Below are 56,797 nucleotides of genomic sequence, written 5' to 3' on the forward strand. Positions count from 1 at the left end.
GTGGCCGTCGCGGTCGGCAACGTTCCCGAGGCCATCGGCGGCGCGGCCCTCATGCGCGACAACCACGGATTGTCCCGTAAGCGCTCCTTCATGCTCTGGGTCGCGACCGGCGTCGTACTCGTCCTGGTGACCGTCCTCGGGAATTCGCTGTCCGACAATCTCTCCGAGGTTCAGATCAGCACCGTGCAGGCCTTCGCCGGTGGCGCGACCATCGCCGTGCTCGCCGACTCCCTCATGCCCGAGGCCTACCGGGAAGGCGGCTGGTGGGTCGGCATGGCGACGGCTGCGGGATTCCTCGTCGCGTTCGTCCTCCAGGGCTGAGACACGCAGCAGGCACCCATCGGATCGACCGATATCGATGTCGAAACATCGAGCAGACCGCGCCCGTACGTGGGGTGCTCTTCGGCGCCGAGACGGTGCCTGGATCAGGCGGCGTCCAACCGTCCCTGTCTACCGTCCTATGGTGCCGATGAAGTAGGTCCCGCGAGACAGGGCGAACGATCCGGCAGATCGAATGCGCGCCTGAGAAGGCGGAGGAATCCGGGTAACAGACCCCGTCGGTTCACGACCGATTTTTCCACAGAAGCGTGGAGATCCGGGATTCACGACCCGGTCGGCTGAAGCCGATAACTCAAAAGTAGAGCCCCGCTTCGTAATCTCGATGGGCGGCCCACACGGGCCGCCCATTCTGCTACCTGGCTGCTATCCCGGAGCTGAGCCTCGGGATGGTCGGCGACGATTTCATCGACTACCAGCGCAGACCAACGGGTTCTGGGTAGAGCCGCCCGCAAACCGAGGTTGGGTTCACGATCGAGACGTTTGGTGATCGCGAGAGCGGCGATCATCTCGCCGTGCCCGAAGTCGATCCGGTCGCCGACCTGGAGAGTTCGAGACGATTGCGCCTCGAACGGTTCGCGGGTGCACCGTCGCCAGCCGTGGGATCCGTGAACGCCGGAAGCCGGCCCACCCGAAGGTGGACCGGCTTCCGGTTCGAAATAGGGTGCCGGGAGGCTGGACTCAGAAGTCCATGCCGCCCATGCCGCCGGTCGGGTCGCCCGCGGGAGCGGCGGCCTTCTCCGGCTTGTCGGCCACGACGGCCTCGGTGGTGAGGAAGAGCGCGGCGATGGAGGCCGCGTTCTGCAGGGCGGAGCGGGTGACCTTGACCGGGTCGGCAACGCCGGCGGCCAGCAGGTCCTCGTACTCGCCCGAGTCGGCGTTCAGGCCGTGGCCCGCGGGCAGGTTCGAGACCTTCTCCGCGACGACGCCCGGCTCGAGACCGGCGTTGAAGGCGATCTGCTTCAGCGGAGCCGACAGCGCGACACGCACGATGTTGGCGCCGGTGGCCTCGTCACCGGTCAGCTTCAGGTCGTCCAGCGCCGGAGCCGACTGCAGCAGGGCCACGCCGCCACCGGCGACGATGCCCTCTTCGACGGCGGCCTTCGCGTTGCGAACGGCGTCCTCGATGCGGTGCTTGCGCTCCTTGAGCTCGACCTCGGTCGCGGCTCCGGCCTTGATCACCGCGACACCGCCGGCCAGCTTGGCCAGACGCTCCTGCAGCTTCTCACGGTCGTAGTCCGAATCCGAGTTCTCGATCTCGGTGCGGATCTGGGCCACGCGGCCCTGGATGCCCTCGGGGTCGCCCGCGCCCTCGACGATGGTGGTCTCGTCCTTGGTGACGACGACCTTGCGCGCCTGGCCGAGCAGTTCGACACCGGCGGTCTCCAGCGAGAGGCCGACCTCTTCGCTGATGACCTCGCCACCGGTCAGGATGGCGATATCGGCCAGCTGGGCCTTGCGGCGGTCACCGAAGCCGGGCGCCTTGACGGCGACGGACTTGAAGGTGCCGCGGATCTTGTTCACGACCAGGGTCGACAGGGCTTCACCCTCGACGTCCTCGGCGATGATCAGCAGCGGCTTGCCGGCCTGGATGACCTTCTCCAGCAGCGGCAGCAGATCTTTGACGGTCGAAACCTTCGAGCCGACCAGCAGGATGTACGGATCCTCGAGGACCGCTTCCTGACGCTCCGGGTCGGTCACGAAGTAACCCGAGATGTAGCCCTTGTCGAAGCGCATGCCCTCGGTGAGCTCGAGCTGCAGCCCGAAGGTGTTGCTCTCCTCGACGGTGATGACGCCTTCTTTGCCGACCTTGTCCATGGCCTCGGCGATGAGCTCGCCGATGGACGGATCGCCTGCCGAGATACCGGCGGTAGCGGCGATCTGCTCCTTGGTCTCGACCTCCTTGGCGGTCTCGAGCAGCCTGGTGGTGACGGCCTCGACGGCCTTCTCGATGCCGCGCTTCAGACCGAGCGGGTTCGCGCCGGCCGCGACGTTGCGCAGACCCTCACGCACCAGGGCCTGGGCGAGAACGGTCGCCGTCGTCGTACCATCACCAGCGACGTCGTCCGTCTTCTTGGCGACTTCCTTGACCAGCTCGGCGCCGATCTTCTCGTACGGGTCCTCCAGGTCGATCTCCTTGGCGATGGAAACACCATCGTTGGTGATCGTGGGGGCGCCCCACTTCTTCTCCAGGACAACGTTGCGACCCTTGGGGCCCAGCGTCACCTTGACAGCGTCGGCGAGGGCGTTCAGACCCCGCTCGAGACCGCGACGGGCCTCTTCGTCGTACGCAATTGTCTTGGCCATTGCGTTGAGATCCTCCACATGTAATGGGGCTGACACACAGGACGACCGCTTGTCGGATCGCCCCATTTACGCTGGCCAGGTTCGGTGCCCGCGACGGACGACCGAGGGTGTCGATGGAACCCGGTCTCACCGTCCCGACCCTGGCACTCACATGTCGAGAGTGCCAAGCCATTTCTAGCACTCGCGGGTGCCGAGTGCAAGGTCCGCCGACGGCGAGCTACGAGCGGTCGTCGATCCGCAGCACCAGCGCCACGAACGCGTCGGTGCGGCGCTCGTCCGGCGTGCGCGGTTCCTCGTTGTCCACGGTGACCAGTTCGGCGTCGTGCAGAAGCAACTCGGCCTCCACCCGCATGATCGCCCGGATGAACGGTGGCGCCACCTCCGGCGGCAGATCGCCGTTCACGATGTATTCGCCGTCCGGTCCCGATTCGGTGGATACGAACGACAGCGCGTGCAACAGGTCCACGCGCCGCTCCCCCGCGACTAGGTCGGAATCCGCTCCGTCCATGTCATCCGCCATCGCTATAGCTTAGCGGGAGGGAGGCGCGCGTTCAGTGCACAGATGTTTCAGAAGTCCGGGTGTCACCAGCGGCGATGCTTTCCAGCCGGTAGATGACATGTTCCTGCTCGGCACGCCGACGCGCGGCGAACTTAAGGTGGCCGGGTGAGTGATAGACCCGGCTGGGACGCGATCGATCGCGCCCTTGCCCCGCTGTACCCGGAGATCGAGCCGACGCGTTGGAGCGTCGCGCACCGCTGGTCGCACGGCGGACCGGACCCCCTCGACGGCGTCAGCGCCTATCCGCGCACCGGCCCTGTTCCGCACTGGCACTACGTCGGGTACGGGATGACCGAGTTGTACGAGAAGGAATGGGACGACCCGGACGCATCGGGGTGGGGATTCGAATTCACCTTCCGGCTCGTGCGCGCGCCGCAGGACACCGTCGCGCCCGAGTGGCCGGTGACCTTCATGCAGAATCTGGCCCGCTACGTCCACCAATCCGGGGAATCGCTGGAGCCGGGCCACACCATCAAGGCGAGCGGTCCGCTCGACCCCGAACTCCCCGATTCGGCGATCCGAGCCGCGGGTTTCGTGGTCGACCCGGAACTGGGCGGGGTCGACTCGCCGTTCGGCCGGGTGTCGTTCCTCCAGATCGTCGGGCTCACCATGCCGGAGTTCCGGACCGCGCGCGGCGGGAAACTTCTGGCGATGCTGGCCGGGCTCGCGGATCGACTACCGCTCTACGTCACCGATATCCACCGGGCGACCCTTGTTCCCGAGCCGAAGCCACAGGCGACCTGGCCGAGTTGGGGCGGCGGATTACGCGGACGGGCGTAGATTTCGAAGCGAATCGTGATCATTGGTCTCGGAATCGAGGAGGCGCGGTGGCGGACCTGCCGTTCGACTCGCTGTATCGGCACGGATTCGCCCGGGTGGCGGTCGCGGTGCCCCAGGTCAGGGTCGCCGACCCCGCGTTCAACCTGACCCAGACCCTCGACCTGGCGCGACAGGCGGCCGATCGGGGCGCGGTACTGACGGTCTTTCCCGAACTCGGGCTCTCCAGCTATACCGCCGACGATCTGTTCCACCAGGACGCGCTGGACGTCGCGGTGACCGAGGCTGTGGACCAGGTCGTCGCCGCGAGCGCGGATATCGACTCGGTGCTGATCGTCGGCGCACCGGTGCGGTCGCAGGGACGCCTGTTCAATTGCGCGATCGCGGTGTGCAAGGGGGTCGTCCTCGGCGTCGCGCCCAAGAGTTATCTGCCCAATTATCGCGAGTTCTACGAGAAACGGCAGTTCGCCGCCGCCCGTGAGGCCTGGGACGACCATATCGTCGTCGCCGGGCAGCGGGTGCCGTTCGGAGCCGAATTACTTTTCACCGCAACGAATCTGGAAGGATTCGTCGTCCATCTGGAAATCTGTGAGGACGGCTGGGTGCCGCTGCCGCCCAGCGGTTACGCGGCGCTGGCGGGGGCAACGGTCCTTGTCAATCTGTCGGCCAGCAATATCGTGATCGGCAAGGCCGACTATCGGCGGGCCCTGTGCACATCGCATTCGGCGCGCTACCTGGCCGCCTACCTGTATTCGGCCGCGGGGCACGGTGAGTCGACCACCGATATGGCGTGGGACGGGCAGGCGCTGGTCTGCGAGAACGGCGATCTGCTCGCGGAGGGCGAGCGCTTCGCCGACCATCCTCGCCTGGTGATCGCCGACCTGGATCTGCAACGACTGGCCGCGGATCGGCTGCGCACCACCAGTTTCGCCGACACCGTGCACGATCACCGGGAGCGACTGGCCCGGATGCGGCGCATCCCCGTCGAGCTGCCGATACCGGCGGGGGAGATCGGACTGGAACGCGAATTGCCGCGATTCCCCTACGTTCCCGCCGATCCGGCCGCCAGGAACGAACGCTGCGCCGAGGTCCACCACATTCAGGTCGAGGGCCTGAGCACGCGACTGCGGGCCACCGGCTCGCAGCGCGTCGTCATCGGCGTCTCCGGCGGACTCGATTCCACCCAGGCACTGATCGTGGCGGCCAAGACCATGGACCGGCTCGGGCTGCCGCGCACGAACATCCTGGCTTACACCATGCCGGGATTCGCGACGAGCACCCGGACTCGCAACGACGCCGACGCGTTGATGGCGGCGCTGGGGGTGACCGCGCACGAGATCGATATCCGCCCGTCGGCCACCCAGATGCTGCGCGATCTCGATCATCCCGCGGCCGATGGTGTTCCGCAGTACGACATCACGTACGAGAATGTGCAGGCAGGTGAGCGCACCTCCCATCTGTTCCGGTTGGCGAACCGCCATCACGCGCTGGTGGTCGGCACCGGCGATCTCAGCGAACTCGCCCTGGGCTGGTGCACTTTCGGCGTTGGCGACCATATGGCGCACTACAGCGTCAACGCCTCTGTGCCCAAGACGCTGATCAAATACCTGATCGCCTGGGCGGCCGACACCGACCAGTTCGGGCCCGAAGCTCGCGACGTCCTGGAATCCATTCTGCGGACCGAGATCTCACCGGAACTCATTCCCGGCGCCGACCCCTCCGATCCCGGCCAGAGTTCCGAGGCCACCGTCGGCCCGTATGAATTACAGGATTTCCACCTGTACTACCTGCTGCGTTTCGGCTATCGCCCGAGCCGCATCGCCTATCTGGCCCGACGTGCCTGGTCCGATCCGTCCGTCGGATCCTGGCCGGACCTGATTGCGGCCGATCAACGCAATGCCTACGACCTGCCGACGATCAAGCATTGGCTGGCCGAATTCCTGCGGCGTTTCATCCAGACCAGCCAGTTCAAACGTTCCACCCTGCCCAACGCCCCCAAGGTCGGTTCCGGCGGTTCCCTTTCACCCCGTGGCGACTGGCGCGCCCCCAGCGACGCCTCGGCCGCCGCGTGGCTGGACGAACTCGCCCGCAACGTGCCGGACGTATAGGCGCGCCATCGGTTTCCAGCGGGGAGATCCGCCTATTCCGCGCCCGGTTCGAGTGCGGAATACCGCCGTCACGGCTGTGGGGCGACGAGCGCCGCGAGCACCTCCACCAGATCGGCCTCGATCCGCTCCTTGTCCAGCCCGAGGTCGGTGAGCAGACCGGACCCGTTCTCCTGTTCCAGCAGGGCGAGCAACACATGTTCGGTGCCGATGTAGTTGTGGCCGAGACGCAGGGCCTCGCGGAAGGTCAGTTCGAGCACCTTCCTGGCGTCGGGGCCGTACGGCACCATCGGGGGCACCTCGCCCTCCGGCGCGGGCAGTACCGCGGTCGCCGCGGCGCGGACGGTGTCGATATCGACTCCGCGGGCGAGAATCGCCTTGACCGCGAGACCGTCCGGCTCGGTCAGCAGGCCGAGTACCAGGTGCGCAGTGTCGATTTGCGGATTGCCCGCTTCCCGTGCCACCTCCTGGGAGGCGACGACGACCTGGCGGGCGCGCGGGGTGAATTTGGCGAAACCGGCATTGGGGTCGATCGCGGCGGCGTCGCCGGGCGATTTCGGGACGAAACGTTTCTGCGCGGCCTGTTTGCTGACGCCCATGCTGACGCCGATGTCGGTCCAGGACGCGCCGGAGCGTCTGGCCTGGTCGACGAAGTGGCCGATCAGATGGTCGGCGAGTTCGCCGAGGTGGTTTCCGGCGACTACGGCGTCGGAGAGTTGGTCGAGAACATTGTCCGGGCGGGCCTTCTTGATGCCGTTGATCAGGTCATCGAGACGAAAGGATGTCATGCGTCAACCATAGGTTGACGCACCGCCATCGTCAACCATTAGTTGACGATGGCGGAGGCGTGCGTCCCGAACCCGCCCCCTCGCCAAACGCATACGGCGTTACCGTGATTCAGGGTTTCGCCATCCAGCCCGCGCTACGGACGATCCGTTCCTTGACCCACGCACCGGTGCGTCCGGTGAGCACCATCCGGGCCGGGGTGTCGTCGGCATTCAGGAATTGGATGAGTCCGGCACGACGTCCCAGGCTCAGGCATTGCAGGACATACCGGAACCGGAACTCGCGCGGCTGTCCGCCCCGGAGGCGGGCCGCGATGGCATCGGCGACGTATTTACCCGTCGGCAGGGCGGTGGCGCAGGCCATCCGCAATTCCCGGTCGCCGGGACCGGCGACGACGGCGCTGTCGCCCGCCGCGTAGATATTCGGATGCGACAGTGAGCGCAGGGTCGCGTCGGTACGCACCCGCCCGCGTCCGTCGACCGCCAGCCCCGCGCGCGCGGCCAGGTCCGGAACGCCGAAACCCGTGGTCCAGATCGTCGTCGCGGCCTCGATTACGGTGCCGTCGACCAGCCTGACCCCGGTCGCCAGCACCTCGGCGACTTTCGCGCCGGAGCTGATCTCGACCCCGAGACGTTCCAGAGTCCGGCGCACATACGCCCGCGCGCGATCCGACATCCACCCGGCGGGTTCCTCGGCACTCAGCAGCAGCACCCGCGAATCCGGTCGCGACTCGGCCAGTTCCGCGGCGAGCTCGATCCCCGTCGCGCCACCACCGACCACCGCGACCGTCCCGGCCCGCACGCGCAGCGCCCCAGCATCCTCCGGCGTCGCCACCGACAGCGCGTATTCGGCCGCGCCGGGCACCCCAGCGGTCTCGCGCCCGCTACCGAGCGCGTAGACCAGGGTCTCGTATTCCAGTGTGTCGTATTCCAGTGTGTCGGTACCCGATTCCGCCGTACGCTCGACCAGCACCAGCCCGGCCGCCGGATCGATATCCCGCACGCGGGCCTGCACGAAGTGAATATTCTTGCGGTTCAGTGCTTCCCGGATATCCCATTGCGGAATGCGCTGTCCGGCGGCCTGTTGATGTAGACGCACCCGCTCAACGAAACTCGCGCGCGTGTCCACCACGGTGATCCGTGCGTCGCCCGCCTGGCTCGCCAGGCGCCGCGCCGCCGACAGTCCCGCGTATCCGGCGCCGAGGACGACGATCCGATGTGCTCCGGTCATGATGTGGCTCCTTCCGATCAGCCGATATCACCTAGACCGGATAGGGCCGCGATCCCTGACAGCCCGCGAGTGTGAGCCGCCTCACAATCCCTTCAGCACGACCGAGTCGTCCACTTCGCCGACTCGCGTCAGGTAGGCCAATTTCTCGGGATTCACGATCAGGCGCAGCGCGGTCACGACCTCGGATTCGGTGTCGAAACCCACCACGAGCAGTGCGTTCCCTTCGGCCCGCACCACCAGCGCCGTCGCGCCGTTGATCTCTTCCAGCGCGATCCGCATCCCCGGCTCCACCCAGCGGAACAGTCCGGCCGTGTAGCGCGCGACATTCTTCGCGCCGACCACCGGCCGCCGCGCGGCGTTGACCACGCCGCCGCCGTCCGCGGTCGCGACCGCGTCGGCGGCCAGCATGTGTTCGAGTTGTTCGAGATCCCCGTCGCGCGCGGCTTTCATGAATCGTTCGATCAGTGCGCCGGACTGAGCGGTGGAGATGTCGAAACGGGTGCGGCCCTCGCGAACCCGTTGAGTCGCGCGCCGGAAGGTCTGCTGGGAATTGGCCTCGGTGAGCGCGAGCATGTCCGCGATCTCGCGGTGTGCGTAACCGAAAGCCTCACGCAGCACGAACACCGCTCGTTCTACGGGGCTCAAACGCTCCAGCACGGTCAGCAATGCCAGCGAAACCTGTTCGCGCTCCTCCACCGTCTCCAACGGACCCAGTTCACCGCGCGCGGTCGGTACCGGTTCGGGCAGCCACGGACCGATATAGGCCTCGCGCCGTGCCCGCGCCGAAACCAGCCAGGTGCGGCATAGATTCACGACAGCGGTGGTGAGCCACGCCTCGGCCGAACGAATGACGGCGCGGTCGGCGCCGTCCCAGCGCAGATAGGTCTCCTGTACCGCGTCCTCGGCCTCGCTCGCCGATCCGAGCAGTCGATAGGCCAGCGCGAACAGCCGAGGGCGATGCACCTGGAATTGGCGCAGTCCTTCGGGTTCCACCGTCATTTCCTCCGCACTCGACCCGCCCTTTGCGACAGTACCTTTCGCGCGCACCGCCCGATACTCGACAGCGTCGCCGTCGGCGTATCGGGCGGTGGGCGAATACTCGCCGGGAACCGGGGTCAGCGTGTGACGTCGTCGGTTGTCGGCTTCTTCGCGCCCGGCCTGCGCAACCGCAGCCTGCTCGAAGCACGGATGGCGGGCCGGCGGATAGCGGGGCGGCGGATGGCGGGAAGCCGCCGTTGCGCCCGCCGTTGCGCCCGCCGCTCGGATGGCTTGTGCTGCCAGGTCTCCGGACGCGCCGCGACCCAGCGCTGCGAATGCCATGCGAACGGGATGTGGCCGAGGTACAGGGCGACCAGAATCAGCAGCAGCACAATCGGGTACGTCACCAGCAAGGCCGCGGCCACGGCCACGAGCACCAGCAGTCCCGCCGCCGCCTGCGGCGCCACCGACACCGATTTCATGGCCAGTGTCGGAACGGTGCTGACGGCCAGCGCCGCGGCGAACACGGTCCAGGCCGAGACCTCGTAGAAGCCGACCCACCAGCCGTCCCCGAACTGCACGACCAACGCGATCGGCACCAGCGCGATCAACGCCGCCGCCGGTGCGGGCACACCGACGAAGTACTCGCGCGACCATTCGGGGCGGGTGTCGTCGTCGAGCAAGGTGTTGAACCTGGCCAGGCGCAGCACGATGCTCACCGCGAACAGCAGCGCGACGATCCAGCCCGCGCTGTTCTCCGCCAGTAGCGCGATGTAGAGGACGAGCGCGGGCGCGACGCCGAAGGAGATGGCGTCGGACAGGGAGTCCAGCTCGGCGCCGATCTTGGTCGTGGCGTCGAGCATGCGGGCGAGCCTGCCGTCGAGGGTGTCGAGCACCGCGGCGGCCCCGACCATCGCCAGTGCGATATCGAGTTTGCCGTCCAGCGCGAATTTCACCGCGGACAGCCCCGCGGCGAGCGCGAGGATCGTCACGATGCTGGGTAGCAGCCGGATACTCCGGCGTCGGCGCTGGGGTGGGGTGGGCAGAGCCGCCTCCATCATGAGTCAGTGGATGATGAACCAACCGTAGGCAATACGGCCAGTACCGTCTCCGCCCCGATGGTGCGCTGGCCCGGCTGGACCAGTAGTTCGGTGCCGATCGGGAAGTAGGTGTCGACCCGCGAGCCGAAACGAATGAGGCCGTAGGTGTCACCGATGGTGAGCACATCGTCGACGTGCGCGTCGCAGACGATGCGACGCGCGAGCAGGCCCGCGATCTGTACGACGACGACAGTCTGGCCCGCCGGGGTTTCGAGCACCATGGAATTGCGCTCGTTCACCGAGCTGGCCTCGGGCAGATCGGCGGATCGGAACTGGCCGGGTTCGTGGATCACGGTGCGCACCGTGCCCGAGACCGGGGTCCGCTGCACGTGCACGTCGAGTACCGAAAGGAAGATGCTGACCCGGGGCAGCGGCTGATCGCCCAATCCCAGTTCGGCGGGCGGCGCCGCGGTGTCCACGAGGGCGATCTCGCCGTCGGCGGGCGCCACGACGACACCTGGCCGGTTCGGCGGCACCCGGTTCGGATGACGGAAGAACGTCGCGCACGCGGCTGCGGCGACAAGCCCCGTTCTGCGGACCCACCTGCGCTTACCGCCGACCACCGCTAGTGCCAGCGGCGCGGCGACGAACGGTAACCCGGCGGGGTGCAGCGGGGGGATCGCGGCCCGAATCAGATCGACCACATGGCCGACTCCGGTGGTTTCGGGCGTGCCGGGCGGGGTGGGGCGGCGTGCCACAGGCTCCTCTTTCGTGCTGGGTGTAGAACGGTTCGCGCCTCTCCACGATAGGTCCGGCGCAAGCGATCACACCTTACGGGAAGGGAGCCCGTGGCATATGCCCGTCAGTGGACCTTGCGTCCGGTGAACAGTTTCACCAGGTACAGCAGGATCACCGCCCCCGCCAGGCAGGTGAAGAAGCTGAAGAACCAGCCCGCGCTGTCCACGTCGACGCCGAACAGCGCCAGCACGAATCCGCCCAGCAAACCACCGATGACACCGACCACGATATTGAGGATGATGCCCTGCTGGGCATCCGTCTTCATGATCTTGCTTGCGATCCACCCCGCAAGTCCGCCGATGATGATCCAGCCGATAATCCCGAGACCGAGCATGGTGACCTCGCATCACTAGTTGGGCACGAACGATCAGCAATTGCCGTGCTATCGAGGGTATACCCGGCCATTGTGAGAATACGCACTTCCGAAACCCGGGTTGAAGGATAATATGAGGGGCCCTCATGTCTACGGTGACGTAGCCAGGGCTCGCAGAGCTCGGCCATGCGGAGCTCAGCGGCGCTGAGCCCGACGGTGAGGACATTTCGGATGCTTCGGAGACAACCCGGCGGCAGCGCCCCAGGTACATAGGAGACGCACCATGGCTGCTCGAATCGCCCAGACCACGGGGGCAGAGCACACCGCGATCCTCGGACTCGGCGTATATCGCCCGGCCCGAGTCGTCACCAACGACGAGGTGGCGAGTCCGATCGATTCCAGCGACGAATGGATCCGGACGAGGTCGGGCATAAAAACGCGCCGATTCGCCGGGGCGGACGAAACGATCCAGAGCATGAGCGTGGCCGCCGCGCGCGGGGCGCTCGAATCCGCCGGGGTCGACGTCGACCAGGTCGACTGCGTCATCGTCGCCACCTCCACCCACCTACTGCTCACCCCTGCCGCCGGGCCGCAGATCGCGACCGAACTCGGTATGAACGGCGCGGCGGCCTTCGACATCTCGGCCGGATGCGCGGGCTTCTGCCACGGTCTCGCACTCGCCTCGGATCTGGTCCGCGCGGGCACCTCGAAGAATGTGCTCGTCATCGGGGTGGAGAAATTGACCGACGCCATCAATCCGGCGGATCGCTCCACCGCGTTCCTTTTCGCCGACGGCGCTGGCGCCGTCATCGTCGGCCCGGCGGACGAACCGGGCATCGGGCCGACGGTATGGGGTTCCGACGGCACCCAGCACCACGCCATCCGGCAGGACAAGGACTGGATGGAATTCGTCCGCGAGGTCGAGCAGAAGGGCGCCGACGCCATCCGCCCCTACCTCACGATGGAGGGCACCGCGGTATTCCGGTGGGCTGCGCATTCCCTCGAGAAGGTGTGCCGCGACGCCATCGACAGGGCCGGGCTTTCCACCGACGACCTCGACGCCATGATCCCGCATCAGGCCAACGGCCGGATCATAGACATCATGGCCAGGGTGCTGAAACTCCCCGAGAGCTGCGCGCTCGCCGACGATATCGAGGAAACCGGCAATACCTCGGCCGCCTCGATTCCGCTGGCCATGGAGGCGCTGTTACGCAAGGGCCGATCCAAGCCCGGCGATACCGCGCTGCTGATCGCGTTCGGGGCCGGGCTGTCCTACGCCGCGCAGGTCGTCAACCTGCCGAATTGGCAGTAGTCCGGATTCGGCGTACGGGCGGGTGACCTTCGCGAGGAAGGTGACCCGCCCGCGTGCTGTCACGCGCCCGATTCGACCGCCGTCTTGATCTTGCCGAGGGTCTCGTTCATCCCCTTGACCAGGTTCGCCTCGAATACCTGCTCACCGCCGAGGACGGCGTCGACCATTTTGCGGACCGGCCAGGACACGCCGTTGACGACATCTCGGCGTTCGATCAACCTGGTGCCGGTCGCGGTCGGTTCCAGCGTGTAACTCCAGATCGTGAAGTTCTCGTTCATCCGGAAGGCGAAGGCCCGACCTGGTTCGTATCGCACGATGCGCGAGGTGGTCGGGTAGAACTTCTTGCCGTCCCGGTTCCAATTGACGGTCCAGGTGCCGGCCTTCGGCGTGCCGAGCGCGACCATGCGCACGGTATGCGGACTGAATTCGGGCATGCGCCTGAGGTCGGACACCACCTTCCACACCTGTTCCGGGGGCGCGGCGATATCGATAGCGGCTTCGAGAGTGTTGGGCAACGGTGCCTCCGGGTCGCGCGCGCGGCATCCGCGCGCCTGTCAACGGCGTGTGGGTTCGCATCCTAGCCGCGCCGGACCGGAGAAACCCAGGTCACATTTCGGGCCGTCGGCGACCTTCCGCTGTAATGCGGCGCGCACAATGGTTGATAAACGAAGCAACAGACACTGCCACCAGCATTTCCGTCCATCGTGAGGTGATCCGGCCGTGAAACTGCGCTCAATACTGCACCGTCGGCACGCGGACCAGATTCCGCTGCTCCCCTCCCTCGATCCCGATACATCCACATCAGGTGGCGGCTCGACGCCCCGCCAGGCCAGGAACCAGGCCCGAGAGGAAGGCCTGGAGCGACTGCTGACACCGAGTGAGCTCGACTTGGTCCAGCGACACCGGCTGTGACGTCCGGGGGACGGGTTCGAGCACGAGGGAGATTCTTCGCCGCCAGCGCGAGGCGGCGCGACGCGGCATAATTCTGTGGTGACCGCACCCGCCGCTGCTACGAAGCCGGCCATCCTCAGTGTCGATGACGATCCTGGCGTCTCGCGTGCCGTCGTGCGTGATCTGCGCCGCCGGTACGGGGCCGACTACCGGATTCTGCGCGCGGAATCCGGACCGGACGCGCTCGACGCGTTGCGCGAGATGAAATTGCGCGGTCACCCCGTGGCGGTGCTGATCGCCGACTACCGGATGCCGGGGATGGACGGCATCGAATTCCTGGAGCAGGCGATGGACCTGCACCCGTTCGCCCGTCGCGTGCTGCTGACGGCCTACGCCGACACCAGCGCCGCCATCGACGCGATCAACGTGGTCGATCTCGACCACTACCTGCTGAAACCGTGGGATCCGCCGGAGGAGAAGCTGTATCCGGTGCTCGACGGTCTGCTGGAAGCCTGGCGATCCAGTGACAACAAGCCGGTGACCGGGACCAAGGTGATCGGCAACCGGTGGTCGCCGCGTTCCTCCCAGGTGCGGGAATTCCTGGCCCGCAATCAGCTGCCCTACCGCTGGTACCCGGCCGACGAGCCGGAGGGTGCGCGACTGCTCGCCGCGGCGAACGCCGACGCCGAACGATGTCCGGTGGTGATCACCTCCTCGGGTACGGCGCTGATCCAGCCCACCGACGGTGAACTGGCCGAAAGCGTTGGACTCAATATCACGCCCACCGGCGATTTCTACGACCTGATCGTGGTCGGCGGCGGCCCCGCCGGACTGGGCGCCGCGGTCTACGGAGCCTCCGAAGGACTGCGCACGGTGCTCGTCGAGCGCACCGCGACAGGAGGGCAGGCCGGACAGAGTTCGCGGATCGAGAATTATCTCGGCTTCCCCGACGGTGTGTCAGGGGCGCAACTCGCCGATCGCGCGCGCAGGCAGGCCGCGAAATTCGGTGCGGAGATCATCACCACGCGGGAGGTGACCGGGCTCGAGGTGAACGGTTCGGCCCGCACCGTGAACTTCTCCGACGGCGGGCGGCTGTGCGGTCACACCGTGATCATCGCGACCGGTGTCGACTATCGCCGCCATCCCGCCCCCGGGGTGGACGATTTCACCGGCCGCGGCGTCTACTACGGATCGGCGATGACCGAAGCCGCCGAATGCGCCGACCACGACGTCTACATCGTCGGCGGCGCGAATTCGGCCGGGCAGGCGGCGGTCTTCCTCTCCCGCAACGCGCGAACCGTGCATCTGGTTGTCCGTTCCGATTCGCTGACCAAATCCATGTCGCACTACCTGATTCAGCAGATCGAGCAGATCCCGAACATCATGGTGCACACCGATACCGAGGTGACCGCCGCCGACGGCGCCGACCACCTCCAGCGGATCGTGCTGCGCAACAGCGCGACGGGCGCGGAGGACAAGGTCGAGGCCGAGCGATTGTTCCTGTTCATCGGGGCCGCACCGCAGACCGATTGGCTCGACGGCGTGGTGATCCGCGACGACGCCGGTTACGTCCTGGCCGGACCGGATCTGCTCGTCGACGGCGCACGTCCGGCGGGCTGGGAATTGCCGAGGCCACCACACCACTTGGAAACGAGTGTGCCCGGCGTATTCGTCGCGGGCGACGTGCACGCCGACTCCGCCAAGCGGGTGGCCTCCGCGGTCGGCGAGGGAGCGATGGCCGTCATGCTCGTGCACAGGTATCTGGCGTAATCGGAGGCGAGGACCATGGGCGAGGAAACCATCACGCGCACCCCGGTATGCGATCCGGGGGAACTGCGCACGCTGTTCCTGTTCGAACATCTGACCGACGAACAGCTGAACTGGCTGTGCGCCGACGGCAGAATCGAATACCTGGAGCCCGGCCTCGTCTGCCGCGAGGGTGACCCGGCCACCTGCTTCTACGTGCTGTTGGACGGTGAGCTGCGCCTGACCAAACTTTCCGGCGGTGTCGAAATCGAGTTGAACCGCACCGACTACCGGGGTGTCTACGCGGGCGCGTGGACGGCCTACCTCGGCGACAAGGTCGACCAGACCTATTCCGGATCGGTGTACGCGACCCGCCGGTCCCGATTCTTCGTCCTGGACGCGAGCACTTTCTCGCTGATGATGCACTCGTGGTTCCCGATGGCGGTGCACCTGCTGGAGGGCGCGTTCAACGGCAACCGCGCGAGCAATCAACGCCTGGCCGAACGAGAGCGACTGCTCGCACTCGGTTCGCTGTCGGCGGGCCTGACTCACGAACTGAACAATCCGGCCGCCGCGGCGGTGCGCGCCACCTCCGGCCTCCGTGAACGCATCGCGGGCATGCGCCACAAACTGGCCATGATGGCCGACGGCAAATTCCAGCCCGAAGTGCTCGTGACCTTGGTCCGACTGCAGGAGGAAGCGGCGGCGCAGGTGGCCAAGGCCCCCGAGCTGACGCCGATGGAGGCTGCCGATCGCGAAGATCTGCTCGGCGAATGGCTCCAAGACCACGACATCATCGACGGCTGGAATCTCGCGCCGAATTTCGTGCAGGCCGGATTCGACGTGGATTGGCTCGAACGCGTGCGCGGCACCCTGGAGGCCTGCCCGAACAAGGTTTTCGAGGGCGCGATCCGCTGGCTCAACTACACCATCGAGACCGAACTGCTGATGAACGAGATCGGCGATTCCACCGCGCGGATCTCCACCCTCGTCAACGCGGCCAAACAGTACTCACAAATGGACCGCGCCCCCTTCCAGGTGGTCGACCTGCACGAACTGCTCGACAGCACACTCGTGATGATGAGCCGCAAACTCGGCGACGGAATCCGGGTCGTCAAGGAATACGACCGCACCCTGCCCCCCATCCCGTGCTACGCGGCCGAACTCAACCAGGTATGGACCAACCTGATCGATAACGCCTGCTACGCGATGGAGGGCCGAGGCACCCTCACCGTGCGGACATACCGGGAAACCGAATGCGCGGTCATCGAGATCGGCGACACCGGCCCCGGAATTCCCGAAGACATCCGCAGACGCGTCTTCGAACCGTTCTTCACCACCAAACCGGTCGGCGACGGCACCGGCCTCGGCCTCGACATCTCGTTCCGCATCGTGGTGAACAAGCACGACGGAGATATCCGAGTCGAATCCGAGCCGGGAAATACGAGATTCATCGTCCGCCTCCCCTTACACCGCACCACCCCGGCCGATGATGAACCGGTAGAACCCCAGCCGTGACGAGAAGCGCCGAGTCCGCATATCCGCCCCGGCGCGGAGCGAGTCCTACGAGCGACCCGTTCGCGGCCGCGCGGCCGAAATGACAGGAGCCCCGATGAGCACCGATGCGATCGAAGGTATCGATCCCACTGTTCCACCGAGTGGTCCCGGCTGTGTGGAATGCGAGACGACGCAGGGTTGGTGGGTGCATCTGCGCCGGTGCGCGCAATGCGGCCATATCGGCTGCTGCGATACGTCACCGTCGCAGCACGCGTCCAAACATGCCGCCGCCACCGGCCATCCGTTCATCCAGAGCTTCGAGCCCGGCGAGGATTGGTTCTGGAATTTCGGTGCGAACGAGATGTACAGCGGTGGTCCCGACTTGGCTCCGCCGCACAGTCATCCGGCCGATCAGGGCGTGCCGGGTCCGCGGGGTCGTGTCCCCTCGGATTGGCGCCAGCACATCCATTGATGCGGTGACCTGGGCGATTCATCTGCTCAGCGATCGATTGGGTGTTCGCAAGCGGTATTCGCGACAGTGGTGTGGGCGCGCCGATCGTGGCGTCGCGACCACCCGATCGTCTGGAGAACCTCCCATGCCGAGTCCTGGAACGCACCCGGTACGCTGCACCGAACGCGCCGGAGGCCCCGGCGCCTCGAGCCACCCGGGAATGCAGAAGATGAAGAGAATTTCCGTCATCGTCGTGGCCGCCGGAGCGGTGGCTCTGATGCTGACAGGCTGCGGCGGGTCGAAGGAGACCTCCGACGCGAGCGGTCTGCGCAAGGGCACTACCGATACCAGCGCGACGAGTTCGGCGCGTCCGACGTCGACCGCCATCGCGCCCACCTCGGCCAGTGGTTCGCCGTCCACGACGCCGTCCGCCTCCACGCCCGCCGATGCCCCTGCGGGCAGAGCGTCGGATACGACGTGCGCGCAGTTCAAGGGTCTCGACAGCACCGGCGAGAAGGCGTTGATCGAGGAGATTCTGGCGGAGAATCCGGACAGCCCGTTCGCGGGTAGTCCGAATGTCGCGCTCGGTACCGCCAAGCTGGTCTGCTTGTCATCGAGCAACGCGAATAAGCCGGTGGCCGTAGCGGCGGGAATCGTCGTCAAGCACTGACCGTCGCCATTCCGCGCCCGCGCGGGGGCAGAATGGCACGGTGGCAGAACTGGCGCTCACCGCTCGCTTGCATTCCTCCGCCGCCGACGCGCGGCGCGGGGTGATTCGGCTGCATCCGGAGGCGCTGACCGCGCTCGGCCTACGCGAGTGGGACGGTGTCACGCTGATCGGCGCGCGGCGCACCGCGGCGGTGGCGGGGGCGGCCCCCGCCGGTACCCCGGCCGGGGTGGCGTTACTCGATGACGTCACATTGTCGAACGCGGGCCTACGGGAGGACGCCACGGTGGTGGTGTCCGCGGCGACCGTCTTCGGCGCCAGGCAGATCTCGGTGAGCGGATCGGTGCACGCCACCAGCAGCATTCCCGCCGCGACCTTGCGGCAGGCGCTGCTCGGCAAAATCGTCACGGTCGGCGACACGGTATCGCTGCTCCCTCGCGAACTCGGACCCGATATTCCGTCTTCGGTAGCCAGCCAGGCGCTTTCGCGCACTTTCGGCATCGCGTGGACCACCGAACTGCTCACCGTCACCGCCACCGATCCCGGCGGGGGCCCGGTCAGCGTGCAGCCGAATACCGCGGTGGCGTGGGGTCAGGGTGTGGCGGCGACCGATCACGCGGCGGCCCGAGTCTCCGATCCGGCGGCATTGGCTTCTCTCGCCGTCGCGGAGGTGTCCGTCGACACTCGGGTCGTGGCCGGTGAGGCCACGGTCGTCGCGGTGGAGGATCTGGCAGGCGCGCACAACCAGGCCGCGAAACTCGCCGAATGGCTCAGTCTCGCGCTGGACGAACCCGAACTGCTCAAAGTCCTCGGCGCCACACCGAATCTCGGTGTGCTCATCACCGGTCCGGCTGGTGTCGGCAAGGCGACGCTGGCCCGGTCGGTGGTCGCGCCGCGGCGCCTCATCGAGGTGGACGGGCCGACCGTCGGCGCGGCCGAGGTCGGCGCCCGGCTGCGCGCGGTGGCGACAGCGGTGGCCGATATCGCGTCCGGCCGAGGCGGAATCCTGCTGGTCACCGATATCGACGCATTACTGCCCGCCGACGCCGAACCGGTCGCGACCCTGATCCTGGATCAGTTGCGCGCCGCGGTGGCCGCACCGAGCGTCGCGTTCCTGGCGACGACCTCGCAGCCGAGCGCGCTCGATCCGAGGTTGCGCGCGCCGGATCTGTGCGATCGCGAACTGACGCTGGCGTTGCCCACCGCCCTCGTGCGCAAGGCGCTGCTGGAACAGTTGCTGCGCAAGGTGCCGACCGCCGCGCTGGAATTGGACAAGATCGCCGCGCGCACACCGGGATTCGTGGTGTCGGATCTGGCGGCGCTGTGCCGGGAGGCCGCACTGCTTGCCGCCTCGCGCGCGAGCAGGGAGCAGTCGGAGCCGCAGCTGACCCAGGATGACCTGACCGGCGCGCTCGAGGTGATTCGACCGCTGTCACGTTCGGGCACAGAGGAACTCGCGATCGGAAGTCTGGCACTCGATGATGTCGGCGATATGGTCGAGACCAAACAGGCGCTCACCGAAGCCGTACTCTGGCCGCTGCGACATCCGGATTCCTTTGCCCGGCTCGGTATCGACCCGCCGCGCGGAGTGCTGCTCTACGGGCCGCCCGGCTGCGGGAAGACCTTCCTGGTACGCGCGCTGGCGAGCACCGGCCAACTGAGCGTGCACGCGGTGAAGGGCGCCGAACTCATGGACAAATGGGTGGGTTCCTCGGAGCGCGCGGTACGCGAATTATTCCAGCGGGCACGCGATTCCGCGCCCGCGCTGATCTTCCTCGACGAGGTGGACGCGCTGGCCCCTCGACGCGGGCAGAGCGGTGACTCCGGTGTCGGCGACCGGGTGGTGGCGGCGCTGCTCACCGAGATGGACGGGGTCGAGCCGCTGCGCGATGTGGTGGTGCTCGGCGCGACGAATCGCCCGGAACTGATCGATCCGGCGTTACTGCGTCCCGGCCGGTTGGAGCGGTTGGTCTTCGTGCCGCCGCCGGACGCGGACGCGCGGCGCGAAATCCTGCGCACCGCGGGTCGTTCGGTGCCGCTCGCCGACGATATCGACCTGGCGGCGCTGGCCACCGATCTGGACGGCTACTCCGCCGCCGACTGCGCGGCCGTGCTCCGGGAGGCGGCACTGGCGGCGATGCGAAGGGATGTGGATACCGCCGACGTGACCGCGGCCGACGTCGCCGCCGCCCGCGCGGTAGTTCGTCCCTCCCTCGATCCGGAGCAGACCGAATCGTTGCGCCGATATGCCGAGAATCGCGGGTAGTGCACGACTCGCCCAACCCCGCGAGTGATATGCGGTGGCTAATAGCCCGTAATTCACCGCTTTCAGGTATTTCCCGCCGCGCGACATGTACCGGCCATATTCCGGCAATCACCGACTCGGAGGCGCGGTCCGGGTAAATTCGGCACGTGCGAGCGATCGGGGAGGTATTCGACGCGATCACGGCCTGCTGCGGGGCCGCGGTCGGGGGCGTCGCGATATTGCTGCCCATCACGTACGCCTGGGCCGGGGAGGGCACCCCGTACGCCCTCGCCAACCTCTACACCAGCGTGCCGCGTGGCGCGGCGATCGGTGTCGTCGTCGCGGCGGCGGTCGCCGTGCTGGTGACGACGTTCACCCGTCCGGTGACCGCGTGGATGGTAGCGCTCGCCGGTTCGTGTGGACTGTTCGTCAATCATCTCGCCGGGCATAATGCCTCGTCGGCCGATCTGCTCGCCACGCAGGATTATGTCGAATCACTATGCGGCGGAATACTCCTCGGCGCGCTCGGCGCGGCCGTGCTGCGCGCGCCGCTTCCCGCATTCGGATTCGCACTCGGCGCCATCGGTTTCTTCGTCTACGGCGACCTCGCCGAATTCCTGGATATCAAGGCTCGCGATCCCTACGCCGTGCTGGACACACCGCCGACCTGGCTCATCGGCTCGACGATCCTGCTCATTGTCCTGAGCGCCATCCGCAATGGTGTGCGGCGCGGGCGATTCCGCGATCCGCGACAGGCGGCGGAACTGCCCATCACCCCGGTCCTCGCCGCCCTCGTCATCGCGCTGCCCGTCCTCATGGGCACCGAATGGCTGGCGCGACAGTACGACCGTTCGGGCGGCCACACGATCGATATCACGCTCGCCGTGATCGCCACCGTGACCGCGGCGACCGTGGCGGCCATGCTGCTGCCGCGCCGCGACGGTGTGGCGATCCTGCTCGCCGCCAGCCTCGTCCCCACCTCCGACGCATTGGGCGCGACGCCCCGGCCCACATGGAGTCTGGCCGCCGTGCTCGTGGCGACCGGAATCGGCATCGTCGCGGGGTTCAGGGCGCCCGTGCCAGGCTTCGGATTGTTCATGATCGGGGTGCTGTCGGTGTTCGCGATCGTGGTCGCGCCCTACGACAACACGGTGATGTACGCGATCGGCAGTATCGCGCTGGCCTTCATCGCGGGTTATTGCTGCGGCTGCGCCCAGCCCCGCTACGCGCCGAGCGGCGTGCTGGCGCTGGCGGCGCTGTTCCTCCCCTCGATCGTCACCGCGCTGCCGGTAGAAGGCGATCTTCCGGTCCGGGACGCGATGGCGGGCGTCGGCACCCCCGGCAAAACCGCGTTGGTGATCACGATCGGCTGCGCGATCGGGCTGACGGGGCTGTACCGACTTCGGCCGCCGAGCCAGCCGCGACCACTCGCGCCCGCCCCGACCGGTGCGGTAGCGGATATATAGCCGAGAGGCCGGACAATGGCCTGCGCCATAGTCTGCGAGCCCGCGAAAAATCCGGTTTCCACGTAGGGTTTACTGGCAGTACCCCGCCGCTACTACCCGACGGAGTGCAGTTTGCTCGTAATCCTGCTCGTACACGCGATCGCCGCGTTGGCGGCACCGCTGTGCGTGCGGGCTTGGGGGCGCAATGCCTTCTATCCGCTCGCGCTGGTTCCGCTGGGCGGATTGAGCTGGGTCGTCGCGAATTGGGGTAGTACGCAGCAGGTTCGAATCACTTGGGCGCCTACGATCGAGATGAATATCGATCTGCGCTTCGATTCGCTCGCCGCCATCATGGCCGCCCTCGTCCTCGGTATCGGCGCGCTGATCCTCTGTTACTGCGCCCGATATTTCGAGGACGACGAGCCGCGCCTCGGCGTTTTCGCCGCCGAACTCGTCGGTTTCGCCTTCGCCATGTTCGGCCTGGTGACCAGCGACAATATGTTGCTGCTCTACATCTTCTGGGAAACCACGACCGTTCTGTCGTTCCTGCTGGTCGGCCATTACGCCGAACGGGCGTCGAGCCGAAGGGCCGCACTGCAGGCGCTGTTCGTCACCGCGGCGGGCGGACTGTCCATGCTGGTCGGAATTATCATCCTCGGGCAGGCGAGTGGCAGCTATCTGCTGTCGGATCTGCTGGCGCGCGAACAACCGCCCGGCGGTGTCGCGGTGAGTTTCGCCGTGGCGCTCATCCTGATCGGCGCGCTCAGCAAATCCGCGATCGTTCCGCTGCATTTCTGGTTGCCCGGCGCGATGGCCGCCCCGACACCGGTGAGCGCCTACCTGCATGCCGCGGCGATGGTGAAGGCGGGCGTCTACCTGGTGGCGCGGCTCGCGCCGGTTTTCGCGAACAGCCCGCCATGGCATCCGCTGGTGCTGACGCTGGGTCTGGCGTCGATGCTGCTGGCGGGATGGCGCGCGCTACAGGTCACGGACCTGAAATTGGTGCTTGCCTTCGGCACGGTGAGCCAGCTGGGTTTCCTGATCGTGCTGGTCGGTATCGGCACACCCGACGCGGCGCTGGCCGGTGTGACGATGATCGTGGCGCACGCGCTGTTCAAGGCGAGCCTGTTCATGGTTGTCGGCGTCATCGACCACGGGGCGGGCACCCGTGACCTGCGCCTGCTGTCCGGTCTCGGCCGTCGCGAACCGGCGCTGCTCGCGGTGGCGACGCTATCGGCGCTCAGCATGGCCGGTATCCCGCCGCTGGTCGGCTTCGTCGGCAAGGAGAGCGCCCTCGGGGCGGCCCTCGACGCGGATGTGCTGGCCTGGCCCGCGCGAATCGCACTCGTCATCGGGGTGAGCGTCGGTTCGGCGCTGACCCTCGGCTACAGCGCGCGATTCATCTGGGGCGCGTTCGCGGACAAACCCGGGCACACCCGACAACTCAGCGCCTCCGTGATCGGCTGGCATCGACCCGCCGCGCTATTCCTCGCCCCGCCCGCGATCCTCGCGGTGGCCGGGCTGATCGCCGGTCCCGCCGCCGCGTGGCTGGACGGCCTGCTGAGTCCCTACGCCGAAACGCTGCCGGGCGGCACGCCGACCTCGCATCTGGCGCTGTGGCACGGATTCACCGCGCCGCTGGCGCTGACGGTACTGATCATCGCCGCGGGCACGGTGCTGTTCCTGCTGCGCGGACGGATCGTCGAGACCACACATCACGTTCTCGGCAACGCCGACCGCGTCTACGACGCGACACTGCGCGCCATGGACCGGCTTTCGCTGCGGATGACCGGCTCGGTGCAGCGTGGTTCGCTGCCGATGAGTCAGGCCACCATCCTCGGCACGCTGATCATCCTGCCGACGGTCGCGCTTGCGCTCGGCACCCGCACCGGTGTGCGGCTTCGGCTGTGGGATTCGCCGCTGCAAACGGCCATCGGCGCGATCATGGCGGCGATGGCGCTGTGCGCGACGGTGCTGCGCAACCGGCTGGCCAGCGTGCTGGTCGTCGGCGTCACCGGATACGGCTGCGGCGTGATCTTCGCCCTGCACGGCGCCCCCGATCTCGCGCTCACCCAATTCCTGGTCGAGACGCTCACACTGGTGGTCTTCGTACTGGTACTGCGCGCGTTCCCCGCCGAGATCGACGCCACCCGCGCCACCGCGTCGAAGGTGCGCAGGGCGCTGCTCGCCGCCGTCGTCGGCGCGACCGTCGCGGTACTCGCCGCTTTCGCCACCGCGGCCCGTTCCGCCGAACCGATCTGGCATCGCATTCCGGGGGCCGCCTACGACATCGGCGGCGGCAAGAACGCCGTCAACGTGCTGCTCGTCGATATCCGCGCCTGGGATACCCTCGGTGAGATCTCGGTGCTGATCGTCGCCGCGACCGGGGTCGCCTCCCTGGTGTTCCGCACCCGCAGATTCGGCACCGCGCCGCGTGCGGTGGACTCACCCCGCTACGACCCGGATCTGGTGAGTTGGCTGCCCGCGTCCAGGCTGATGGCGCGCGAGGACCGTTCGATGGTCCTGCAGATCACCACGCGACTGATCTTCCCCACCATCATGGTGCTCTCGATCTACTTCTTCTTCTCCGGGCACAACGCTCCCGGCGGCGGTTTCGCGGGTGGGCTCACCGCCGGTCTCGCGCTGACCCTGCGCTATCTCGCGGGCGGACGTTACGAACTCGGCGAGGCGCTTCCCGTCGACGCCGGGCAGATCCTCGGCGCCGGACTGACCCTGGCGGCGGGCACCGCGACGACCTCGCTGCTACTCGGCGCACCCGCCCTTTCCTCGGCGATCGTCGAGGTCACGCTGCCGCTGGTCGGACACGTCAAACTGGTCACCGCTCTGTTCTTCGACCTCGGCGTGTACCTGATCGTGGTCGGCCTCGTGCTCGACGTCCTGCGCAGTCTCGGCGCGCGCCTGGACAGCGAACTGGGCGACACCACCGAATCCGCCTCGGCGGGAGGGGGTTCCCGGTCGTGACCTCGAATCTGACGCTACTGATCCTGATCGGCGTCCTCGTCGCGTGCGGGGTGTATCTGATCCTGGAACGCACCGTATCGAAGATGCTGCTCGGGATGATCCTGTTCGGCAACGCGGTGAATCTGCTGATCCTCACCGTCGGCGGAGCCGCGGGCAGCTCGCCGATTCTCGGCACCGCCGAGGACGACCAGCGGGCGATGGCCGATCCGCTCGCCCAGGCGATGGTGCTCACCGCCATCGTCATCACCATGGGCCTGGCGGCTTTCGTCCTCGCCCTCGCCTACCGGTCCTACATCCTCACCACCACCGAGGCTCTGGAGAACGATCCCGACGATGTCGAGGTAGCGACACGACGTGAGCGAGAGGATCCGGAAGCGTGAGCCTCTCCTCGGGCGCGCTGCCTGCGATCGCGACGTTGCCGGTGCTGGTACCGCTGCTCGCCGCCGCCGTGACCCTGGTCTTCGGCAGGAAACCGCGCGTGCAGGCCACGGTGGTGCTGCTCGCGCTCGGCTCCGTCGTCGTCATCAGCGCGATGCTGCTCTACCTCGCCGATCGCGACGGCACCACCGCGGTGCAGATCGGCGGATGGGAAACGCCGATCGGCATCACGCTGGTGGTGGACCGGCTCTCGGCGGGCATGCTGCTGGTGTCTTCGATCGTGCTGCTCGCGGTGTCGCTCTACGGTTCCGGCCAGAACATCCGCGACGGTGACGACAGGCAGCCGACCTCCATCTATCGGCCCACCTATCTCGTCTTGACGGCGGGTGTTTCGGCGGCGTTCCTCGCCGGTGATCTGTTCAACCTGTTCGTCGGCTTCGAAATGTTGCTGGCCGCGTCCTTCGTGCTGCTCACCGTCGGCGCGACGGCGCAGCGGATCAGGGCGGGCGTGGCCTACGTGATGGTGTCGATGCTGTCGTCGCTGATCTTCCTCATCGGGATCGGTCTCGCGTACGCGACCAGCGGCACCCTCAATCTGGCGCAGCTGGCGGTCCGGATGGAGGCGGTGCCGCAGGGGGTGCGCACCGCCGTCTTCGCGGTGCTGCTGGTGGCATTCGGCATCAAGGCCGCGGTCTTCCCGCTGTCGAACTGGCTGCCCGACTCCTACCCCACCGCACCCGCCCCGGTCACCGCGGTGTTCGCCGGCCTGCTCACCAAGGTCGGCGTGTACGCGATCATCCGGACCCATTCGCTGCTGTTCCCCGACGGCAGTTTCGACAATGTCCTGCTGGTCTGCGGACTGCTCACCATGTTGATCGGCATCTTCGGCGCGATCGCGCAGAGCGATATCCGCAGGCTGCTGTCGTTCACCCTGGTCAGCCATATCGGCTACATGATCTTCGGGGTCGGGCTCGGCAGCGCCGCCGGGCTGGCCGGCGCGATCTACTATGTGGCGCACCACATTCTGGTGCAGACCACCCTGTTCCTCGTGGTCGGCCTCATCGAGCGCCAGGCCGGATCGACCTCGCTGCGCCGCCTCGGCGGACTGGCCGCCGCGAGCCCGATCCTGGGGGTGCTGTTCCTCATCCCCGCACTGAATCTCGGTGGCATACCGCCGTTCTCGGGTTTCATCGGCAAGGTCGCGTTACTGCGGGCAGGCGCGGCCGACGGCAGCGTACTGGCGTGGACGCTGGTGGCGGGCGCCGTCGTCACCAGCCTGCTCACCCTGTACGTGGCGGCGCGGGTGTGGGCCAAGGTGTTCTGGCGACCGCGCGCCGAAGCCCCCGAAGGACATCTCGCCGCCGCGAATCCACCCACCCTGATAGAGGATTACGAAGACGTCCGCTACGACGAGCGCACCGATCCCGGCCGCATCCCGCCGCTGATGCTCGCCGCGACAGCGGCATTGGCGACGGTGGGGCTCGCCCTGACGGTGCTGGCCGGTCCTGTCCTCGGCATCGCCGACCGCGCCGCCGCCGACCTGTCCGACCCGGCCGTCTATATCGGCGCGGTACTCGGCGATCCGGGAGCGTCGCGATGAGCCTTTCCCGTCTCCTCAACCGCGACAACGTCATCAAGGTGGGGCTGCTGCTATGGCTGACACTGGTCTACATGGCGCTGTGGGGCGATATCAGTGTCGGCAATCTGCTCGCCGGACTCGTCGTCGCGACGGTGGTCATGGTCGCGCTGCCGCTGCCGACGCTGCCCGGCAGCGGACGCTTCAATCCGCTGCCCCTGCTCCAATTGGTCGTGGTGAGTGCGTATTACGCGCTCGAATCCAGTTTCCAGGTGGCCTGGCTCGCCGTGCGCCCCGCACCGACACCGGTCTCGGGCGTGCTCAGGGTGAATTTGAGCACCCGCTCCGATCTGGTGCTGGTGCTGTGCACCGACCTGTTGAATCTCATTCCCGGCACCATGGTGCTAGAGATCGACCGGCAACGCTGTGTCGTCTACGTACATGTCCTGGATGTGAGCAGCGACGCCGCCGTGGACAAGTTCTATCGGACCACCCGCAGGCTCGAACGACTGCTGATCGACGGCTTCGAACGGCCCGTCCGCACATCCCCGACGGAGGTAAGTAGATGACCGTCGCCGCCGTCATCGCGGCCGTATTCCTGTCCGCGGCGGCCTTGCTCACCAGCTATCGAATCCTGGCGGGCCCCGATACGCTCGACCGGGTCGTCGGTATCGACTCGCTGGTCGCGATCGCCGCCTCCGGCCTCGCGGTGTGGGCGGCCTACAGCCGTGACACCACCGTCATCCCCGCCATCGTCGCACTTGCCCTCGTCGGATTCCTCGGCTCCGCCGCCGTCTCCCGCTTCCGCGTCAGGGACGACCGGTGACGGCGCTGGAGTGGATATCGGCCGGACTCATCGTCCTCGGCGCGCTGTTCGCGTTCACCGCCTCGCTCGGCATCCTGCGTTTTCCCGACACCCTCACCCGCATGCACGCCGCCACCAAACCCCAGGTGGTCGGGCTCATCCTCATTCTTTTCGGCGCCGGAATCGAACTGCGCGCCGACGCCAACGTCTGGATGCTCGGTCTGGTAGCCCTGTTCACCATCCTGACCGCTCCCGTGATCGCCCATCTCCTCGGCCGCACCGCATACCGCGAACAACGCCATCGCGACGGCATGCTGCGCGTCAACGAACTGGGCGACGAGATCGATTGATGCTCATCGATGACATCACCGGCAACGGCTACGAATAGTCAGCCGCCAGCCCGGGTTGTACTCGCGCCGGGACCGGTTCGCGGTGGGTCGCGAACCAGGTGGCGTGGAAGGCCGCGGCGAAACCGGCGAGCAGCGCGAGCACGATCGTTCCCGCGAGAGCCGGATATTCGGCCATGGGGACGGCCAGATACCGGTAGGACAGCAGCAGGGCGGCCAGCGTGGCGGCCCCCGCGCCGACCAGGCGGACGCGGAACCACCCCCAACCGCGCTCCGGTTCGCGCAGCACCGATTCCACGGTCAGACACAGCACCGCGCCCGCCACGAGGTCGACGCCGTAGTGATACCCGAAGCCGAGGGTCGCGATGAGGGTGCACACCAGCCAGAACGCGCCGCCCCACCGCAGCCACGCGGGAGCGCGGGAGCCGTCGATATCGCGGCGGGTGTGCAGGAAGACCGACAGCGCCCACGCGGTGTGCATGGACGGCATGCAGTTGCGTGGTGTCGCGGTGTCGAAAGGCATCGCCGCCGGATCCCTTTCGATCGGCGGCACCACACTCGGCCAGTAATTGCCGAGTTGCAGACCGTGACCGTCGACGCCGTAGGCGAACATCGGGCCGACCACGGGGAACAGCAGGTACACGATCGGACCGAGCAGACCGAGGACGAGGAAGGTCCGCACCAGATAGTGGGTGGGCCACTGCCCGGTCGGAACGATCCGGCGCAGTTGCCATACGGCGACGACGATCGCCGCGACGGGCAATTCGATATAGACCCAGTGCAGCACCGCGTACACAGCGGGACCGAGCGCGTCGATGACCCGGCCCATCAGCCACGACGGGTCGCCGAGGGCATGATCGGCCAGCATCACGTATTGGTCGAGCACCCGCGGCCGCGTCACCACCGTGACGTGCAACCAGACATCGCCCACCTTGGTGGCGAGGATCAGCAGCGCGCCCAGCGCCGCGGCTCCGAGGGCATTGCGCCGTTCGGCCCCGCGCCAGCGCAGCAGGGCGGTCACCGCGATCGCCGTGAGCACGATGACCGCGCCGTTGCCGACCGTCGGCGGATCACCCGCGAGCAGCCGCGCGCCCGCGCCGATCAGATCGATGACGACAGCGGCGCTCACCGCGAGGACACGACGTCTCGCCGTAAGCCCGACCAGGGCGAGCACCAGTCCGGCCCACGGCACCGACATGGATTTCGGGGTGCCCGCGTAGTCCTTCCACAGGCTGGCCAGCGGCCCTTCGAACCCCTGTCCGGTCGCGGCGATCTGCAAGGCGATCAATAGCGCCGCGACGGCGAGGACCGCTGCCACGCCCCAGATCCGGGTCGTCGGCGCGGACGATCGACGCGGCGGAACTCCTACGCGGGCACCCGGATCTTCGACTAGCACGTCGACCATAGTAAACGGGGAATGAACGCTGTCCCCCTGGCGATCTGAACGGTCGTCGACCGGTTCGGGCGGCCGATCAGCGATCGAGTTCCTTCACCAGCGCGTCGACCACCGCGACCAGGTCACCCTGGGCCGCGGCGGCGACCTTGCGCTGGCGTTGATACGAGGCCCCATGCACGGGAATCTCGGCCACCATCGCCAACTCGTCCGCGCAGCCGAGCTGTTTGGCCGTCGGCTCCAGCCGGTTCAGCATTTCGGTGAGATCGTCTGTGACCAAACGCTCATTGCTGGCGGCGTCGACGATGACGATGGCGTCCAGCCCGTATCGCGCGGCCCGCCACTTGTTCTCCTGCACATGCCACGGCGGCAGCGTCGGCAACTGCTCACCGTTTTCGAACCGGCGATCGAGATCGACGATCAGACAGTGGATGAACGCGGCGAGCGCGGCCAGCTCGGCCCTGGTCGAGGTGCCGTCGCAGACGCGCACCTCGATGGTTCCCCATTTCGGTGCGGGCCGGATATCCCAGTGCATGCCGCCGAGTTGTTCGAAAACTCCGGTTTTGAACTGGTCGTGCACGAAATGCTCGAACTGGCTCCAGTTCTCGAACTGGAACGGCAGGCCGGCGGTCGGCAACTGCTGGAACATCAGCGTGCGATTACTGGCGTATCCGGTATCCGCGCCCGCCCACATGGGCGAGGATGCCGACAGTGCGAGCAGATGCGGATAGGCGAGCAGCAGCGAGTTCAGAATCGGGAGAACCTTGTCCCGGTGGGAGACTCCGACGTGCACGTGCACGCCCCAGATCATCATCTGACGGCCCCACCACTGGGTGCGCTCGATCAACTCGTCGTAGTGCTCGGAGCGGGTCAACTGCTGTGCGGACCACTGGGCGAACGGGTGGGTGCCCGCGCAGAACAGGTCGACGCCCAACGGGTCGGCGGCGCGGCGCACGGCGTCCATCGTGCCGTGCAGATCCTCTACCGCGGCGCCGACGGTGTCGTGGACACCGGTGACGAGTTCCACGGTGTTGCGCAACAACTCCTTGGTGACCTGCGGAGTTCCGTCCCATGCCCGCAGCTCGCCGACCTCGTCGAAGACAGCGGAGGCGGTATTGGAGAGATCGCGCGTCACCTTGTCGACGAGCGCGATCTCCCATTCGATGCCGATAGTCGGCCGGGGCGAGCCTGTGAAGGGAACCTGTTCAACTCTTGCCCTGGCCATCTCTCACCTTGTCTAAGCGATTACGCCGCAGGCGACGCGGCCACCAGCGTCTCCTGTCGCGAGCGTGGTTTCGTCCGGGCCAGCTACGCCGTCGGCGCGAACATAACGGTTGGGGATATTGCCGAAGTTGTCGGCATCGGCGTGCACGATCAGCGCCTTGCCCTTGATATCGGCGAGGGTCAACGCGTCGGTCGTGGTCACCAGGGTGCCCATGCCGTCGGCACGCACCTCGAGCGAGGTGAGGTCGCCGCTGGCCGGGTGCGCGTTCGCGCTGCCGACCTGCAGGTGACCGCCCGCGGAGAGGAAATCGCCCGCGCCGCCGCCGGTCGGGGCCACCGAATTCGCCTCACATTTGCCGATCTGGTGGATGTGGAGACCGTGGAAACCCGGCCGCAGGCCGTTCGCGTCGACCTGCACCTGCAGATGGTTACCCGACGAGGTGATCGTGGCGGTGGCGACCGATTTACCGGAGGGATCCTTCAGATCCACCTTGGCGCCCGGATTCGTCGAATCGCTGCCGTGCTGCTCACCGAATTCGGAGGCGGGCGGAGCGGCCGCGCCTGTCCACACGGGCGGGTTCGTTCCCTTGACATCACTCGACTCCTGACTGTTCGAGCAGGCAGCGAGGCCGAGGACCGCGACCGCAAGCACCGGGGTCACAGTCCGCCAGGACGGGCGACGAGTTGTGGACGGGGCCATCGGAGAACTCCTTTACGAGTACCGAGTTTACGAGTAAAGCTGGGTGGACAACGTTTGTTACCGGACAAGATGATGCCACGCCCGGCGAGCCGCACCGTGACAGGGCCGTATGGCTCGGAGCACTCGAACGTCAGTTACCCGCCAGAATGACGACGACACCCGCGCCCGAATCACCGACGTCCGAGGACTTCGGTTCTGCCGTCGCGCCCAATGCCCGCGCGACCTCCATCGCAGCTTCCCGTTCCCCCGGTGAATTCCCGTAGTACACGGTGGTTTTGGCGATATTGCCGCCCGCGTAGTTCCCGGACGACACATTCGTCCAGCCATCGGCCTGCAACTGGCCCGCGGTACGTGAGGCCAATCCGGCGACCAGGCTGTTGTTCAGCACGCGGATCGGCACCGCGCGATTCGCCGCGGGCGCTGCCTGCGGCGCGGTGGTGGCCGGGGTCGCGGTGGTTGGGGTGGTGGTCGCCGCGGCCGTCGTCGTCACGGGCGCGGAGGACGCGGCGGCGGTGATGCGATCCGTCGGCGTGCTGACCGGCGCCACGCTCGTTGTGCCGGTCTGCGACTCGGCGACGGTCGAGTCGTCGGCCTCCGAACTCGACAACGACATCGCACCGAGGCCCGCGAAGACGATGGCCAACGCGATCAACACCATCGCCAGCGCGCGCAACGGAGGCCCGCCGGAGGTGGGATTGGGGTAGCTCACGGTATCGACCCTAGTCCCACATCGGGTTCCGGGGTCCGCATCTCGCCGCCGAGTCGGGTCATACCTGGAAACCGAGACGACGGGCCGCCCTGGCCTTCTGCCTGCTCGCGCGGAGGCGGCGCAACCGCTTCACCAGCATCGGATCGACGGCGAGCGCCTCCGGCCGGTCGACCACCGCGTTGAGAACCTGGTAGTAGCGGGTCGGCGACATGCCGAACAGCTCCCTGATGGCCTCCTCCTTGGCACCGGCGTATTTCCACCACTGCCGTTCGAAGGCCAGAATGTCGTGCTCGCGACGACTGAGGCCGCCTTCCCCCTCCGCCGCCGGAGCACCGGCTTCGGCCGGCATATCCCCGTTCGCGGAAGGCCCGCCCTGGGTCGCGGGAAGATCCCGTGCCGCTGCGCCGTCCATCCTGCTCCCTCGCCGAGTAACCACCAGACGAAAATGGTGCTTGTACGTCGCGAATCATTGAACCACGGGACCATCGGGCGTCTCAGCGTTGCTCCCGGCGTGTTTACCCGACAGTAGCGGCGTGTCACTGCCGGTCGGCACGCGATCACGGCCGGATCGGCACCCAGTAGGCTTACCGCCCATGGCAATCCTCCCCATCGTGATCGTCGGTGACCCCGTGCTGCACAACCCGACGCAGCAGGTCACCCAAACCCCGGAGGAACTGGCCGAATTGGTCGCGGATATGTACGAGACGCTCGAAGCCTCGAACGGTGTCGGACTGGCGGCCAACCAGGTCGGCGTTCCGCTGCGATTGTTCGTCTACGACTGCCCGGATATCGGCGAGGACGGCGCCGCGACCAGACGCAAGGGCGCGGTGATCAATCCGGTGCTCGAGACCTCGGCGATCCCCGAGACCATGCCGGACCCGGACGACGACGAGGAAGGCTGTCTGTCGGTTCCTGGCGAGCAGTTCCCAACCGGCCGGGCCGAATGGGCGCGGGTCACCGGCACCGACGAACACGGCGAGCCGGTCGATATCGAGGGCAAGGGTTTCTTCGCGCGAATGTTGCAGCACGAGGTCGGACACCTCGACGGATTCCTGTACGTGGACGTGCTGATCGGGCGTAATGCCCGCGCCGCCAAGAAGTCGATCAAACGCAACGGCTGGGGTGTTCCCGGGCTGAGCTGGATTCCGGGCACGGTGCCCGACCCGTTCGGGCATGACCACTGAGCCCGCGCACCCCGAGGCAGGCCGGTCGGATATAGCGCTGGGCCGACGGGTCGTGATGCGGTACCGGCTGCCCGCGGGCCATCCGCAACCGCTCACCGATGTGATCGGCGAACTGGTGTCGCTCGACCCGCCGACCGTCCGCGCCGCCGACGGGCAACTGGTGTCCGTCACCACCGACCGCGTCGTCGCCCTGAAAGCCTTGGGACCGAGACCGATTCGTATCGGGGAGATCCGCGCTCTGGAAGCCGCGGCCGCGTTCGGGTGGCCGGGGATCGAGCACGAGTGGATCGACGGTTGGCTGTTGCGCGCTGGCAACGACTACACCCACCGCGCGAATTCCGCTGTGCCACTGGGAGATCACGGCATACCCGCCGATCTCACGACCGAAACGCTGCTGCGGATCGACGACTGGTACACCTTGCGCGGCCTGCCGTTGCGATTGGCGCTGCCCGATCGTCTCGCGCCCGCGCCGCCCGGCTGGACCATCGAGCGCGAGACGGTCGTCCTCGGGATCGACATCGAGAATTTCGTGCTGCCGCAGGGGCCCCCGATGGTGCGGTTCGCGCCGACACCGGAGGCCGCGTGGCTGGATATGTACCAGCACAGCGGCGAGAATCCGGATTCGACACCCGTGCCCGAGGTGCTGACCGCGGTGCACGAGGGTGAGCTGGCATTCGCCGCGCTCGGCGTGCCGCAGCCGATCGCGATCGGACGTGGCGCGCTGACCACCGCGCCGGACGAGCGCCGCTGGATCGGTGTGAGCTGTGTCGCCGTCGCCGCGGAGCACCGCAGGCACGGACTCGGATCGCTGATCTGCGCGGAATTGATCCGCTGGGGACACGACCGGGGCGCGACCCACGCCTACGTGCAGGTCGAGGCGCGGAACTCCGGCGCGCTCGCCCTCTACCGGGATATGGGCTTCCTGGACCATCACACCTACCGGTACGCCTCGCCCCCGGAGTGACAGCGCGGGAAAGAGCGTAGAAAGAACTGTAGGCCCGGTCCCCGGGTGGGCCCATTGCGAAGGAAGGCATTTCGTGCGTCTCGCGACTTGGAACGTCAACTCGATCCGTTCCCGTATCGATCGGGTGGCACAGTTCCTCGACCGCCAGGACATCGATGTGCTCGCGATGCAGGAAACCAAATGCCGCGACGATCAGTTCCCGTTCGAGCGCTTCGACGAACTCGGATACGAGGTCGCCCACCTCGGCATCAACCAGTGGAACGGCGTGGCCATCGCCTCGCGAATCGGCCTGGAGGATGTCGAGTACGCCTTCCCCGATCAGCCGGGTTTCGACAAGGACGCGGGCGAATCCCTCATCAGCGCCCCCGTCCTAGAATCCCGCGCACTCGGCGCGACCTGCGGTGGAGTGCGCGTCTGGAGCCTGTACGTGCCGAACGGCCGGGCACTGGACGACCCGCATTACACGTACAAGCTGGAATGGCTCGCCGCGCTGCGCGCCAACGGCGCGGCATGGCTGGCCGACGACCCGCTGGCCCGCATCGCACTGGTCGGCGACTGGAATATCGCGCCGACCGATGACGATGTCTGGTCGGTCGACTTCTTCCAGGGCAAGACCCACACCTCGAAACCCGAACGCGACGCCTTCGAGGCCATCGCCGACACCGGTTTCACCGATGTCATGCGACCGTTCGCCCCCGGCCCCGGCGTCTACACCTACTGGGATTACACCCAACTGCGCTTCCCCCGCAAAGAGGGGATGCGCATCGATTTCGTCCTGGCCTCACCCGAACTGGCGGGCAGGGCCGTGGACGCGGTGGTGGACCGCGAGGAGCGAAAAGGCAAGGGCGCCAGCGATCACGCGCCCGTCATCGCGGAATTCGGCGACTGAGCGACGCCAGGCCCGCACGCGCGCGGCGACTCACCCGTTTCGGGTGCACACGGCCGACTCACGCGGTGACGTAGGCGAACTCGTCTGCCGCGAGCGCGGCCCAGGACGGTCGCGCCTCGGCCGCGCGTGCGGCGAGTTCCTCGACCAGATCTCCGCGATCGGGATCGTTGTCGTACGGATTACGCGGGAACCAGCGCGGCCAGTGGTCGTACGCGCGGTCGACCCGGACGTCCTCGCCCTCGACAGTGAACCGGATGAACAGCCACCGGCCGTATTCGCCCGCTTCGATATCGCGCAGCCGCCGCAGCCCGGTCGGAATCTTGCGCGCGTTGCGCGGCACGCCGACACCGATGCCGCGACCCACCCGGAACGCGAAATCGACGTGCCCGTACTCCCGATACAACAGGTGGATGCGGGCGACCATATCGGCGAGTTCCGGACTGTCGGGCGGGGTGGACCGTGGCAATTCGGAGGCCTCGACCATCCCGGCGACAAGTTGTCGGCGATGTTCCACCGAGGTGATACGACGGCGCAGACGCGGACCTGTCGCGGGAGCGGGAAGTTCTTCGGCCACCGGCGCCGAACCCGCCACGACGCCGCCGCGGTCGAGGAAATCGAATACCGCGTCGGACAAATCGGGTCCAAGCGCACTGACCAGATCCCTGGTCACCGCCCTGGTCTCCGCGGCGGCGAACAGCGCCGCCACCTCGTCATGGGTCACCCCGTGCAGGGATTCCGCGAAAAGCCCCACCAATTGCCGCAATTCGAGCAGCGGATAGAGCGCGACCGCCGTCTCGTATTCGACGCGCAACTGCTCCAACTGGTCCGCGTGCCGCCAGTCGTCGCCGTCCCACCAGCGGACGAAATCGATCACCTCGTCCAGCATCAACGGCGTGAGATCGGCGACCGGCACCCACGGGGGCGCCCCGACCAGCAGATCCTGCGGTTCGACCGGAGCGATGTAATCGTCATCGCGTCCCTGCCCGAACAACACGGCCGTTCCGTCCCGATACCGCTCCAGCGTGAACCAATTGTTCGCCATACCCATGTCGAACGTGACACGGCCACCGGCCAACTCACCTAGCTGCCCCGCCCCCTCCGGATCCTGCACCACTTGGACCACAAGGGTGCGCCCCCACAGAACATCCAGCGTCGGCAACTCGGATTGCATGCCCCACAACCTAATCCCCGCGACGCCGATCGTCAGGTCGCGAGCGTCGGCGCTTGCGGTGTGGAGGCAGCCGGTCTCGGCGGACATTCGCGCCTCGTTCGGACAGGTTCCCGCGGTGGTGGACGGCGATTGTCCGGTCCGGCCGGTACCCCGCCGTAGCGGCACGACCGAACGACATCGCGACGTGATCCTGCGGCACTTCTTCGGCAGAATGCCGAGCAAATCGGCGATCTACTGACAATATCCCCGCAGATCAGCGGAAACTTCCAGCCGATCGGCTGTCCGCTCACTACCATGGACGTATCGAATCCGACCGGCGACCGGGCGGGAGGTGCGGCCATGGCGTTCTATCGGCAGGTGGGTGCGGTGCCACCCAAGCGGCACACCCAGCATCGCGACGAGCACGGCGGGCTCCTCTACGAGGAGTTGATGGGCGAAGAGGGTTTCTCCGGGGATTCCTCGCTGCTCTACCACCGTGGCCTGCCGCCCGCGATCATCGATTCCGCGGTCTGGGAACTGCCCGATCAGCGCACCTCCCCGAATCACCCGCTGCGCCACCGTCATCTGCGGCTCCCCGAATTGTTTCCCGGTGACAGCGCCGCGGGCACCGATCCGGTGACGGGGCGGCGACTGCTGCTGGGCAACGCGGACGTGCGCATCTGCTATGTGGTAGCGGCGAGCGATTCGCCGTTGTACCGCAACGCCATCGGCGACGAACTGGTGTACGTGGAATCCGGTTCCGCGACGGTGGACACGGTCTTCGGAACACTGCGCGCACAGCAGGGCGATCAGGTGCTGATACCGCGCGCCACCACCCACCGCTGGTCGCCGACCGGGCCGGATCCCCTGCACGCCTACGTGATCGAGGCGTCGAGTCATATCACGCCGCCGAAGCGCTACCTGTCGCGATTCGGCCAGTTGCTCGAGCAGGCCCCCTACTGTGAACGCGACCTGCGCGGACCGGACGGCCCGCTGCTGGAGACGGGCACCGATATCGAGGTGCTGGTCAAACACCGCGCGAGCGGCCGAGTGGTCGGCACCAGAATGCGCTACGCGACCCACCCGTTCGATGTGGTCGGCTGGGACGGCTGCCTGTATCCGTTCACCTTCGATATCGCCGATTTCGAGCCGATCACCGGGCGGGTGCACCAACCCCCGCCGGTCCACCAGGCGTTCGAGGGGATCAACTTCGTGATCTGCGATTTCGTCCCGCGCAAGGTCGACTATCACCCCCTGTCGATTCCGGTGCCGTACTACCACTCCAATGTCGACTCCGACGAGGTGATGTTCTACTGCGGCGGGAATTACGAGGCGCGCCGGGGTTCGGGGATCGAACAGGGGTCGGTGTCGGTTCATCCCGGCGGCTACGCGCACGGTCCGCAGCCCGCGGCCTACGAGGGCAGTATCGGCATCGAATACTTCGACGAACTCGCGGTCATGGTCGACACCTTCCGGCCACTCGAACTCGGCGAGGGCGCTCTGGCCTGCGAAGATCCCGAGTACGCATGGACCTGGTCCGGTCGAGGGCCGGGCTGATGGCCCGCATCGACGTCCCGGAGGACTCGCCGTTCGGACCGGACCACCTGCCCTACGGGGTCTGTGCCCCGCGCGCGGGGGAACGGGGCGGGGCGCGGGTATGCACGCGACTCGGCGACGTGGTCGTCGACCTGTCGCTGGCTTTGGACGATCCGGATTTCGCGAATGCGAGTCTCGATGCCTTTCTGGCGAGAGGCGTCCGGCATTGGCGCGATACACGGGATCGCTTACGCGCTCTCGTCGACGGCGCGATTCCCGACGCGGCGGTTCATCCGCTGGCCGAGATGGATTCGCTGCTGCCGATCCGGATCGGCGACTATGTCGACTTCTACGCGAGCATCGACCACGCCACCAATCTCGGACTCCTGTTCCGTCCGGATTCCGAACCGCTGCTGCCGAATTGGCGATATCTCCCGGTCGGCTACCACGGCAGGGCGGGAACGGTAGTCGTCTCGGGAACCGATATCCGTCGTCCGCGCGGGCAGCGGCGAACCGATTCCGGCGCGGTGGATTTCGGGCCGTCTCGGCGATTGGATATCGAGGCCGAGCTCGGCTTCGTGATCGGCGTCGGCTCCGCACTCGGGACATCGATCGCGACGGGCGAATTCGCCGATCACGTATTCGGGGTCGCACTGGTCGACGACTGGTCGGCCCGCGATATCCAGGCATGGGAGTACCAGCCGCTCGGGCCGTTCCTCGGCAAATCCTTCGCCACCTCGATGGCCGCCTGGATCACCCCCCTGTCCGCGCTCGAATCCGCGCGTATCCCCCTGCCCGATCAGCACCCCGAACCACTGCCCTACCTGCGCGAAACCGAGAACTGGGGGCTGGATATCGCTATCTCGGTCAGCTGGAACGGCACGCTCGTCTCGACCCCGCCGTACGCACGCATGTACTGGTCACCGGCGCAGATGCTCGCCCACCTCACCGTCAACGGCGCCGCCACCCGCACCGGCGACCTCTACGCCTCGGGCACCGTCTCCGGACCGGACCCGAGCGAGCGCGGCTCCTTCATCGAATTGTCCTGGGGTGGAAGTGCACCGATCGCGCTGAACGGCGAACAGCGCACCTTCCTGGAAGACGGCGACGAGGTGGTCATCACCGCCACCGCACCGGGTACGGGCGGCTCCCGCATCGGGCTCGGTGAGGTACGCGGCCGCGTTCTGCCCGCCCACGAGCGCTGAACGTCCTTGGCATCGCACATCCGGCCGGGGAAAGATCCGCGACGGAAAGGGCGGTGAGCCAGGTTCCTCCCCCGATCGCCGGGAACCCGCTCGGGCGGGCGGGTATGGTTGGCCGGGGAAAATCGCACATCGCCAACGGGGGCTCGCACCAGCGGGCTGAGAGGACGGCTAGCTCCACGGAGCGGACAGGGCCGTCGACCGTATGAACCTGACCGGGTAATGCCGGCGTAGGGAGAAATCATGACGAGCACACCTGTCGACACCGTGACCACCGGTCCCATCGAAGGCAGCGTCAAACACTATCGCCAGGTCGAAGACCTGCGCATTCCGGTACGCCGGATCAATCTCAGCAACGGCGAGACCTTCGACGTCTACGACACCTCGGGCCCGTACACCGACGACGCGGCCACCATCGATCTCGAAGCGGGCCTGCCCGCGCTGCGCGACAACTGGGACAAACCCCAGGTCGACGGCCCGCCGACCCAGCTGGCCTGGGCGCGCCGGGGGATCATCACCCCGGAGATGCGGTTCATCGCCGCACGGGAGGGCGTGACGCCCGAACTGGTGCGCGACGAGGTCGCCGCCGGGCGCGCCGTGATCCCCGCCAATCACAAACACCCGGAACTCGAACCGACCATCATCGGCAAGAAATTCCTGGTGAAGATCAACGCCAATATCGGCAATTCGGCCGTCTCCTCCTCCATCGCGGAGGAAGTCGAGAAAATGGTGTGGGCGACCCGCTGGGGCGCCGACACCATCATGGATCTGTCCACGGGTAAGAACATCCACGAGACCCGCGAGTGGATTCTGCGCAACTCCCCCGTGCCGGTCGGCACCGTGCCGATCTACCAGGCGTTGGAGAAGGTGAACGGCGATCCGACGGCGCTCACCTGGGAGATATACCGCGACACCGTCATCGAACAGTGCGAGCAGGGCGTGGATTACATGACCGTGCACGCCGGTGTGCTGCTGCGTTATGTCCCGCTCACCGCCAAACGCGTCACCGGAATCGTCTCGCGCGGTGGATCGATCATGGCCGCGTGGTGTCTGGCTCATCACCAGGAATCGTTCCTGTACACCAACTTCGCCGAACTCTGCGAAATCCTCGCGAAATACGATGTGACCTTCTCCCTCGGCGACGGTTTGCGCCCCGGCTCCATCGCCGACGCCAATGACGAGGCCCAGTTCGCCGAACTGCGCACCCTCGGCGAACTGACGAAGATCGCGAAATCCTCCGGCGTGCAGGTGATGATCGAAGGACCCGGCCATGTGCCGATGCACAAGATCGTGGAGAACGTGCGACTGGAGGAGGAGTTGTGCGAGGAGGCCCCGTTCTACACCCTCGGCCCGCTCGCGACCGATATCGCGCCCGCCTACGACCACATCACCTCGGCCATCGGGGCGGCGATCATCGCCCAGGCCGGCACCGCCATGCTCTGCTATGTCACCCCGAAGGAACATCTGGGCTTGCCCAACCGTGACGATGTGAAGGTCGGCGTGATCACCTACAAGATCGCCGCGCACGCCGCCGACCTCGCCAAGGGCCACCCGCACGCCCAGGACCGGGACAACGAATTGTCCAAGGCGCGTTTCGAATTCCGCTGGCGCGACCAGTTCGCACTATCCCTCGATCCGGATACCGCGCGCGAATATCACGACGAGACGATGCCCGCCGAACCGGCCAAGACCGCGCACTTCTGCTCCATGTGCGGCCCCAAGTTCTGCTCCATGCGCATTTCCGCCGATGTGAGGGAGTACGCCGAACGCCAGGGGCTGACGGATGTGCAGGCCATCGAGGCGGGTATGGCGGAGAAATCCGCCGAATTCGCCGATGCGGGTAAGAAGGTGTACCTGCCCGTGGTCTCCTGAGACCGCGGCGGCGCGACCGTCGCGGACATCGCATCGCCGCCCTGCGTAGGGGGCAGGGCGGCGGGGGTTTGCGATGTCCGCGCGGCGACCCCGGTTGCCCATTCGTGTGGCGTGGCCGGGTCATGGAGTGAATTGATGATCAGGATCGGTGGACCGGCCTGGATCCTGGGGGCGTGCGGTGGATTGGCCGGCGGGATCGGCCAGCCCGAGCAGATGGCAGCCGCGGCCCAGGCGAAATGGGTGCGCAGGGTGGGGGCGTTCTGGTGTTGTTCCTCCCAGAGCCGCTGCCAGCGGTCCTGGTCAGGGATGTCGAACTGCCAGTCGGAGCAGACGATGATTTCCGGCATGGGGGCGGGGACATCACGGCGGCCCGCCGCGGTGAAAAGGTCGCTGTAGAGGGTGTGGACGTCTCGTCCGCGCAGCACACACTCTTCGGTCGCCCCGCACCACGCCGCGAATTCCGCGAAGGTGTCTTGACCCGCGCGGGCTTCGCTCGCAAGGAAGGCACGCCCGGCCAGGCTGTGGTCATCCACGCTGTCCAGCAGCGATGCGAGAACCCTGTGCGGAAACAACTCGGTATATGCCTGCGCGGGCAGAGTTCCGTAGGAACGGCTGTAGAGGGTGATGCGATCTTCGCCGAGCGCGACCCGCAACTGCTCCACATCGCGGGCCACGCTCACCGCATCCAGGTGCTCCACGAGCGGTCCGGTGTACTCCCGGCAACTGTCGGCGAGATCGCGTGCGTAGGAATGGACATCCTCGATCCGCCCGTCCGCATCGGGCACCAGATCGGGCCACCCGCTGATGAGTCCTGCGTCGCAGCGCACCGGATGGCTGCGGCCGACGCCTCGCGGATCCAGGCTCACAATGTCGAATCTCGCTCGCAATTCCTCGGAGAACTGCGCACCGCGCACGATCTGGTCCACACCGGAACTGCCGGGCCCACCGGGCAACGAGATCAACGTCCCGATTCGTCGCGCCTGGTCGTCGGCGCGATCCCGCACCACCGCGATATCGATGGTCTCCCCACCCGATGTCGCCCGATCGATCGGCACGGTCAGGCTCGCGCACTCGAAATCGGCGTTCTCCGAACAACTCCGCCAGTCCAGCGACTGCTGCACGACACCGTCGGCGGCAGTGCACGCTGCCAGTGCGCCGGATCCGAGCACTACAACCAGCAGAACGCCCAGAATATTACGATCCACCACCATGTCGTCGATCGTCGACGCACAACCCGCTCTACCGCATCACCCGCCCGAGCCAACCCGAACTCACCCTGCGGTACTAGTGAATACTCTGTTCGATCAGGCGCTGCGCCGCCCGTGCGGTTCGCGCGACGTCACCGGTGATCAGCCGATCCTGGATTACTCCGCGCAGACCGGAAATCAATAGCGTAGCAACAGCTTCCGTATCGTCACTGATATCGACACGACGTAGCGCCGCGGAGAGCTCGGCGACGAATGTGGCGATCGCGTCGTGGGCGTAGCGCGCGTACGGACTGCCGGGCGCGCAGGCCGCACCGAGCACTTGGAGCAGGACTCGCACGCTGGTCGCGCCGTCGCCGGACAGGCTCGACTCGAAGAAGTCGGTGAGGCATTCGCGCAACGCGCTCGCGTCGGCGATATCGGCGAACAGCGCGGCGATATCGGGGCGCTGCGTGGCGAGGGCCTGGACCAGCAGTTCTTCCTTGGTGTCGAAGTAGTAGATCAGCATGCGGGAACTGGTGCCGATGGCCGCGGCGAGCGGGCGCAGCGACAGTTCGGCGAGGCCGTTGGCGGCGATGTATTCAACGACGCCGTGCAGCAGTTCGGCGCGTTTGGCGTGGTCGAGCGGGCGGGCCATAGGTTGACTGTAGCGACTGCTACAGGTATTCATATCACCGTGACTGTAACAATCGCTTCAGAAACTCGGTCTTCGGTTGTCGTCACCGGGTACGCCGCGACCACCTCGCTGGCCGACGATGCCGACACGACCTGGTCGGAACTGCTGCGGGGCCGCACCGGAATCCGGCTGCTCGATGATGATTTCGTCACCGAATACGACCTGCCGGTGCGGATCGGCGGAAAGTTGAGAACACAGCCGGGCGATCAACTGACCCGGATCGAGCAGCGGCGCCTGTCCTATGTGGAGCAGTTGGCGCTGATACTCGGCCGACAGGTCTGGCAGCGGGCGGGCATTCCCGAGGTGGAGGGCGAGCGCCTCGCGGTGGCCATCGGCACCGGACTCGGTGGCGCCGATGCACTGATCGATGCGGTGGACGCCATGCGCGCAGGCGGCTACCGCAAGGTGTCGCCGATGTCGGTGCCGATGGTGATGCCCAACGGCCCCGCCGCCACGGTGGGACTCGAAATCGGCGCGAAGGCAGGGGTTTTCGCACCGGTATCGGCCTGCTCATCCGGTTCGGAGGCGATCGCGCACGGCTGGCGGCTCATCACCACCGGCGAAGCCGATGTGGTGGTGGCCGGGGGCGTCGAAGGCCATATCCACGCGGTGCCGATCGCGAGCTTCGCCATGATGCGCGCGATGAGCACCCGCAATGACGAGCCGGAACGCGCTTCACGCCCGTTCGATCGGGACCGCGACGGCTTCGTCTTCGGCGAGGCGGGCGCGCTGCTTGTCCTGGAATCCGAAACCCACGCCAGGGCCAGGGGCGCGACGATCCACGGCCGGGTGCTCGGCGCGGGAATCACCTCCGACGCGTATCACATCGTCGCCTCCGAACCCGGCGGCGTCGGCGCGGCCCGCGCCATGCGCAGGGCGATACAGACTGCGGGACTGAGCGATTCGGATATACAGCACGTCAACGCGCACGCCACATCGACCTCGATCGGCGACGCATCTGAAGCCGAGGCCATCACCTCGGTCACGCCGGACGCATCGGTTTACGCACCCAAATCCGCACTGGGACATTCGATCGGGGCGGTCGGTGCTCTGGAATCGGTGCTGACGCTGCTGACGCTTCGGGATGGAATCATCCCGCCCACTTTGAATCTGGACAATCTCGACCCAGCTGTCGAGCTGGATATCGTCGCGGGCGCACCGCGTGAACAGCGCATCGAGTACGCGCTGAACAATTCTTTCGGCTTCGGCGGGCACAATGTCGCCCTCGCCTTCGGCAGGACGTAGGCCCGAGGGGCATCGGATCGGCCGTGCGACCACGTAGCAGAATCGATAACCGACCGACCGGCATCCCCGCCGGTCCGAGAGATGGACCACGACCGTGAGCGACGCCTTCTACCTGCCCGATCCGGAGAACTCGAATCGGTTCATCTCCACCGAGCTGACCAGGGGGCCGTGGTCCCCCGACGCCCAGCACGCGGGCCCGCCCTCGGCGCTGCTCGGTCATGCCATCGAGCGCTGCGAACCGCGCGAAGGTTTCCAGGTCGGCCGGGTGGCGGTGGAGATCCTCGGGCCGGTGCCGCTGGAACCGCTCACCGTCGAGACCCGCGTGGCACGCCCTGGACGCAGTGTCGAATTGATCCAGGCCACCCTGTCCACCGACCGCGGCCCGGTGATGACCGCCAATGCCTGGCGATTCAAACTCGCCGATCCCGAACTGGAACTACCCGAAACCATCCTGCCGTCCGGAGCGCGCCCCGGCCCCGACCACGCCCTCCAACCGGCTCTCTTCCCGTCGACCCAGGCGATCGGATTCCACACGGGAATCGAATACCGTTTCGTGACAGGCTCGTTCGCCGAACCCGGTCCGGCGATCTGCTGGATCAGGCTGAAGTATCCGATCGTGGCGGGTACGACGCCGAGCCCGCTGGAGCGCACACTGGCGGCGGCCGATTCGGGAAACGGGGTGAGCGCGGTACTGGATTGGGAACGCTTCCTGTTCATCAACACGGATCTGACGGTGACGCTGCACCGTCAGCCCGCGGGCGAATGGGTCTGCCTCGACGCCGTCACCTACCCACAGCCACACGGCATCGGTCTCGCCGAATCGGTCCTGTTCGACGAGAAGGGACCGCTCGGCCGCGGCACCCAGACCCTGCTGGTCGGGCCGCGCTGACCGGCGGTCTCAGGGTCGGGTGGAAATCTGCTGGACGGCCCACCCGTTGCCGTCGGGATCGGTGAAGAACAGGAATCCGACATTGTCGAGCGGATCGGGTGTCGGATTCGGGTTCTGCCCGAGAACCTGCACGTCACCGACATCGACACCACGCGCGACGAGTTCGGCGCGCGCCGCGCGGATATCGGGGACGACCAGTTGCAGGCCCTGGATCGATCCGGGTTCCATCGCCGGAACCGCGCCTTTGCCGATGACGACAGAACAGCCCGAACCGGGCGGTGTCAGCTGCACGATGCGGACATCGTCGCCCATGACGATGTCGTGGTCTACCACGAATCCGAGTTTCTCGGCGTAGAACTGTTTGGCGCGGTCGATATCCGACACCGGTATGACGACGACCTCGAGGGTCCAGTTCATAGTCAACCTTTACGTTGCTGGGACGGGGTTCCGCAATGCGGGACGGGCAGGTGTTTCGCTCGGGTCTCGGGCACTGACCGGACGAATTCAGGTGTCGGCGCGGCGTTCCCACCGCCAGGCGAATTCTCCCTCACGCGGCGCCGGGCCGGGCAGTTCCACGCCGTCGGCCGCGAGACCCGCCACGAGCATGGCCAAGGTGCGCCTGCGCAGCTCCGTCGTGCGCACCGGGTCGGGTACGGCGATCGCCGCGCAGGCGTCGAGGACGAGACCGAGGTCGAGGGAGTTCACCTCGGGCCGTAGCTTGCCCGAGGCATGCGCGCGACGTACCAGCTCTTCGTTCACCTCGCCGGAGTGCACGACCTCGGGCAGTAGCGCCTCGTCCGGGGTGAAGGTGCCCGCCAGATGGACGGCCAGCGAATGGACATCGGCGTCGACCACCCGTTCCAGGAACCGGACCAGGGCGTCCCACCCGTCCGGCTCCTCGAGCGCCGCGTCCGCCTCGGCGTTGTAGCGACGCAGCCCGTCCTCGCAGAGGGTGCGCAACAGCGCCTCCTTGCTGGGGTAGCGGCGGTACAGCGCACTGATGCCGACCCCGGCGCGTTCGGCCACGGCGGCGATCGGCGCACTGGCGTCGGCCAGGAAGACCTCGCGGGCGGCGGCCAGGATGAGCCCGTCATTGCGAGCCGCCTGCGCTTTGCGACCGGATAAGGGCGGCCGAGCCGCGGGTTCGGTTGCCTGTGCCATGGGCCCAGACTAGCACTTGAAACGGAATGATCCGTTCTGCTACTGTTCAAACAGAACAAACCATTCCGTTCCGTATAGGAGAAGCAGATGCCCGCGCACGCCGTCGAACCCTTCCGCATCGACATCCCGCAGTCCCGCCTCGACGACCTCTCCGATCGGCTGCGCCGGACGCTGTGGCCCCAGGAACTGCCCGGCGTCGGCGATGCCTACGGCGTGCCCAACGAGCGGGTGCGCGCCCTCGCCGAGTACTGGCTGGAGAAGTTCGACTGGCGGGCGCTGGAAGCGCGACTGAACGCGCTGCCGCAGTTCACGACCGAGATCGATGGTGAGGACATTCATTTCCTGCATATCCGGTCCTCGCGGCCGGACGCGGTGCCCGCGATCCTCACCCACGGCTGGCCGGGCTCCATCCTCGAATTCCTCGAGATCATCGCGCCGCTGACCGAACCGGAATCCGAGGACGCGCCCGCCTTCCACCTCGTCATCCCCTCCCTGCCCGGTTTCGCGTTCTCCGGCCCCACTCGTAGCAAGGGCTGGAATCAGGGCCGCACGGCGCTGGCCTGGCTCGAGCTGATGTCGCGGCTCGGCTATCCGACATTCGCCGCGATCGGCAATGACGCGGGCTCGATGATCGCCCCCGCCGTGGCCCGTCTCGCCCCGGAACGTCTGCTCGGAGTCCATGTGACGCAGCTGTATTCGTTCCCTTCGGGGGATCCGGCCGAATTCGAGGACCTCTCCGCCGAGGACATGGCGGCACTCGGTCACCTGCAGTGGTTCCGCGACAACAAGATGGCGTTCAACACCCTGCACAGCCAGCAGCCGCAGACCCTGGCCTTCGCGCTGGCGGACTCTCCGGTGGGTCTACTCGGTTGGAACGCACAGCTTTTCGGCACGAGCCTGGATCCGGACTTCATCATCGGCAATGTCGCCATCTATTGGCTGACCGGCACCGCGGGCTCCTCGATCCGCTTCTATTACGAAGACGCCCACACCGCTGACGCTCCCGGCCAGCCGACCACGACGCCCGTCGGCCTGGCCATGTTCGCCGGCGATTTCCAGTCCATCCGCCGCTTCGCCGAACGTGACCACCGCAATATCGTCAGCTGGAACTCCTATGATCCCGGCCTCGGCACGAGCGGCGCCAACGACGCTGCGGGCCACTACGCCGCACACGAGTCCCCCGAACTGCTCGTCGGGGATATCCGTCAGTTCTTCTCGCGGGTCATCTGATTCCGCACGAGCGGTCTCTTCCCGGTGCGGGCGGGCCTGGACACTCGCGTATGTCCGCGAGACGCGCGACCATGGTTCCCGCCCGCGACCGCTGCTGTACTGGATTCACCGACGGCACAACAGCTTCGAGCTTCCAGGGGAGTAATCATGAGAATCGCGGTCTTCGGCGCCACCGGTAGCGTAGGTCGCCTCGTCGTGGAACGGGCACTGGAACAGGGCCACGAGGTGACGGCCTTCACCCGCGACGCCGCCGGTATCGCGCGGCGACACGATCGACTGCGCGTAGTGCAGGGCGATGTTTTCGACACCGACGCGGCGCAGCGGGCCGTGACCGATCAGGACGCGGTGATCGTCGCGCTGGGCGACGGCCGCACGGGCAAGGTCAGGTCCGGCGGCACCGAGGCGATCATCGAGGCGATGCGCCGGACCGGCGTGAAACGGCTCATCTGTCAGAGCAGTCTCGGCGTCGGCGACAGCCGAGACAATCTCGACTTCTTATGGAAGTACGTGTTTTTCGGGGTACTGCTGCGCAAGGCGTACAACGATCACGTCGCGCAGGAGCAATGCGTGCGCGCCAGTGGTCTGGACTGGACCATCGTGCGACCGAGCGCCTTCACCGACGGACCGCGCACCGGCGGTTTCCGCCGCGACGTCCCCACCGACGCGACGGGTCTCACGCTGAAGATCTCGCGCGCCGATATCGCGGACTTCCTGGTCGAACAGCTGACGGACGCGACCTACGTCCACCGGACCCCCGGCATCTCGAATTGAGACTCGAATCGAGAACAGCCTCGCTCGAGGCGACACACGCCGCGCGTCGTAGGGTCGAGCTGTGAAGCTGTTGCCGATTCCCGCCGCCGGACAGACCCCCGTCCGCGTCCTGACGATCGCGGGCACCGATTCGGGCGGTGGCGCCGGGATCCAGGCCGATACCCGCACCATGGCCTTCTGTGGCGTCCACGCGCTGGTCGCGGTCGCGGCGGTCACGGTGCAGAACTCCGTCGGCGTGAGCGGATTCCACGAGATCCCACCGCGGATCGTGGCCGATCAGGTGCGTTCGGTGGCCGGTGATATCGGCATCGGCGCGGTCAAGACCGGAATGCTGGCTTCCACGGCCATTATCGAGGCGGTCGCCGAGGTATGCCGCGAGGTCGGAATCGGCCGTGACGGATCGATTCCGCTCGTCGTCGATCCGGTGGCGGCCTCCATGCACGGTGATCCGCTGTTGCACGAGGAAGCGCTGGACGCGGTGCGGCACACGCTGATTCCACTCGCGACGGTGGTGACACCCAATCTCGACGAGGTCCGGCTCATCACCGGCATCGACGTCACCGACGACGCGAGCGCCCGTCGCGCCGCCGAGGCGCTGCACACACTCGGCGCGCGCTGGTCGGTCGTCAAGGGAGGACATCTGCGCTCCTCGAAGGTCAGCACCGATCTGCTCTTCGACGGCGACACCTTTCTCGAATACACCGCGCCGCGCCTCGAGACCGGCAACGACCACGGCGGCGGCGACACCCTCGCGGCGGCCATCGCCTGCGCGCTCGCCAACGGATACTCCGTCCCCGACGCCGTCGAATTCGCCAAGGAGTGGACCCGCCGCTGCCTGGAAGCCTCCTACGACCTGGGCCGAGGGCACGGCCCCGTCTCCCCGCTCTGGCGGCTCACCCACACCTGACCGCAGACCCGTACCCCCGGGTGATCAGTCGTTCCCGAAAGCCAGGTGCAGGGGACGATCGGCGTCGATGACGATGCCGTTGAGGCGGGCGTTGGAATGCGCGAGGGCGGAGATGATATCCGCCAGGTAGGCCACGAACTTCTCGATCGGCATGGTGTCGGCGCGCAATCTGTTGGCGCCGAGCCACCAGTCGGTAGCCGACGCGACGGCCCCGAATATCGAATAGTTGACCAACTCGACACTGTCCACGTCGACCGAGCCGTCATCGACGAGCCCGACGATCAATTCGGCCGCGCGGCGGGCGGATTGGCGGGCCGATCGCAGTGCCCGCGCGGATTCGTCGGCGTTGTGGGTGAAATGGCCGTGCAGCATGAAACGGAACACATGGGGATGTTCGGTCACCACGAGCATGTACTCGGTGGCGCCGCGACGCACCAGTTCACGCGCCGAGTCGTTGGTCAGATCGATACTCGCGGTGATGCGTTCCCAGAGGATGTCGCGGACCCGGTCGACGATCGCGTCGTAGAGGTCGGTCTTATCCTCGAAATGCCGGTACAGCTTGGGTTTCGCGGCGCCCGCCGCCTTGGCGATATCACCCATGCTGACCTCGGGACCGAAGGTGTCGAGCGCGCGGAATGCGGCGTCGACGAATTCGTCACGGACCTTCAGCCGATGCTCGCGCCACCGCTCGGTGCGCGCGTCGACGCGCGCTGGCGGCGTTTCGTCTGGTCTCCGGCCGCGTTGCCTCACATCTGCGACCGTACCAACCGACGCGCCGACCTCGAACGATTCGGTCCCGGCGAGCGCCGCCGGGTCGCCGCGCCGACGGTGTCACAGGATCGCATCCCGGTGGCACGGTGTTGCCGAAACGGCAAGAAAACTGGTCACCTGCGCGGGCGCTGTTCCACCATGGCGGCATGACCGATACCACCGCGCCGCGCAGCGCACAGGAATTCTGGGAAGGCTTCTACCAGGAGCGCGACCAGATCTGGACCGGCAAACCCAATCCTCTGCTCGTCCGCGAGGCCCGCGACCTTCCCCCTGGCACCGCACTCGATCTCGGCTGCGGGGAGGGCGGCGACGCGATCTGGCTCGCCGAACGCGGCTGGCGGGTGACCGCCGTCGACATCTCCGCGACCGCCCTCGGCAGGGCCGCGGCACATGCCGGGAACGCGGGTGTCGGGGACCGGATCGAATGGGCCGAACACGACCTGGCCCTGACCTTCCCCGAAGGAACGTTCGACCTGGTGACGGCCCAGTTCTTCCACTCTCCCGTCGACAAGAGCGGCGAGCAGACGCGGATACTGCGCCGGGCCGCCGATGCGGTGGCTCCCGCGGGTGCGCTGCTCATCGGCAGTCACGCCGGATGGCCGTCATTCGTCGACCACAGCCATACCGATGTGCATTTCCCCACCCTCGCCGAACTCCTGGACGGACTCGAGCTGACGCCGGGGCAATGGCGAGTCGAGACCTCCGAGGAGGTCGAGCGCGAGCTGACGGGCCCGGAGGGTCAGGTCGGGCTGCGCACCGACACCGTCCTGCGGGTGCGCCGCACAGCCTGACGGCCGCCGATCCAAATGCGCACGTCATCGCGCTGCCGAGGGATCGCGACACGTCCGTGTCCCCCCGGTACCCGGGGCTCGACAAGGTTCGCGGTGATCGTTACGGTGCTCCGCATGAACCTGGGCAATGGCGGATTCGCGAGCGCGGTCGCGGCGTTCGGGCGCGCGGTCCGAACCTCCGACCAGGGGGCTGTGCGATCGGCGCATGAAGAATTGCTCGATGCCTTGCACACCGCGTCCCAGGCCGAGGCCAGAGCGGCCGGACCGCTGCTCGCGGACCTGCTGGACGAGTTGCCCCACGGTGCGCGCGCGCATATCGCGCTCGTCGTCGGGGCATGTGTGGAACGCGGCGCGGACGCGGTGACCTGCGCACCGCCTGTGCTCGCGAATCTCGCCGGCGCTTTGGAGGACGCACGGGAATTCGCCGAGTACTGGGCCGCCGCCGAGGGCGGCGAACTACCCGATCCCGCGAATATCGATCCAGCGGATTTCTTCGACGGCGCGGGAGTTCACGCCACGCTCTCCTGGTGGACGCTCGACGAATGGATCCGAGCCTGCCTCACCATGTTGCAGCGCGAGTCGGTGCGGCGCGGTCTGGCTCCAAGCACGCGCGCGCTGTTGACGCGGCGGCACGAGGCCTACGCCAAACTCTCCGGCGACTGGCGCAAGGATCTCGCCTACGCGTTGCTGGTACTCGACGACGAACCGGTGGTCGTGCTGCACCGGGAGACCGGCTCAGGATTCCTGGTTCGCATCACCGGGATCGGCGACAACTTCCAGCTGCACACCTTGCTCGCCGATGTCCTCATCGGCGGTGGACATCTGCCCGGCGAGGCGCCGTCGGCCGCCGCGGCGGCGGTCTGCCGCACCGTCGACGGCCGGGTGATCACCAGGGGATCGTTGAATCTGGTCGCCGCCGACGGAACCTGGCTGTGGCACGAGGGCACCCCCGCCGACATCCCGGTGGTCGAGGGCTCCAGGCTCCTCGTCCTCGATCCCCCTCCGTACCTGCGCGACTGGCAGGCCGGGCGGTATTTCCGTGCCATGCCGGGCGAACTCGTGCTGGAGCGGACCCTGACGAAAGGGGAGACCGCGCGGTGGTTCGCCCATGTCGCCCCCGCGAAGAAGTCGGGCGAGTCCACCGGCGAATAGCGGTCAGCGTGGCGCGTTCAGCGCCGTGTGCAGGGTGGCGCGTTCAGCGCCGTGTGCAGGGTGATCGACCACTGCTGCACGATCTCCTTGCGGCGCGCCGAATCATCGGTGAGGACGTCGGCGAGGCCGAGACCACGCGCCAGATCCAGGGTGGCCTGGACCAGGTGGTGCGTGACCGGATCGGTGTCGTCGACACCGAGCGCCTCCACGGCGCGCCGGTGGGAGGCGCGGCCGAATTTGGCCTCCAACGGCACGATTCGTTCCCGCAGCACCGGATCGGCCGCCGCGTGGGTCCACACCTGCAGGGCGGCTTTGAACAGCGAACTGGTGTAGGACTCGACCAGACCCGACACCACCGCCTTGGTCCGCGCGATGCCGTCGACCAATTCAGACAGCGTCGCCGCCTCCTCCTTGGCCTGTTCGTTGCGGCTGTCGAACATGTACTCGAGTGCGGCGGTGATCAGATCTTCCCTGGTCGGAAAATGATGCTGCGCCGCCCCGCGCGACACCCCGGCCCGTTCGGCGACCACGGCGACAGTGGCCGCCGCCCACCCGGTTTCGGATAGGCAGTCGATGGTCGCCTCCAGCAGGCGCTGCCGGGTGGCGCGGCTGCGGTCCTGCTTGGGTTCGTGAGGTGTCGCCATGGGATTATTCTGCCCAGCTCGGTGCGCGACGCTGCAGGAAGGCTGTCATACCCTCCCGCACCTCCGGGGTGCCGAAGAAACTCGCCGAACGCCGCGCGAGTTCCTCGGCCGAACTGTCGAAACCCGCCAGGAGTTCGGCGTTCACCAGCCGCTTCGCCTCGGCCAGCCCCTGCGGGGAACCCTTGCGAAGTTCGCCGCAGAGGCGGGCCACCTCGGCGGCCGGGTCGGCCGCGGTGACCGTGACGAGCCCGATCTGTTCCGCGGTGGACGCGTCGAATTTCTCGCCGGTCAGGTAGTAACGGCTCGCCGCGCGCGGATCGAGCCGGGGCAGCAGGGTCAGCGAGATCATGAACGGCGCCAACCCGATACGCACCTCGGTCAGGGCGAAGGAACTCCCCGGCCCGGCCACCACCAGATCGCAGCCGGCGACGATGCCCATCCCGCCCGCCCGCACATTGCCGTCGATCCGCGCGATGACGGGTTTCGGAAGCTCGACCAGTCGGCGCAGCACCCCGATCATCACCCTGGTGCGTTCGTCGGCGGCCACCGCCGGATCGGCATCGCTGGCTTCGCTGAGATCCGCGCCCGCGCAGAAGGTGTTGCCGGTATGGGCCAGCACGATGGCGCGCACCGCGGGGTCGGCCGCCGCGTCATCGAGCCCGCCGAGGAGTTCGGCGACCAACCGCGAGGACAGCGCGTTGCGATTGTGCGGCGAATCGAGGGTGAGTGTCGCGATGCCATCGCCGACCTCGTACCGGACATACGGTGTGGTCGGCATCAGTACGACTTCGGCAGACCGAGCGAATGCTGGGCGACGAAGTTGAGAATCATCTCCCTGCTCACCGGCGCGATCCTGCCGATGCGCGCCCCCGCCAGCATCGCGGCCAGGCCGTAATCACTGGTAAGCCCCGCGCCGCCATGGGTCTGGATGGCCTGGTCCAATGCCTTGATACTCGCCTCGGCCGCCGCGTATTTCGCCATATTGGCGGCTTCGGCCGCGCCCATCTCATCGCCGGCGTCATAGAGTCCCGCGGCCTTCTGCATCATCAGCTTGGCCAGTTCCAGCTCGATCTTCACCTGCGCCAGCGGATGCGAGATGCCCTGGTGCGCGCCGATCGGGGACTTCCAGACCGTGCGCTGCTTGGCGTATTCCACGGCGCGGTCGATGGCGTAGCGGCCGAGGCCGACCGCCATCGCCGCCCCCATGATGCGTTCCGGATTCAGGCCGGCGAACAGCTGCATCAGCGCCGCGTCCTCCTTGCCGACCAGCGCGGTGGAGGGCAGCCGGACGTCATCGAGGAACAGGTTGTACTGATGATCGGGCTCGATGATGTCCATCTCCTGTGCCACCTTGGTGAAACCGGGGGCGTCGGTGGGGACGATGAACAGCGCGGGCTTGAGTTTGCCGGTCTTGTGATCCTCGGTCCGCGACACGATGAGCACGGCCTCGGCCTGATCGACGCCGGAGATGAAGATCTTGCGGCCGTTGAGAATCCAGTCGTCACCGTCGCGTCGTGCGGTGGTGGTGATCTGGTGCGAATTCGATCCGGCATCCGGTTCGGTGATGCCGAACACCATCTTGCCGGTGCCGTCGGCGAGTTTGGGCAGCCACTGCTGTTTCTGCTCGTCGGTGCCGTATTTGGTGAGGATGGTGCCGCAGATGGCCGGGGAGACCACCATCAGCAGCAGCCCCGCGCCCTGGGCCGACAGCTCCTCCATCACCAGCGCCAGCTCGTACATGCCCGCGCCGCCGCCGCCGAATTCTTCCGGGAGATTGACCCCGAGGAAGCCGAGTTTGCCCGCCTCGTCCCACAATTCGTCCAGCGGCTCGTTCTTGCGCGCCTTGGGCAGCACGTAATCGCGGTAGCTGTATTTCGCGGCGAGGGCGGCCACCGCGGCCCGCAGCGCCTTGCGCTCTTCGGATTCGATGAAGCTCATTGCTCAGTTCTCCTGAATTGCTGTATTCGGTTCGGCATTCGCGGCTGCCTCGGCAGCCGCCTCTTCGGGGTCGACGACCGCGAGCACGGCCCCGATGTCGACCTGCTGGCCGACGACGACATTGAGGGCGCTCACTACGCCCGCGGCGGGCGCGGCGATGGTGTGTTCCATCTTCATCGCCTCCAGCCACAGGATCGGCTGGCCCTGAGTGACCGTGCTGCCGACCTCCGCCCCGATCCTGATGACGCTGCCCGGCATCGGGGCGAGCAGCGAACCCGTCGCCACCTGGTCCGCCGGATCGCTGAATCGCGGCAGCCTGCGCACCGATACCGGTCCGAGCGCGGAATCGACGCAGACCAGATCGCCGTAGCGAGCGATCTCGAATTGCCGACGGACCGGGCCGCGTTCGCCCGGCACCGCGAGAACCACCCGATCCGGCGTCGCCTCGATCAGCGCGAGACCGTCGTGCCCGTCCACCGTGACCGTGCCGCCGCGACCGAATCGGTAGCCCACCTCGTGGATTCCGCCGGTGCGGCTCTCGTAGGACTTGCGCTGCGACTGTGACGCCAGATTGCGCCAGCCGCTCGGCAGGCCCCCGCCGACCCCCGCCGCGCCGCGATTGGCCGCGGCGTCGGCGAGGGCTGCCGCCACGACGGAGAGCGCCTCGTCGGTTTCCGACACCAGCGACGTCGCGAGCGCGTCCAATCCGTGGGTGGCGAAGAAGGCGGTATCGGTGTCCCCGGCGAGAAACGCCGGATGCCGCAAGACCCGGACCAGCAGATCGCGGTTGGTCACCAGACCGTGGATGCGCGCGCGGCACAAGGCCGCGGCGAGCAATCGCGCTGCCTCGGAACGGGTTTCACCGTAGGAGATGACCTTGGCGAGCATCGGGTCGTAGTGCACGCCGACCACGCAGCCATGCGCCACACCGCTGTCCAGCCGTACACCCGGCCGTTGTAGCAGATCGAATTCGGCCGCGACCTGCGGGATGTCGATGCGATGCACGGTGCCGCTCTGCGGCTGCCACTGCGCGGCGGGATCTTCGGCGTAGAGCCTGACCTCGATCGAATGTCCGCGCGTGGCGGGGGGTTCGGCGGGCAGTGCCGCGCCGTCGGCCACCTCGAGTTGCCACCGCACCAGATCGACGCCCGTGGTGCATTCGGTGACCGGATGTTCCACCTGCAGGCGGGTATTCATCTCGAGGAAGAAGAAGTCCCCCGCCTCGTCGGCCAGGAATTCCACGGTGCCCGCACCGGTGTAGCCGATGGCCGCCGTGGCCAGTCGAGCCGCTTCGAACAGCCGATCCCGCATCCCTGCGGTCCGTTCGACCAGCGGCGACGGCGCTTCCTCGATGACCTTCTGATGACGACGCTGAATGGAGCATTCCCGTTCGCCGACCGCCAAGATGACACCGTGCGTATCGGCCATGACCTGCACTTCGATATGCCTGCCGGTTTCCAGGTACCGCTCGCAGAACACCGTGGGGTCGCCGAACGCCGACTCCGCCTCGCGGCGCGCGGCGGCGATCTGCGGTTCCAGTTCGGCCAGGACGCGCACGACGCGCATCCCGCGCCCGCCGCCGCCCGCGGAGGCTTTGATGAGAACCGGCAGGTGTTCCTCGCGGACCTCGGCCGGATCCAGTTCGGCCAGCACAGGAACACCGGCCGCGTCCATCATCTTCTTGGACGCGACCTTCGAGCCCATTTGCTCGATGGCCTCGACCGGCGGACCGATCCACGTCAAACCCGCCGCGAGCACGGCCCTGGCGAAATCGGCGTTCTCCGAGAGGAATCCATAACCGGGATGGACGGCGTCGGCGCCCGCGGCGAGTGCCGCCTCGATGATCAGGTCACCGCGCAGATAGGTCTCACCCGGCGTATTGCCCGGCAGTCGCACCGCCGCGTCGGCCTCGGCGACGTGGGGCGCGTCGGCATCGGCGTCGGAGTACACCGCGACCGCGCCGAGACCCATGCGACGGCAGGTGGCGAAAACCCGGCGCGCGATCTCCCCGCGATTGGCGACCAGCACGGAGGTGATCGCGCCCGTCGCCCTGTGCGCAGCAGTCATTGTCGGCCTCACATCCGGAAGACGCCGAAGCCGTCGGCGCCCTCGATCGGGGCATTGTGAATGGCCGACAGCGCCATACCCAATACCGTTCGGGTGTCGCGCGGATCGATCACACCGTCGTCGTAGAGCCGTCCCGACATGAACATCGGCAGTGACTCCGCCTCGATCTGGGCCTCGATCATGGCGCGCATTCCGGCGTCTGCCTCCTCGTCGAAGGGCATACCCCTCGCCTCCGTCGCCGCCCTGCCGACGATCGAGATGACACCGGCGAGCTGCGAACCGCCCATGACGGCGGATTTCGCACTCGGCCAGGCGAAGACGAAACGCGGATCGTAGGCGCGCCCGCACATGCCGTAATGCCCCGCGCCGTAAGACGCGCCCATCAGCAAGGAGATATGCGGCACCGTGGAATTGGAGACCGCGTTGATCATCAACGCGCCGTGTTTGATGATGCCCTTCTGCTCGAACTCCTTGCCGACCATGTAGCCGGTGGTGTTGTGCAGGAACAGCAGTGGCGTGTCCTTCTGGTTTGCCAGCTGGATGAATTGGGCCGCCTTCTGCGCCTCCTCGGAGAACAGCACACCGCGGGCATTGGCCAGGATGCCCACCGGATAGCCGTGCAATTCGGCCCATCCGGTGACGAGACTGCTGCCATAGAGTGGTTTGAACTCGTCGAAATCCGAGCCGTCGACCACGCGGGCGATCACCTCGCGCGGATCGAAGGGAATCTTCAGATCCGATGGCACGATTCCGAGCAGTTCTTCCTGGTCGAACAGCGGCTCGAGCACGTCGGGGCGCGGGTGTGGCCCCTTCTTGGTCCAGTTGAGACGTTTGACGATGGAGCGGCCGATGCGAATCGCGTCCTGCTCGTCGGCTGCCAGATAGTCGGCCAATCCCGAGACGCGCGCGTGCATTTCGGCGCCGCCGAGAGATTCGTCGTCGGATTCCTCGCCGGT

Annotated in this window: 53 protein-coding genes, 1 pseudogene and 1 riboswitch (2 of these 55 only partly in view); of the genes and pseudogenes, 29 read left to right on the forward strand and 25 right to left on the reverse strand. The window is 67.1% G+C overall.

The window, feature by feature from the left end; translation table 11 throughout:
- Nucleotides 1-321, forward strand: the end of a protein-coding gene (locus tag ABZS43_RS18685) for a ZIP family metal transporter (RefSeq protein WP_355037164.1). 369 nt of this gene lie to the left of the window's left edge; the window shows 321 of its 690 coding nt (coding positions 370-690); its start codon lies off the left edge, out of view; its stop codon occupies nucleotides 319-321.
- 696 nt (nucleotides 322-1,017) lie between these two features.
- Here the strand turns inward: ABZS43_RS18685 and groL are convergent.
- The gene (groL, locus tag ABZS43_RS18690) at nucleotides 1,018-2,643 is read right to left on the reverse strand and encodes a chaperonin GroEL (protein ID WP_355037271.1); all 1,626 of its coding nucleotides are present in this window, start codon (nucleotides 2,641-2,643) and stop codon (nucleotides 1,018-1,020) included.
- Between the two features lie 217 nt (nucleotides 2,644-2,860).
- Nucleotides 2,861-3,163, reverse strand: a complete 303-nt coding sequence (locus ABZS43_RS18695) for a hypothetical protein (protein ID WP_355037165.1) — start codon at nucleotides 3,161-3,163, stop codon at nucleotides 2,861-2,863.
- Nucleotides 3,164-3,307: 144 nt separating this feature from the next.
- Here ABZS43_RS18695 and ABZS43_RS18700 point away from each other — a divergent pair, with 144 nt between their 5' ends.
- Together ABZS43_RS18700 and ABZS43_RS18705 are read left to right on the forward strand one after the other, a co-directional pair.
- Nucleotides 3,308-3,982 (forward strand): suppressor of fused domain protein, encoded by a 675-nt coding sequence (locus tag ABZS43_RS18700; RefSeq protein ID WP_355037166.1) that lies wholly within the window; start codon nucleotides 3,308-3,310, stop codon nucleotides 3,980-3,982.
- Nucleotides 3,983-4,029: 47 nt separating this feature from the next.
- Entirely contained in the window at nucleotides 4,030-6,087 is a 2,058-nt protein-coding gene (locus ABZS43_RS18705) for an NAD(+) synthase (RefSeq protein WP_355037167.1), read from the forward strand.
- Between the two features lie 68 nt (nucleotides 6,088-6,155).
- Here ABZS43_RS18705 and ABZS43_RS18710 read toward each other — a convergent pair whose 3' ends face one another.
- From ABZS43_RS18710 to ABZS43_RS18735, 6 genes are all read right to left on the reverse strand, one after another.
- The gene (locus tag ABZS43_RS18710; RefSeq protein WP_355037168.1) at nucleotides 6,156-6,872 is read right to left on the reverse strand and encodes a Clp protease N-terminal domain-containing protein; all 717 of its coding nucleotides are present in this window, start codon (nucleotides 6,870-6,872) and stop codon (nucleotides 6,156-6,158) included.
- A 109-nt stretch (nucleotides 6,873-6,981) separates the two neighbouring features.
- Entirely contained in the window at nucleotides 6,982-8,100 is a 1,119-nt protein-coding gene (locus ABZS43_RS18715; RefSeq protein ID WP_355037169.1) for an FAD-dependent oxidoreductase, read from the reverse strand.
- A gap of 81 nt (nucleotides 8,101-8,181) precedes the next feature.
- The gene (locus ABZS43_RS18720) at nucleotides 8,182-9,099 is read right to left on the reverse strand and encodes an RNA polymerase sigma-70 factor (RefSeq protein ID WP_355037170.1); all 918 of its coding nucleotides are present in this window, start codon (nucleotides 9,097-9,099) and stop codon (nucleotides 8,182-8,184) included.
- A gap of 116 nt (nucleotides 9,100-9,215) precedes the next feature.
- On the reverse strand, nucleotides 9,216-10,136 hold the full coding sequence (locus ABZS43_RS18725; RefSeq protein ID WP_355037272.1) for a phosphatidylcholine/phosphatidylserine synthase: 921 nt from the start codon (nucleotides 10,134-10,136) through the stop codon (nucleotides 9,216-9,218).
- Nucleotides 10,136-10,876, reverse strand: coding sequence for a phosphatidylserine decarboxylase (locus ABZS43_RS18730; RefSeq protein ID WP_355037171.1), 741 nt, complete (start codon nucleotides 10,874-10,876; stop codon nucleotides 10,136-10,138). The genes ABZS43_RS18725 and ABZS43_RS18730 overlap by 1 nt, the downstream gene beginning before the upstream one ends.
- A 104-nt stretch (nucleotides 10,877-10,980) precedes the next feature.
- Entirely contained in the window at nucleotides 10,981-11,250 is a 270-nt protein-coding gene (locus tag ABZS43_RS18735; protein WP_355037172.1) for a GlsB/YeaQ/YmgE family stress response membrane protein, read from the reverse strand.
- 262 nt (nucleotides 11,251-11,512) lie between these two features.
- On the opposite strand from ABZS43_RS18735, the gene ABZS43_RS18740 reads away from it, so the two are divergent.
- A complete protein-coding gene (locus tag ABZS43_RS18740; RefSeq protein WP_355037173.1) occupies nucleotides 11,513-12,541 on the forward strand; it encodes a beta-ketoacyl-ACP synthase III in 1,029 nt (342 codons plus the stop codon).
- Nucleotides 12,542-12,600: 59 nt separating this feature from the next.
- Here the strand turns inward: ABZS43_RS18740 and ABZS43_RS18745 are convergent, their stop codons facing one another.
- Nucleotides 12,601-13,056, reverse strand: coding sequence for an SRPBCC family protein (locus tag ABZS43_RS18745; protein WP_355037174.1), 456 nt, complete (start codon nucleotides 13,054-13,056; stop codon nucleotides 12,601-12,603).
- 475 nt (nucleotides 13,057-13,531) lie between these two features.
- Here ABZS43_RS18745 and ABZS43_RS18750 point away from each other — a divergent pair, with 475 nt between their 5' ends.
- The 12 genes from ABZS43_RS18750 to mnhG all read left to right on the forward strand — a co-directional run bounded on the left by ABZS43_RS18750 (nucleotide 13,532) and on the right by mnhG (nucleotide 27,574).
- Nucleotides 13,532-15,202 carry an FAD-dependent oxidoreductase gene (locus ABZS43_RS18750; RefSeq protein WP_355037175.1) on the forward strand — a complete coding sequence of 557 codons (1,671 nt, stop codon included), beginning with the start codon at nucleotides 13,532-13,534 and terminating at the stop codon, nucleotides 15,200-15,202.
- Nucleotides 15,203-15,217: 15 nt separating this feature from the next.
- Entirely contained in the window at nucleotides 15,218-16,696 is a 1,479-nt protein-coding gene (locus ABZS43_RS18755; RefSeq protein WP_355037176.1) for an ATP-binding protein, read from the forward strand.
- Nucleotides 16,697-16,790: 94 nt separating this feature from the next.
- Complete coding sequence (locus ABZS43_RS18760; RefSeq protein WP_355037177.1) at nucleotides 16,791-17,147, forward strand: UBP-type zinc finger domain-containing protein; 357 nt, start codon at nucleotides 16,791-16,793, stop codon at nucleotides 17,145-17,147.
- Nucleotides 17,148-17,355: 208 nt separating this feature from the next.
- On the forward strand, nucleotides 17,356-17,796 hold the full coding sequence (locus ABZS43_RS18765; protein WP_355037178.1) for a hypothetical protein: 441 nt from the start codon (nucleotides 17,356-17,358) through the stop codon (nucleotides 17,794-17,796).
- Between the two features lie 40 nt (nucleotides 17,797-17,836).
- The gene (locus ABZS43_RS18770) at nucleotides 17,837-20,059 is read left to right on the forward strand and encodes an AAA family ATPase (protein ID WP_355037179.1); all 2,223 of its coding nucleotides are present in this window, start codon (nucleotides 17,837-17,839) and stop codon (nucleotides 20,057-20,059) included.
- A gap of 146 nt (nucleotides 20,060-20,205) precedes the next feature.
- Nucleotides 20,206-21,504: a hypothetical protein gene (locus ABZS43_RS18775; protein WP_355037180.1), complete on the forward strand. Its 1,299-nt coding sequence runs from the start codon at nucleotides 20,206-20,208 to the stop codon at nucleotides 21,502-21,504.
- A 111-nt stretch (nucleotides 21,505-21,615) separates the two neighbouring features.
- Complete coding sequence (locus ABZS43_RS18780) at nucleotides 21,616-24,465, forward strand: Na+/H+ antiporter subunit A (protein ID WP_355037181.1); 2,850 nt, start codon at nucleotides 21,616-21,618, stop codon at nucleotides 24,463-24,465.
- Nucleotides 24,462-24,845 carry a Na(+)/H(+) antiporter subunit C gene (locus ABZS43_RS18785; protein ID WP_355037182.1) on the forward strand — a complete coding sequence of 128 codons (384 nt, stop codon included), beginning with the start codon at nucleotides 24,462-24,464 and terminating at the stop codon, nucleotides 24,843-24,845. Before ABZS43_RS18780 ends, ABZS43_RS18785 begins: the two co-directional genes overlap by 4 nt.
- A complete protein-coding gene (locus tag ABZS43_RS18790; protein WP_355037183.1) occupies nucleotides 24,842-26,443 on the forward strand; it encodes a Na+/H+ antiporter subunit D in 1,602 nt (533 codons plus the stop codon). The genes ABZS43_RS18785 and ABZS43_RS18790 overlap by 4 nt, the downstream gene beginning before the upstream one ends.
- On the forward strand, nucleotides 26,440-26,988 hold the full coding sequence (locus ABZS43_RS18795; RefSeq protein WP_355037184.1) for a Na+/H+ antiporter subunit E: 549 nt from the start codon (nucleotides 26,440-26,442) through the stop codon (nucleotides 26,986-26,988). Before ABZS43_RS18790 ends, ABZS43_RS18795 begins: the two co-directional genes overlap by 4 nt.
- Nucleotides 26,985-27,245 (forward strand): monovalent cation/H+ antiporter complex subunit F, encoded by a 261-nt coding sequence (locus ABZS43_RS18800; RefSeq protein WP_355037185.1) that lies wholly within the window; start codon nucleotides 26,985-26,987, stop codon nucleotides 27,243-27,245. Before ABZS43_RS18795 ends, ABZS43_RS18800 begins: the two co-directional genes overlap by 4 nt.
- A complete protein-coding gene (gene mnhG / locus ABZS43_RS18805) occupies nucleotides 27,242-27,574 on the forward strand; it encodes a monovalent cation/H(+) antiporter subunit G (RefSeq protein ID WP_355037186.1) in 333 nt (110 codons plus the stop codon). Before ABZS43_RS18800 ends, mnhG begins: the two co-directional genes overlap by 4 nt.
- A 28-nt stretch (nucleotides 27,575-27,602) precedes the next feature.
- On the opposite strand, the gene ABZS43_RS18810 is transcribed toward mnhG, so the two are convergent.
- From ABZS43_RS18810 to ABZS43_RS18830, 5 genes are all read right to left on the reverse strand, one after another.
- Entirely contained in the window at nucleotides 27,603-28,976 is a 1,374-nt protein-coding gene (locus ABZS43_RS18810) for a DUF5933 domain-containing protein (protein ID WP_355037187.1), read from the reverse strand.
- A gap of 67 nt (nucleotides 28,977-29,043) precedes the next feature.
- Complete coding sequence (locus tag ABZS43_RS18815) at nucleotides 29,044-30,189, reverse strand: glutamate--cysteine ligase (protein ID WP_355037188.1); 1,146 nt, start codon at nucleotides 30,187-30,189, stop codon at nucleotides 29,044-29,046.
- A gap of 12 nt (nucleotides 30,190-30,201) precedes the next feature.
- On the reverse strand, nucleotides 30,202-30,888 hold the full coding sequence (locus ABZS43_RS18820; RefSeq protein ID WP_355037189.1) for a superoxide dismutase family protein: 687 nt from the start codon (nucleotides 30,886-30,888) through the stop codon (nucleotides 30,202-30,204).
- 130 nt (nucleotides 30,889-31,018) lie between these two features.
- Nucleotides 31,019-31,597, reverse strand: coding sequence for a LytR C-terminal domain-containing protein (locus ABZS43_RS18825; RefSeq protein WP_355037190.1), 579 nt, complete (start codon nucleotides 31,595-31,597; stop codon nucleotides 31,019-31,021).
- 58 nt (nucleotides 31,598-31,655) lie between these two features.
- The gene (locus tag ABZS43_RS18830) at nucleotides 31,656-32,009 is read right to left on the reverse strand and encodes a DUF3263 domain-containing protein (RefSeq protein ID WP_355037191.1); all 354 of its coding nucleotides are present in this window, start codon (nucleotides 32,007-32,009) and stop codon (nucleotides 31,656-31,658) included.
- Nucleotides 32,010-32,190: 181 nt separating this feature from the next.
- Here ABZS43_RS18830 and ABZS43_RS18835 point away from each other — a divergent pair, with 181 nt between their 5' ends.
- The 3 genes from ABZS43_RS18835 (at nucleotide 32,191) to ABZS43_RS18845 (ending at nucleotide 34,634) form a co-directional block, all read left to right on the forward strand.
- Nucleotides 32,191-32,781 carry a peptide deformylase gene (locus tag ABZS43_RS18835; protein WP_355037192.1) on the forward strand — a complete coding sequence of 197 codons (591 nt, stop codon included), beginning with the start codon at nucleotides 32,191-32,193 and terminating at the stop codon, nucleotides 32,779-32,781.
- The gene (locus ABZS43_RS18840; protein ID WP_355037193.1) at nucleotides 32,771-33,745 is read left to right on the forward strand and encodes a GNAT family N-acetyltransferase; all 975 of its coding nucleotides are present in this window, start codon (nucleotides 32,771-32,773) and stop codon (nucleotides 33,743-33,745) included. Before ABZS43_RS18835 ends, ABZS43_RS18840 begins: the two co-directional genes overlap by 11 nt.
- 73 nt (nucleotides 33,746-33,818) lie before the next feature.
- A complete protein-coding gene (locus tag ABZS43_RS18845) occupies nucleotides 33,819-34,634 on the forward strand; it encodes an exodeoxyribonuclease III (RefSeq protein WP_355037194.1) in 816 nt (271 codons plus the stop codon).
- Nucleotides 34,635-34,692: 58 nt separating this feature from the next.
- Here the strand turns inward: ABZS43_RS18845 and ABZS43_RS18850 are convergent, their stop codons facing one another.
- A complete protein-coding gene (locus tag ABZS43_RS18850; protein ID WP_355037195.1) occupies nucleotides 34,693-35,892 on the reverse strand; it encodes a hypothetical protein in 1,200 nt (399 codons plus the stop codon).
- Between the two features lie 252 nt (nucleotides 35,893-36,144).
- On the opposite strand from ABZS43_RS18850, the gene ABZS43_RS18855 reads away from it, so the two are divergent.
- The 3 genes from ABZS43_RS18855 to thiC all read left to right on the forward strand — a co-directional run bounded on the left by ABZS43_RS18855 (nucleotide 36,145) and on the right by thiC (nucleotide 40,394).
- Nucleotides 36,145-37,341 (forward strand): homogentisate 1,2-dioxygenase, encoded by a 1,197-nt coding sequence (locus ABZS43_RS18855; RefSeq protein ID WP_355037196.1) that lies wholly within the window; start codon nucleotides 36,145-36,147, stop codon nucleotides 37,339-37,341.
- Entirely contained in the window at nucleotides 37,341-38,525 is a 1,185-nt protein-coding gene (gene fahA, locus ABZS43_RS18860; RefSeq protein WP_355037273.1) for a fumarylacetoacetase, read from the forward strand. The genes ABZS43_RS18855 and fahA overlap by 1 nt, the downstream gene beginning before the upstream one ends.
- 125 nt (nucleotides 38,526-38,650) lie before the next feature.
- Nucleotides 38,651-38,772: riboswitch (TPP riboswitch) on the forward strand.
- Nucleotides 38,766-40,394 (forward strand): phosphomethylpyrimidine synthase ThiC, encoded by a 1,629-nt coding sequence (gene thiC, locus ABZS43_RS18865; RefSeq protein ID WP_355037197.1) that lies wholly within the window; start codon nucleotides 38,766-38,768, stop codon nucleotides 40,392-40,394. It overlaps the preceding riboswitch by 7 nt.
- A gap of 83 nt (nucleotides 40,395-40,477) precedes the next feature.
- Here thiC and ABZS43_RS18870 read toward each other — a convergent pair.
- Together ABZS43_RS18870 and ABZS43_RS18875 are read right to left on the reverse strand one after the other, a co-directional pair.
- Nucleotides 40,478-41,605: pseudogene (locus ABZS43_RS18870) on the reverse strand (alpha/beta fold hydrolase); the annotation flags it as partial.
- Nucleotides 41,606-41,678: 73 nt separating this feature from the next.
- A complete protein-coding gene (locus ABZS43_RS18875; protein ID WP_355037198.1) occupies nucleotides 41,679-42,236 on the reverse strand; it encodes a TetR/AcrR family transcriptional regulator in 558 nt (185 codons plus the stop codon).
- Nucleotides 42,237-42,275: 39 nt separating this feature from the next.
- On the opposite strand from ABZS43_RS18875, the gene ABZS43_RS18880 reads away from it, so the two are divergent.
- Together ABZS43_RS18880 and ABZS43_RS18885 are read left to right on the forward strand one after the other, a co-directional pair.
- The gene (locus ABZS43_RS18880; RefSeq protein WP_355037199.1) at nucleotides 42,276-43,520 is read left to right on the forward strand and encodes a KasA/KasB family beta-ketoacyl-ACP synthase; all 1,245 of its coding nucleotides are present in this window, start codon (nucleotides 42,276-42,278) and stop codon (nucleotides 43,518-43,520) included.
- Nucleotides 43,521-43,614: 94 nt separating this feature from the next.
- A complete protein-coding gene (locus ABZS43_RS18885) occupies nucleotides 43,615-44,409 on the forward strand; it encodes a thioesterase family protein (protein WP_355037200.1) in 795 nt (264 codons plus the stop codon).
- A gap of 9 nt (nucleotides 44,410-44,418) precedes the next feature.
- Here the strand turns inward: ABZS43_RS18885 and ABZS43_RS18890 are convergent, their stop codons facing one another.
- Complete coding sequence (locus tag ABZS43_RS18890; protein WP_355037201.1) at nucleotides 44,419-44,826, reverse strand: VOC family protein; 408 nt, start codon at nucleotides 44,824-44,826, stop codon at nucleotides 44,419-44,421.
- An 87-nt stretch (nucleotides 44,827-44,913) separates the two neighbouring features.
- Nucleotides 44,914-45,570 (reverse strand): helix-turn-helix domain-containing protein, encoded by a 657-nt coding sequence (locus tag ABZS43_RS18895; protein WP_355037202.1) that lies wholly within the window; start codon nucleotides 45,568-45,570, stop codon nucleotides 44,914-44,916.
- Nucleotides 45,571-45,657: 87 nt separating this feature from the next.
- Here ABZS43_RS18895 and ABZS43_RS18900 point away from each other — a divergent pair, with 87 nt between their 5' ends.
- The 3 genes from ABZS43_RS18900 (at nucleotide 45,658) to thiD (ending at nucleotide 48,478) form a co-directional block, all read left to right on the forward strand.
- Complete coding sequence (locus tag ABZS43_RS18900) at nucleotides 45,658-46,800, forward strand: epoxide hydrolase (RefSeq protein ID WP_355037203.1); 1,143 nt, start codon at nucleotides 45,658-45,660, stop codon at nucleotides 46,798-46,800.
- Nucleotides 46,801-46,947: 147 nt separating this feature from the next.
- Nucleotides 46,948-47,571, forward strand: coding sequence for an SDR family oxidoreductase (locus ABZS43_RS18905; protein ID WP_355037204.1), 624 nt, complete (start codon nucleotides 46,948-46,950; stop codon nucleotides 47,569-47,571).
- A 61-nt stretch (nucleotides 47,572-47,632) separates the two neighbouring features.
- Complete coding sequence (thiD, locus tag ABZS43_RS18910) at nucleotides 47,633-48,478, forward strand: bifunctional hydroxymethylpyrimidine kinase/phosphomethylpyrimidine kinase (RefSeq protein ID WP_355037205.1); 846 nt, start codon at nucleotides 47,633-47,635, stop codon at nucleotides 48,476-48,478.
- Between the two features lie 24 nt (nucleotides 48,479-48,502).
- Here the strand turns inward: thiD and ABZS43_RS18915 are convergent, their stop codons facing one another.
- Nucleotides 48,503-49,228, reverse strand: coding sequence for a TetR/AcrR family transcriptional regulator (locus ABZS43_RS18915; RefSeq protein WP_355037206.1), 726 nt, complete (start codon nucleotides 49,226-49,228; stop codon nucleotides 48,503-48,505).
- 167 nt (nucleotides 49,229-49,395) lie between these two features.
- On the opposite strand from ABZS43_RS18915, the gene ABZS43_RS18920 reads away from it, so the two are divergent.
- A complete protein-coding gene (locus tag ABZS43_RS18920) occupies nucleotides 49,396-50,040 on the forward strand; it encodes a class I SAM-dependent methyltransferase (RefSeq protein ID WP_355037207.1) in 645 nt (214 codons plus the stop codon).
- 114 nt (nucleotides 50,041-50,154) lie between these two features.
- Entirely contained in the window at nucleotides 50,155-51,192 is a 1,038-nt protein-coding gene (locus ABZS43_RS18925; protein ID WP_355037208.1) for a hypothetical protein, read from the forward strand.
- A gap of 17 nt (nucleotides 51,193-51,209) precedes the next feature.
- Here ABZS43_RS18925 and ABZS43_RS18930 read toward each other — a convergent pair whose 3' ends face one another.
- The 5 genes in view from ABZS43_RS18930 to ABZS43_RS18950 are tightly spaced (at most 8 nt apart) and all read right to left on the reverse strand, a layout consistent with a single transcriptional unit that may run on beyond the window.
- A complete protein-coding gene (locus tag ABZS43_RS18930; protein WP_355037209.1) occupies nucleotides 51,210-51,836 on the reverse strand; it encodes a TetR/AcrR family transcriptional regulator in 627 nt (208 codons plus the stop codon).
- Nucleotides 51,837-51,840: 4 nt separating this feature from the next.
- Nucleotides 51,841-52,614, reverse strand: a complete 774-nt coding sequence (locus tag ABZS43_RS18935) for an enoyl-CoA hydratase family protein (RefSeq protein WP_355037210.1) — start codon at nucleotides 52,612-52,614, stop codon at nucleotides 51,841-51,843.
- Nucleotides 52,614-53,774, reverse strand: coding sequence for an acyl-CoA dehydrogenase family protein (locus tag ABZS43_RS18940; RefSeq protein WP_355037211.1), 1,161 nt, complete (start codon nucleotides 53,772-53,774; stop codon nucleotides 52,614-52,616). Before ABZS43_RS18940 ends, ABZS43_RS18935 begins: the two co-directional genes overlap by 1 nt.
- 3 nt (nucleotides 53,775-53,777) lie before the next feature.
- A complete protein-coding gene (locus ABZS43_RS18945; RefSeq protein WP_355037212.1) occupies nucleotides 53,778-55,841 on the reverse strand; it encodes a biotin carboxylase N-terminal domain-containing protein in 2,064 nt (687 codons plus the stop codon).
- A gap of 8 nt (nucleotides 55,842-55,849) precedes the next feature.
- On the reverse strand, nucleotides 55,850-56,797 hold the 3' portion of the coding sequence (locus tag ABZS43_RS18950; RefSeq protein WP_355037213.1) for a carboxyl transferase domain-containing protein. It continues 687 nt past the right edge of the window; 948 of the gene's 1,635 nt are visible here — the last part of the coding sequence; its start codon lies off the right edge, out of view; its stop codon occupies nucleotides 55,850-55,852.

It is taken from the genome of Nocardia sp. NPDC005366, from assembly GCF_040606855.1.
In the GTDB taxonomy this organism is placed as follows: Bacteria; Actinomycetota; Actinomycetes; order Mycobacteriales; family Mycobacteriaceae; genus Nocardia.

Excerpts from the sequence above, each read along its gene's own strand:
- ABZS43_RS18875 (WP_355037198.1), bottom strand. The coding sequence starts at position 42,236 with ATGGCCCGCCCGCTCGACCACGCCAAACGCGCCGAACTGCTGCACGGC.
- ABZS43_RS18890 (WP_355037201.1), bottom strand. The coding sequence starts at position 44,826 with ATGAACTGGACCCTCGAGGTCGTCGTCATACCGGTGTCGGATATCGAC.
- ABZS43_RS18945 (WP_355037212.1), bottom strand. The coding sequence starts at position 55,841 with ATGACTGCTGCGCACAGGGCGACGGGCGCGATCACCTCCGTGCTGGTC.
- ABZS43_RS18695 (WP_355037165.1), bottom strand. The coding sequence starts at position 3,163 with ATGGCGGATGACATGGACGGAGCGGATTCCGACCTAGTCGCGGGGGAG.
- ABZS43_RS18710 (WP_355037168.1), bottom strand. The coding sequence starts at position 6,872 with ATGACATCCTTTCGTCTCGATGACCTGATCAACGGCATCAAGAAGGCC.
- ABZS43_RS18850 (WP_355037195.1), bottom strand. The coding sequence starts at position 35,892 with ATGTCCGCCGAGACCGGCTGCCTCCACACCGCAAGCGCCGACGCTCGC.
- ABZS43_RS18800 (WP_355037185.1), top strand. The coding sequence starts at position 26,985 with ATGACCGTCGCCGCCGTCATCGCGGCCGTATTCCTGTCCGCGGCGGCC.
- ABZS43_RS18760 (WP_355037177.1), top strand. The coding sequence starts at position 16,791 with ATGAGCACCGATGCGATCGAAGGTATCGATCCCACTGTTCCACCGAGT.
- thiC (WP_355037197.1), top strand. The coding sequence starts at position 38,766 with ATGACGAGCACACCTGTCGACACCGTGACCACCGGTCCCATCGAAGGC.
- ABZS43_RS18925 (WP_355037208.1), top strand. The coding sequence starts at position 50,155 with ATGAACCTGGGCAATGGCGGATTCGCGAGCGCGGTCGCGGCGTTCGGG.
- groL (WP_355037271.1), bottom strand. The coding sequence starts at position 2,643 with ATGGCCAAGACAATTGCGTACGACGAAGAGGCCCGTCGCGGTCTCGAG.
- ABZS43_RS18935 (WP_355037210.1), bottom strand. The coding sequence starts at position 52,614 with ATGCCGACCACACCGTATGTCCGGTACGAGGTCGGCGATGGCATCGCG.
- ABZS43_RS18895 (WP_355037202.1), bottom strand. The coding sequence starts at position 45,570 with ATGGCACAGGCAACCGAACCCGCGGCTCGGCCGCCCTTATCCGGTCGC.
- fahA (WP_355037273.1), top strand. The coding sequence starts at position 37,341 with ATGGCCCGCATCGACGTCCCGGAGGACTCGCCGTTCGGACCGGACCAC.
- ABZS43_RS18795 (WP_355037184.1), top strand. The coding sequence starts at position 26,440 with ATGAGCCTTTCCCGTCTCCTCAACCGCGACAACGTCATCAAGGTGGGG.
- ABZS43_RS18720 (WP_355037170.1), bottom strand. The coding sequence starts at position 9,099 with ATGACGGTGGAACCCGAAGGACTGCGCCAATTCCAGGTGCATCGCCCT.
- ABZS43_RS18920 (WP_355037207.1), top strand. The coding sequence starts at position 49,396 with ATGACCGATACCACCGCGCCGCGCAGCGCACAGGAATTCTGGGAAGGC.
- ABZS43_RS18940 (WP_355037211.1), bottom strand. The coding sequence starts at position 53,774 with ATGAGCTTCATCGAATCCGAAGAGCGCAAGGCGCTGCGGGCCGCGGTG.
- ABZS43_RS18905 (WP_355037204.1), top strand. The coding sequence starts at position 46,948 with ATGAGAATCGCGGTCTTCGGCGCCACCGGTAGCGTAGGTCGCCTCGTC.
- ABZS43_RS18820 (WP_355037189.1), bottom strand. The coding sequence starts at position 30,888 with ATGGCCCCGTCCACAACTCGTCGCCCGTCCTGGCGGACTGTGACCCCG.
- ABZS43_RS18815 (WP_355037188.1), bottom strand. The coding sequence starts at position 30,189 with ATGGCCAGGGCAAGAGTTGAACAGGTTCCCTTCACAGGCTCGCCCCGG.
- ABZS43_RS18725 (WP_355037272.1), bottom strand. The coding sequence starts at position 10,136 with ATGGAGGCGGCTCTGCCCACCCCACCCCAGCGCCGACGCCGGAGTATC.
- ABZS43_RS18740 (WP_355037173.1), top strand. The coding sequence starts at position 11,513 with ATGGCTGCTCGAATCGCCCAGACCACGGGGGCAGAGCACACCGCGATC.
- ABZS43_RS18755 (WP_355037176.1), top strand. The coding sequence starts at position 15,218 with ATGGGCGAGGAAACCATCACGCGCACCCCGGTATGCGATCCGGGGGAA.
- ABZS43_RS18735 (WP_355037172.1), bottom strand. The coding sequence starts at position 11,250 with ATGCTCGGTCTCGGGATTATCGGCTGGATCATCATCGGCGGACTTGCG.
- ABZS43_RS18810 (WP_355037187.1), bottom strand. The coding sequence starts at position 28,976 with ATGGTCGACGTGCTAGTCGAAGATCCGGGTGCCCGCGTAGGAGTTCCG.
- ABZS43_RS18900 (WP_355037203.1), top strand. The coding sequence starts at position 45,658 with ATGCCCGCGCACGCCGTCGAACCCTTCCGCATCGACATCCCGCAGTCC.
- ABZS43_RS18765 (WP_355037178.1), top strand. The coding sequence starts at position 17,356 with ATGAAGAGAATTTCCGTCATCGTCGTGGCCGCCGGAGCGGTGGCTCTG.
- ABZS43_RS18835 (WP_355037192.1), top strand. The coding sequence starts at position 32,191 with ATGGCAATCCTCCCCATCGTGATCGTCGGTGACCCCGTGCTGCACAAC.
- ABZS43_RS18840 (WP_355037193.1), top strand. The coding sequence starts at position 32,771 with ATGACCACTGAGCCCGCGCACCCCGAGGCAGGCCGGTCGGATATAGCG.
- ABZS43_RS18715 (WP_355037169.1), bottom strand. The coding sequence starts at position 8,100 with ATGACCGGAGCACATCGGATCGTCGTCCTCGGCGCCGGATACGCGGGA.
- ABZS43_RS18930 (WP_355037209.1), bottom strand. The coding sequence starts at position 51,836 with ATGGCGACACCTCACGAACCCAAGCAGGACCGCAGCCGCGCCACCCGG.
- ABZS43_RS18830 (WP_355037191.1), bottom strand. The coding sequence starts at position 32,009 with ATGGACGGCGCAGCGGCACGGGATCTTCCCGCGACCCAGGGCGGGCCT.
- ABZS43_RS18855 (WP_355037196.1), top strand. The coding sequence starts at position 36,145 with ATGGCGTTCTATCGGCAGGTGGGTGCGGTGCCACCCAAGCGGCACACC.